Annotated in this window: 51 protein-coding genes and 1 tRNA gene (2 of these 52 only partly in view); 26 read left to right on the plus strand and 26 right to left on the minus strand. The window is 68.3% G+C overall.

The genetic code is table 11. From position 1 onward, the window contains the following. The 3 genes from ACYVAN_RS10985 to ACYVAN_RS10995 all read right to left on the minus strand — a co-directional run. Window positions 1-521 carry the 5' portion of an ABC transporter ATP-binding protein gene (locus ACYVAN_RS10985; RefSeq protein ID WP_460958418.1) on the minus strand. It extends 421 nt beyond the left edge of the window, so the window shows 521 of its 942 coding nt (coding positions 1-521); it begins with the start codon at window positions 519-521; the stop codon falls past the left edge of the window. A gap of 196 nt (window positions 522-717) precedes the next feature. Further along, window positions 718-1,518 carry an HAD family hydrolase gene (locus tag ACYVAN_RS10990; RefSeq protein ID WP_460958420.1) on the minus strand — a complete coding sequence of 267 codons (801 nt, stop codon included), beginning with the start codon at window positions 1,516-1,518 and terminating at the stop codon, window positions 718-720. 105 nt (window positions 1,519-1,623) lie between these two features. Further along, window positions 1,624-2,034, minus strand: a complete 411-nt coding sequence (locus tag ACYVAN_RS10995) for a hypothetical protein (RefSeq protein WP_460958422.1) — start codon at window positions 2,032-2,034, stop codon at window positions 1,624-1,626. Window positions 2,035-2,254: 220 nt separating this feature from the next. Between ACYVAN_RS10995 and ACYVAN_RS11000 the strand changes: the two genes are divergently transcribed. The 7 genes from ACYVAN_RS11000 (at window position 2,255) to ACYVAN_RS11030 (ending at window position 11,476) form a co-directional block, all read left to right on the plus strand. Continuing rightward, complete coding sequence (locus ACYVAN_RS11000; protein WP_460958424.1) at window positions 2,255-3,808, plus strand: dynamin family protein; 1,554 nt, start codon at window positions 2,255-2,257, stop codon at window positions 3,806-3,808. A 184-nt stretch (window positions 3,809-3,992) separates the two neighbouring features. Beyond that, window positions 3,993-4,340, plus strand: a complete 348-nt coding sequence (gene grpE / locus ACYVAN_RS11005; protein WP_460958426.1) for a nucleotide exchange factor GrpE — start codon at window positions 3,993-3,995, stop codon at window positions 4,338-4,340. Then, on the plus strand, window positions 4,337-6,196 hold the full coding sequence (locus ACYVAN_RS11010; protein ID WP_460958428.1) for a dynamin family protein: 1,860 nt from the start codon (window positions 4,337-4,339) through the stop codon (window positions 6,194-6,196). The genes grpE and ACYVAN_RS11010 overlap by 4 nt, the downstream gene beginning before the upstream one ends. Before the next feature lie 133 nt (window positions 6,197-6,329). Beyond that, on the plus strand, window positions 6,330-7,022 hold the full coding sequence (locus ACYVAN_RS11015) for a DUF6802 family protein (RefSeq protein ID WP_460958430.1): 693 nt from the start codon (window positions 6,330-6,332) through the stop codon (window positions 7,020-7,022). Window positions 7,023-7,555: 533 nt separating this feature from the next. Beyond that, a complete protein-coding gene (locus ACYVAN_RS11020; RefSeq protein WP_460958432.1) occupies window positions 7,556-9,373 on the plus strand; it encodes a phosphoenolpyruvate carboxykinase (GTP) in 1,818 nt (605 codons plus the stop codon). A 244-nt stretch (window positions 9,374-9,617) separates the two neighbouring features. Continuing rightward, a complete protein-coding gene (locus ACYVAN_RS11025; RefSeq protein ID WP_460958434.1) occupies window positions 9,618-9,830 on the plus strand; it encodes a hypothetical protein in 213 nt (70 codons plus the stop codon). A 416-nt stretch (window positions 9,831-10,246) separates the two neighbouring features. Beyond that, window positions 10,247-11,476, plus strand: coding sequence for an ROK family transcriptional regulator (locus ACYVAN_RS11030; protein WP_460958436.1), 1,230 nt, complete (start codon window positions 10,247-10,249; stop codon window positions 11,474-11,476). 28 nt (window positions 11,477-11,504) lie between these two features. Here the strand turns inward: ACYVAN_RS11030 and ACYVAN_RS11035 are convergent, their stop codons facing one another. From ACYVAN_RS11035 to ACYVAN_RS11060, 6 genes are all read right to left on the minus strand, one after another. Continuing rightward, complete coding sequence (locus tag ACYVAN_RS11035) at window positions 11,505-12,407, minus strand: SGNH/GDSL hydrolase family protein (RefSeq protein ID WP_460958438.1); 903 nt, start codon at window positions 12,405-12,407, stop codon at window positions 11,505-11,507. Window positions 12,408-12,696: 289 nt separating this feature from the next. Next, on the minus strand, window positions 12,697-14,964 hold the full coding sequence (locus tag ACYVAN_RS11040) for a hypothetical protein (RefSeq protein ID WP_460958440.1): 2,268 nt from the start codon (window positions 14,962-14,964) through the stop codon (window positions 12,697-12,699). Window positions 14,965-15,146: 182 nt separating this feature from the next. Then, complete coding sequence (locus ACYVAN_RS11045) at window positions 15,147-15,905, minus strand: amino acid ABC transporter ATP-binding protein (protein WP_460958441.1); 759 nt, start codon at window positions 15,903-15,905, stop codon at window positions 15,147-15,149. Next, the gene (locus tag ACYVAN_RS11050; RefSeq protein ID WP_460958442.1) at window positions 15,902-16,729 is read right to left on the minus strand and encodes an amino acid ABC transporter permease; all 828 of its coding nucleotides are present in this window, start codon (window positions 16,727-16,729) and stop codon (window positions 15,902-15,904) included. The genes ACYVAN_RS11045 and ACYVAN_RS11050 overlap by 4 nt, the downstream gene beginning before the upstream one ends. Before the next feature lie 65 nt (window positions 16,730-16,794). After that, complete coding sequence (locus ACYVAN_RS11055; protein ID WP_460958444.1) at window positions 16,795-17,598, minus strand: basic amino acid ABC transporter substrate-binding protein; 804 nt, start codon at window positions 17,596-17,598, stop codon at window positions 16,795-16,797. 325 nt (window positions 17,599-17,923) lie between these two features. Then, window positions 17,924-18,118 carry a hypothetical protein gene (locus tag ACYVAN_RS11060; protein ID WP_460958446.1) on the minus strand — a complete coding sequence of 65 codons (195 nt, stop codon included), beginning with the start codon at window positions 18,116-18,118 and terminating at the stop codon, window positions 17,924-17,926. 17 nt (window positions 18,119-18,135) lie between these two features. Between ACYVAN_RS11060 and ACYVAN_RS11065 the strand changes: the two genes are divergently transcribed. Further along, complete coding sequence (locus ACYVAN_RS11065; RefSeq protein WP_460958448.1) at window positions 18,136-18,318, plus strand: PspC domain-containing protein; 183 nt, start codon at window positions 18,136-18,138, stop codon at window positions 18,316-18,318. A 56-nt stretch (window positions 18,319-18,374) separates the two neighbouring features. On the opposite strand, the gene ACYVAN_RS11070 is transcribed toward ACYVAN_RS11065, so the two are convergent. Further along, entirely contained in the window at window positions 18,375-19,790 is a 1,416-nt protein-coding gene (locus ACYVAN_RS11070; protein WP_460958450.1) for a M20/M25/M40 family metallo-hydrolase, read from the minus strand. A gap of 679 nt (window positions 19,791-20,469) precedes the next feature. Between ACYVAN_RS11070 and pdhA the strand changes: the two genes are divergently transcribed. From pdhA to ACYVAN_RS11085, 3 genes are read left to right on the plus strand one after another with little or no spacing between them, the layout of a single operon-like run. Further along, window positions 20,470-21,729, plus strand: coding sequence for a pyruvate dehydrogenase (acetyl-transferring) E1 component subunit alpha (pdhA, locus tag ACYVAN_RS11075; RefSeq protein WP_460958452.1), 1,260 nt, complete (start codon window positions 20,470-20,472; stop codon window positions 21,727-21,729). Then, a complete protein-coding gene (locus ACYVAN_RS11080) occupies window positions 21,729-22,751 on the plus strand; it encodes an alpha-ketoacid dehydrogenase subunit beta (RefSeq protein ID WP_460958454.1) in 1,023 nt (340 codons plus the stop codon). The genes pdhA and ACYVAN_RS11080 overlap by 1 nt, the downstream gene beginning before the upstream one ends. 9 nt (window positions 22,752-22,760) lie before the next feature. Next, window positions 22,761-24,242 carry a dihydrolipoamide acetyltransferase family protein gene (locus ACYVAN_RS11085; RefSeq protein WP_460958456.1) on the plus strand — a complete coding sequence of 494 codons (1,482 nt, stop codon included), beginning with the start codon at window positions 22,761-22,763 and terminating at the stop codon, window positions 24,240-24,242. 82 nt (window positions 24,243-24,324) lie between these two features. On the opposite strand, the gene ACYVAN_RS11090 is transcribed toward ACYVAN_RS11085, so the two are convergent. The 4 genes from ACYVAN_RS11090 to ACYVAN_RS11105 form a co-directional block, all read right to left on the minus strand. Beyond that, window positions 24,325-24,798, minus strand: a complete 474-nt coding sequence (locus tag ACYVAN_RS11090; protein ID WP_460958458.1) for a pyridoxamine 5'-phosphate oxidase family protein — start codon at window positions 24,796-24,798, stop codon at window positions 24,325-24,327. A gap of 36 nt (window positions 24,799-24,834) precedes the next feature. Beyond that, the gene (locus tag ACYVAN_RS11095) at window positions 24,835-25,104 is read right to left on the minus strand and encodes a hypothetical protein (RefSeq protein ID WP_460958460.1); all 270 of its coding nucleotides are present in this window, start codon (window positions 25,102-25,104) and stop codon (window positions 24,835-24,837) included. 408 nt (window positions 25,105-25,512) lie between these two features. Further along, window positions 25,513-26,724 (minus strand): acyl-CoA dehydrogenase family protein, encoded by a 1,212-nt coding sequence (locus ACYVAN_RS11100; RefSeq protein ID WP_460958462.1) that lies wholly within the window; start codon window positions 26,722-26,724, stop codon window positions 25,513-25,515. An 86-nt stretch (window positions 26,725-26,810) separates the two neighbouring features. After that, a complete protein-coding gene (locus tag ACYVAN_RS11105) occupies window positions 26,811-27,347 on the minus strand; it encodes an SCP2 sterol-binding domain-containing protein (protein ID WP_460958464.1) in 537 nt (178 codons plus the stop codon). A gap of 191 nt (window positions 27,348-27,538) precedes the next feature. On the opposite strand from ACYVAN_RS11105, the gene ACYVAN_RS11110 reads away from it, so the two are divergent. Continuing rightward, window positions 27,539-28,204, plus strand: coding sequence for a TetR/AcrR family transcriptional regulator (locus tag ACYVAN_RS11110; RefSeq protein ID WP_460958466.1), 666 nt, complete (start codon window positions 27,539-27,541; stop codon window positions 28,202-28,204). 214 nt (window positions 28,205-28,418) lie between these two features. Here the strand turns inward: ACYVAN_RS11110 and ACYVAN_RS11115 are convergent, their stop codons facing one another. Next, window positions 28,419-29,261: a MaoC family dehydratase gene (locus ACYVAN_RS11115; RefSeq protein WP_460958468.1), complete on the minus strand. Its 843-nt coding sequence runs from the start codon at window positions 29,259-29,261 to the stop codon at window positions 28,419-28,421. Next, entirely contained in the window at window positions 29,261-30,598 is a 1,338-nt protein-coding gene (locus ACYVAN_RS11120) for a 3-oxoacyl-ACP reductase (protein WP_460958470.1), read from the minus strand. Before ACYVAN_RS11120 ends, ACYVAN_RS11115 begins: the two co-directional genes overlap by 1 nt. Before the next feature lie 262 nt (window positions 30,599-30,860). On the opposite strand from ACYVAN_RS11120, the gene ACYVAN_RS11125 reads away from it, so the two are divergent. Continuing rightward, window positions 30,861-32,138, plus strand: coding sequence for an acetyl-CoA C-acetyltransferase (locus ACYVAN_RS11125; protein WP_460958472.1), 1,278 nt, complete (start codon window positions 30,861-30,863; stop codon window positions 32,136-32,138). Between the two features lie 24 nt (window positions 32,139-32,162). Here the strand turns inward: ACYVAN_RS11125 and ACYVAN_RS11130 are convergent, their stop codons facing one another. After that, a complete protein-coding gene (locus ACYVAN_RS11130) occupies window positions 32,163-33,497 on the minus strand; it encodes a CoA transferase (RefSeq protein ID WP_460958474.1) in 1,335 nt (444 codons plus the stop codon). 126 nt (window positions 33,498-33,623) lie between these two features. After that, complete coding sequence (locus ACYVAN_RS11135; RefSeq protein WP_460958476.1) at window positions 33,624-34,814, minus strand: ATP-binding protein; 1,191 nt, start codon at window positions 34,812-34,814, stop codon at window positions 33,624-33,626. 718 nt (window positions 34,815-35,532) lie between these two features. Between ACYVAN_RS11135 and ACYVAN_RS11140 the strand changes: the two genes are divergently transcribed. Further along, a complete protein-coding gene (locus ACYVAN_RS11140; protein WP_460958478.1) occupies window positions 35,533-36,252 on the plus strand; it encodes a tyrosine-protein phosphatase in 720 nt (239 codons plus the stop codon). Between the two features lie 74 nt (window positions 36,253-36,326). Here the strand turns inward: ACYVAN_RS11140 and ACYVAN_RS11145 are convergent, their stop codons facing one another. Continuing rightward, window positions 36,327-36,488, minus strand: coding sequence for a hypothetical protein (locus ACYVAN_RS11145; protein ID WP_460958480.1), 162 nt, complete (start codon window positions 36,486-36,488; stop codon window positions 36,327-36,329). A 2-nt stretch (window positions 36,489-36,490) separates the two neighbouring features. After that, window positions 36,491-37,498 carry a TerC/Alx family metal homeostasis membrane protein gene (locus ACYVAN_RS11150; RefSeq protein ID WP_460958482.1) on the minus strand — a complete coding sequence of 336 codons (1,008 nt, stop codon included), beginning with the start codon at window positions 37,496-37,498 and terminating at the stop codon, window positions 36,491-36,493. Between the two features lie 529 nt (window positions 37,499-38,027). Here ACYVAN_RS11150 and ACYVAN_RS11155 point away from each other — a divergent pair. Then, the gene (locus ACYVAN_RS11155; protein WP_460958484.1) at window positions 38,028-38,450 is read left to right on the plus strand and encodes a RidA family protein; all 423 of its coding nucleotides are present in this window, start codon (window positions 38,028-38,030) and stop codon (window positions 38,448-38,450) included. Window positions 38,451-38,663: 213 nt separating this feature from the next. Beyond that, entirely contained in the window at window positions 38,664-39,416 is a 753-nt protein-coding gene (locus tag ACYVAN_RS11160) for a DUF899 domain-containing protein (protein ID WP_460958486.1), read from the plus strand. Between the two features lie 251 nt (window positions 39,417-39,667). Here ACYVAN_RS11160 and ACYVAN_RS11165 read toward each other — a convergent pair whose 3' ends face one another. Continuing rightward, a complete protein-coding gene (locus ACYVAN_RS11165) occupies window positions 39,668-40,336 on the minus strand; it encodes a hypothetical protein (RefSeq protein ID WP_460958488.1) in 669 nt (222 codons plus the stop codon). Between the two features lie 212 nt (window positions 40,337-40,548). Between ACYVAN_RS11165 and ACYVAN_RS11170 the strand changes: the two genes are divergently transcribed. The 3 genes from ACYVAN_RS11170 (at window position 40,549) to ACYVAN_RS11180 (ending at window position 45,181) form a co-directional block, all read left to right on the plus strand. Beyond that, window positions 40,549-42,408: an NHL domain-containing thioredoxin family protein gene (locus ACYVAN_RS11170; protein WP_460958490.1), complete on the plus strand. Its 1,860-nt coding sequence runs from the start codon at window positions 40,549-40,551 to the stop codon at window positions 42,406-42,408. A 59-nt stretch (window positions 42,409-42,467) separates the two neighbouring features. Then, complete coding sequence (locus tag ACYVAN_RS11175) at window positions 42,468-42,788, plus strand: GroES family chaperonin (RefSeq protein WP_460958492.1); 321 nt, start codon at window positions 42,468-42,470, stop codon at window positions 42,786-42,788. A 152-nt stretch (window positions 42,789-42,940) separates the two neighbouring features. Further along, entirely contained in the window at window positions 42,941-45,181 is a 2,241-nt protein-coding gene (locus ACYVAN_RS11180; RefSeq protein ID WP_460958494.1) for a VanW family protein, read from the plus strand. A gap of 192 nt (window positions 45,182-45,373) precedes the next feature. Here ACYVAN_RS11180 and ACYVAN_RS11185 read toward each other — a convergent pair whose 3' ends face one another. Beyond that, on the minus strand, window positions 45,374-46,447 hold the full coding sequence (locus ACYVAN_RS11185) for an alpha/beta hydrolase family protein (RefSeq protein WP_460958496.1): 1,074 nt from the start codon (window positions 46,445-46,447) through the stop codon (window positions 45,374-45,376). A 212-nt stretch (window positions 46,448-46,659) separates the two neighbouring features. Next, entirely contained in the window at window positions 46,660-48,504 is a 1,845-nt protein-coding gene (locus tag ACYVAN_RS11190; protein WP_460958498.1) for an acyl-CoA dehydrogenase, read from the minus strand. Between the two features lie 255 nt (window positions 48,505-48,759). Between ACYVAN_RS11190 and ACYVAN_RS11195 the strand changes: the two genes are divergently transcribed. The 3 genes from ACYVAN_RS11195 to ACYVAN_RS11205 all read left to right on the plus strand — a co-directional run bounded on the left by ACYVAN_RS11195 (window position 48,760) and on the right by ACYVAN_RS11205 (window position 51,290). After that, complete coding sequence (locus ACYVAN_RS11195; protein WP_460958500.1) at window positions 48,760-49,785, plus strand: ATP-binding cassette domain-containing protein; 1,026 nt, start codon at window positions 48,760-48,762, stop codon at window positions 49,783-49,785. Beyond that, entirely contained in the window at window positions 49,782-50,576 is a 795-nt protein-coding gene (locus tag ACYVAN_RS11200; RefSeq protein WP_460958502.1) for an ABC transporter permease, read from the plus strand. The genes ACYVAN_RS11195 and ACYVAN_RS11200 overlap by 4 nt, the downstream gene beginning before the upstream one ends. A 141-nt stretch (window positions 50,577-50,717) precedes the next feature. Next, a complete protein-coding gene (locus tag ACYVAN_RS11205; RefSeq protein WP_460958504.1) occupies window positions 50,718-51,290 on the plus strand; it encodes an OmpA family protein in 573 nt (190 codons plus the stop codon). Window positions 51,291-51,509: 219 nt separating this feature from the next. Here ACYVAN_RS11205 and ACYVAN_RS11210 read toward each other — a convergent pair whose 3' ends face one another. Together ACYVAN_RS11210 and ACYVAN_RS11215 are read right to left on the minus strand one after the other, a co-directional pair. Continuing rightward, entirely contained in the window at window positions 51,510-51,842 is a 333-nt protein-coding gene (locus ACYVAN_RS11210) for a YnfA family protein (RefSeq protein ID WP_460958506.1), read from the minus strand. A gap of 68 nt (window positions 51,843-51,910) precedes the next feature. Continuing rightward, the gene (locus ACYVAN_RS11215; protein WP_460958508.1) at window positions 51,911-52,546 is read right to left on the minus strand and encodes an FG-GAP repeat domain-containing protein; all 636 of its coding nucleotides are present in this window, start codon (window positions 52,544-52,546) and stop codon (window positions 51,911-51,913) included. Window positions 52,547-53,067: 521 nt separating this feature from the next. Between ACYVAN_RS11215 and ACYVAN_RS11220 the strand changes: the two genes are divergently transcribed. Next, a complete protein-coding gene (locus ACYVAN_RS11220) occupies window positions 53,068-53,514 on the plus strand; it encodes a hypothetical protein (protein ID WP_460958510.1) in 447 nt (148 codons plus the stop codon). Between the two features lie 217 nt (window positions 53,515-53,731). Continuing rightward, entirely contained in the window at window positions 53,732-54,595 is an 864-nt protein-coding gene (locus tag ACYVAN_RS11225; RefSeq protein WP_460958512.1) for an LLM class F420-dependent oxidoreductase, read from the plus strand. A gap of 255 nt (window positions 54,596-54,850) precedes the next feature. Here the strand turns inward: ACYVAN_RS11225 and ACYVAN_RS11230 are convergent. Then, window positions 54,851-54,921, minus strand: a tRNA-Gly gene (locus ACYVAN_RS11230). Window positions 54,922-54,998: 77 nt separating this feature from the next. On the opposite strand from ACYVAN_RS11230, the gene dcd reads away from it, so the two are divergent. Together dcd and ACYVAN_RS11240 are read left to right on the plus strand one after the other, a co-directional pair. After that, entirely contained in the window at window positions 54,999-55,580 is a 582-nt protein-coding gene (dcd, locus tag ACYVAN_RS11235; RefSeq protein ID WP_460958514.1) for a dCTP deaminase, read from the plus strand. A 230-nt stretch (window positions 55,581-55,810) separates the two neighbouring features. Further along, window positions 55,811-56,267, plus strand: partial view of a sugar porter family MFS transporter gene (locus ACYVAN_RS11240; protein ID WP_460958516.1) — the 5' end (the start) only. The gene runs 953 nt beyond the window's last position; only the first 457 of its 1,410 coding nucleotides appear in the window; it begins with the start codon at window positions 55,811-55,813; the stop codon falls past the right edge of the window.

Consider the following 56,267-nt stretch of genomic DNA (forward strand, 5'->3'; position numbering starts at 1 on the left):
GCGAGCGTCTGCATGAATCGGCGGATCCAGTGGATCCCCTCCGGGTCCAAGCCGTTGACCGGCTCGTCGAACAAGAGGACTTGAGGATCGCCCAGCAGTGCCGCGGCGATGCCGAGTCGCTGGGACATGCCCAGTGAGAACCCGCCGGCATTCTGCTTGGCGACCTGTTCGAGGCCGACCAGCGCCAGTACCTCGTCGACCCGCTTCATCGGCAGGTTGTTGGAGCGGGCCAGCCAGCGCAGGTGGGCGTGCGCGGAACGGTTGGGGTGCACCCACTTGGCGTCGATCAGCGCACCCACGGTCCGCAGGGGCTGCTTGAGCTCGCGGTAGTGCATGCCGTTGATGCGGACCTCGCCCGCGGATGGCAGGTCCAGCCCCAGCATCATGCGCATGGTGGTCGACTTGCCCGCCCCGTTGGGACCGAGGAAGCCGGTGACTCGACCGGCTTGGGCGGTGAAGGACAGGTCATTGACCGCGACCTTCGAACCGTAGCGTTTCGTGAGGCCGACAGCCTCGATCATGAGTACTCCTGGTCCGGATGTATCGGCGACCTGGCTGGTCGCACGTTTCCACGCTGCCAGCAACGCCCGTCCGGGCGGCCGTAGCGGCGCGGTGCCTCGATCAGCTTCGCTCAATCCGAATCATATTCTGATCAGGGATGACCCCGATGTTCCCCGGAGAACACCTGTCGGCCCACCTGCTCGCCAGTGATGAGAATCACCGGGTCAACCGGTTCAGGGCGTCCACGAGACCGTCCTCGAACACCGGAGCGACGACGTGATCGGCGACCGCCAGAACGCTGTCCGGGGCCTGGCCCATCGCGACACCGACCGCGGCCCACTCGAGCATCTGAATGTCGTTGTCCCCGTCGCCGACCGCGAAGGTCTCCTCGCGGGCGATGCCGAGTTCCACCCGGAGCTTCTCCAACGCGGCGCCCTTGGTGACGTCGGCGGGCACGATCGTCACCCACGGGTCGTAGTGGTCGATCGTCACGGTGCACAACGGCAGTTCGACACCACTCATGGCCCGCATCAACTCGGTGTGGTCGTGCCCCGCCCAGTTCGCGATCATCCGGGGAATCGGGCGGTCCACCAGCTCGTCGACCGTCGAGACCTGCTGGGGACCGTGCAGCTCATCCTCGGCGAAGTGCTCGGTCACCAGATTGCCGCTGCCGACCTGCTCGGCCGCGAACAGCGCTCCCGGCAACCGGTTCGCCAGCTCGGCGTACACGGGGGCGGGGTCGAAGGTCTCGATGGACAGGGTGTCCGCGGTGGCGGCGTCGACCTTGACGGCCCCGTTGGAACACAACGCCACACCGCTGCTCAATCCGAGTTCGTCGAGGACGGGCAGAGTGCCGAGCATGCTCCGGCCGGTGGCGATCACGACCCGCTCGCCCCCGTCGACAACTCGGCGAACCGCCGCGCGAACGGGGGGCGAGATGCGCTGGGTCGCGGGGTCGAGCAGCGTTCCGTCGACGTCGAGAGCGACCAAGCGTGGGTTCCGGCTGGCATGCGACACGGGTCGAAGGCTAGTAGCCCGTAACCGTTCGGGCGGCAAACGCGGTACAGGTCACGTCCCCCGGCCCGGCGTACCGCGCCCCGGACCGGGCCGCAGGCCGGACCGTCAGGACCCCTCGGGATCCGGTGCGTCCTCCTTTTCCGCCAGTCGCTGCTCCGTCCGCGCGGCGAGTTCGTCCTGCAGGACCCGCTCCCGCTGTCGCGACTGCAGTCGGGTGAGGATCCACACCACGATGCCGTGCGCGACCGCCAGCACCAGGCACAGCACGCCGAGCCTGGCCACCAGTGATTCGGTCGGGCCCGTGAACGTGAGTTCGAGGACCGCGATCAGCGCGAAGATCCCCAGTGCGCTGAGGTGGAAGAGCACGGTGATCAGTTGGTTCACCGAGTCGGCGACCTTCGGGTTCGGGTAGACCGATTTCAGATACGTCGTGCCGCTGCGCCGGATGAGCTGACCGTCCACGATGACGATCAACAGGCCGAGCAGTACGAACAAGAGATCACTGCCTGTGAACACCGCCGAAGTCCTTTCGAGCCGGGACGATCACCACTGCCACGCCATCGTTACCCGTGGCGATCTGGGGGTAAACCGCCGGTCGGGGCCAATCGGATCGCGGGGGAATCCGAGCCGTCGGCGAGGGATCCGGCACTGAGCGTGGCTGCCGCGTGGCAGGATGTTGCGCGGACGGTGTCGAGCCGAGCGCGAACGATCGGCCCGGTCGAGCGGAGGGACAGGGGTGAGTACGCCAGCCGACCAGCAGTATTGGCCGGGACCGCTCTCGGCCGCGGTCGCGCGGTTGTGCACCGATCTCCAGCCGGAGGTATCCGAGCGCACGGCGACGGGGTTCCGCGATGTGCTGCGCAGGCTGTCCGCACCGTTGCAGGTCGCCGTGGCCGGCCGGATCAAATCCGGCAAGTCCACGCTCGTGAACGCGCTGATCGGGCGCCGGGTCGCGCCGACCGACGTCGGTGAGTGCACCCGGCTCGTCACCCGTTTCCAGTACGGAACCGTCGACCGGGTGGAGGTCGTGTTCCACGACGGCACCAAGCAGGCGCTCCCGTTCGACGCCGATGGCGGCATTCCCGCCGAACTCGGTGTGGAGTTCGACCGGGTTTCGCACCTGGAGGCGTACCTGACGAATGCGGCGCTGCGCGATCTCACGGTCATCGACACCCCGGGCTTGGGGTCGTTGGATGCCGACTCGGTGGCCCGGGCGGAAAAGCTGCTGGGTGCGAGTCCCGAGGCCGGGCGCGAGGACGAGCTCGACCCGGTTTCCCGCCGCGCGGTCGCGGGTGCGGAGGCCGTGGTCTACGTCGTCACCCAGGCCGTGCGGGCGGACGATCAACATGCGCTGGCGTCGTTCGCGGCGGCCACCGGCGGCCGCGAGCCGGGGCCGGTGAACGCGCTCGCGGTGCTGAACAAGGCCGACACGATCGAGCCGGAATCGGTCGAAGGCTCGGGTGGTGACGTGTGGAAGGCCGCCGCACTGCTGGCCGAGAACCAGGCCGGGGCGCTCAAGCCCCGCGTGTCGGATGTGCTCCCGGTGGCAGGACTACTTGCCGAGACCGCCGAGACCGGCGGGTTCGGCTCGGCCGACGCGGACGCGTTGCGCAGCCTCGCGGCGCTCGACGAGGGGACCCGCGAGACCTTGTTCATGTCCGCGGACCTCTTCACCGGTTGGGAGTGCGATGTACCCGCCGGAGTCCGCGCCCGGTTGCTGGCGAACCTGGACCTGCACGGCATCCGCTGTGCGCTGAACGCGCTCGATGCAGACCCCGGCATGACCACGGGTGCACTGCGGCGAGTGCTGCGCGACTCATCCGGCCTGGCCACCGTGTTGAACAAGTTGGACGCGGTGTTCCGGGCCCGCGCGGACGGGATCAAGGCGGCGGCCGGGTTGGCGTCGGTGACGGCGCTGGCGCACGCGACCGGTGATCCGGCCGAGCGCTACCGGGTGCACGACGCGATCGAGGTGTTGCTGGCGAAACCGGAGGCCCACCAGCTGCGGGTGCTGGAGGCGTTGACCCTGGTGGCATCGGACTCGGTGGACCTGCCGGACGATCTCGCCGAGGAGGTGCTGCTGGTGGGGAGCAGCGCGGATGCCGCCGAGCAGCTGGGGTTGCCGGGAGGCGGGTATCCGGACCTGGTGAACCGTGCTCTGGAACGCGCGAACTGGTGGCGATCGTTCGCGTCGTTCGGCGCGACCCCGGCGCAGAGCCGAGTCGCCCACGTCGTGCATCGCGCTTACTTCCTCATCTGGCAGCAGTTGAAGGCGGGCGGAGAGACCTGAGGCGGGAATGGTGCGGAGCTGGTTCGAGCGGTCGAAGCGCGTGAAGGCCCGATCGGAGACGGATAAAGCCGAAATCTCACCTGAAAGTGGAACCTCGGTGGTGGCGGGGGCGTCGCACCAGGACGCCGGCCACCCCTCGGACCCGGACGCCGGCGGACCGCACGATGTCGAGTTGGGAACGGACATGAGCACCATGGGCGTCAACACCCTCGCCGACCCGCTGACCTCGGCGCTGGCCGAGCGGGAGACCCTGATCGAACTCTGCGTGTACGCGATCGACCGAGCCCGGAGCGTCGGCATCGCCGAACGGCTCGCGGAAGGACTCGGTCAAGTCGGAGTGGAGGCTCTGCGGCCGGACGACACGACCTTCGACCCGGCCCGGCACGAAGCGAGCGGCACCGTGCCGACCGACGATCCCGCGCTGGACGGGCGGATCGCCCAAACCGAGTTCGTCGGCTTCGCGGACGGAGAGCGGATCCTCCGCCCCCCGGTGGTCACGATCTACAAGCTGGAGCCGGGGCAACCGGGATGACGGCTTCTCCGAAGCAGGGCATCACCGCCTCGAACACGCTGCCGCAGCAGGTCAAACAAGCCAGGGACAACCTCACCGAACTCCTGAGGAAGACCGCTCCGGAAGCCGCGGACTGGGTCGAGGAGGTTCGACTCTCCCGCCCGAAGACGCCGAGCGTCGTGGTCGTCGGAGAGACGAACCGGGGAAAGAGCTCGCTGGTCAACGCGTTGCTCGACCAGCCGGGTCTGTCGCCGGTGGAAGCGCGGACCGCCACCGCCACGTACCTGCTGTTCGACTACGCCGAGCAGTGGTCCTGCTACGCCTGCTACCCCGACCGGGAGCCGGTGCGGTTCGAGGTGGCGGAACTGGCGAACTGGACGTCCGCGCGCCGCGAGCTGCCCGAGGGAGAACTCCCGCCCCGGTACGTCCGGGTCGAGGCGCCGCTGGAGCCGCTGTCCCGAATGACGTTGGTGGACACCCCGGGCGCGGGCGGGCTCGACGAGGTGCACGGGGAACTCGCGATGGAGGCCGCCGCGGCGGCGACCGCGCTGCTGTTCGTCGTCGATGCTTCCGCCCCGTTCACCCGGGGAGAGCTGGACTTCCTTCGCGCGGTCGGTGACCGGGTGGAAACCGTGGTGTTCGCGTTGGCCAAGACCGATCAGCACCGCGGGTGGCGGCAGGTGCTCGAAGCCGACCGGAAGCTGCTGGCCGAGCACGCCCCGCGCTTCGCCGACGCGCCCATCCACGCCGTGTCGGCGCGCATGCTCGAAATGGCGGCCAGCGGGTCGAACGAGCAGGCAGCGGACATGTTGCGCGAGCGCTCCGGGATCACCGGGTTGCGGACCGAGCTGCAAGGGCTGGTCGCGGATCGGGTGGCGATGCTCGGCGAGGCCAACACGATGCGCGCGTTGGCCACGGCGCTCGGCGAGCTCACCACGAGACTGGACGCGGAGAAGCGTGCTCTGACAGTGGGGGAGGACGAGGCGGCGTCGCTGCGGCTCCGCCGGGACGAGCTGAACACCGCGCGGCGGTCCTCCACCCGGGGCTGGCAGGTGAAGCTGCGGGGCGAGATCCAGCGCACGCGGGTGGAGTCCGGACACGAGGTGACCCGCCAGGTGCGGGAGGTGCAGAACTGGTTCCGCCGAGCCGTCGACGCCGCCGACCGGGAACAGCTCGCCGGGATGCCACAACAGGTGGATATCGCGTTGCAGATGGTGTCGTCGCGGGTCGCGGCGATGCTCTCCGACCGGCTGGTGGGCGTCGCCGAGCAGTCGCTCGCGGAGTTGTTCACCGGCGAGGAGCTCACGGTGATCCGCGCGCAGTTCGCGCGGGGAGCACAGCGGCCGGTGGCCCTGCGTCCGCCGGATCGGCGCCCGCCCACGGCGGAGGACAAGCTGCTGATGTTCATGGGCGTCTCCGGCGGGCTCGGGGTCGGCCGGGCCGTGGCCATGCCACTCGCGGGACTCGGGGTCGCCGCGCTGAACCCGGTGGTGTTGCCGGTGACGATCGTGCTCGGGCTCGGTGCGGGCTGGTGGATGGCCCGAACCCGCAAGCTCGTCGCCGACAAGCAGCACCTGAAGCAGTGGTTGACGGAGGCCATCGCGGACGCGCGCTCGGCGCTGGACCAACTGGTGGCCGAGCAGTTGATCGCCGCCGAGCAGCAGCTGTCGTTGGCGCTGGACGAAGCGCTGGGCAAGCGCATCGACGCGATCGAGGGTGAGTTGCGCGAGGTGGACACGGCGTTGCGGATGGATGCCGCCGAACGTGGTCGGCGGCTGGAGTCGGTCAACGAGAAGCTGGCGGAGGCCCGAGCGGGCCGGGAGAAGGTCGAGCAGTTGCTCGTCGGCATCCGGAAGGTGCGCGACCGGGCCGAATGAGCGCGCGTGCCGACGGTCCGGGCCGGTGCCGTGCACTCAGGTGAATTCGCTGTTCGCGTGGAACCGCGTGCCCCTACCCTGCGTCTGACCACGTTGAAGAGTGATCCGCGCCCGGATGTTGAGGGGGACTCACATGTATATCGAGGAGACGGGCCAGGGCGACGGCGACATCAAGATCACCGTCGAGGGGGACGAGTACACCGCGGAAGCGAACTACGACTTCGACGGTGACGGGATCGACGAGACGGTCCTGGTGATGAACGACGACGGTCATTTCGCCTACGTCGACGAGGACTCGGACGGTCGCGCCGACCTCGTGCAGACGCTGAACAGCGACGGCGTGGTTACCGAGCAGGCCCGGTACGAGGACGGGTCCGGTGACTGGGTGAGCGAGGACCCGGGGCCGCCGCACGGACCTCCCGGGCAGCAGGGTGACGGGTCGATGGTGATCGAGACAGCTGAAGGCGAGATGCGGGTCGGCCCGGCTACCGAGGACACCGACGCCGACGGGCGTGCGGACACCGCGATCGTGGAGACCGAGGACGGTTCTGTCCTGGCCACCGACATCGACGGGGACGGTTCGGCCGACCAGATGGTGCGCGTCAACGACCGGGGCGAAGTGGTGACCACCCATCACACCGGGGACGGCGAGTGGACCGTTGTCGAGGAGGGCGCTTCCGGCGGCCGGTCGGTCCAGGCCTCGACATTCGTGGGTTCCGATGACGCAACGTGGTCATTCGACGTGGATCCGGGGGAAACCTGCGGCACCGACGGGAAATCGGATGCTGGTCCGAGCGGTTTGGATTCGGACTCCCGCTGGGAATGAATTACCCGGGGTGATGAAACCACCGCGGAATTGGTCTCGTTCGGTTGTTCTTCCGCGTGTGGACCTCGGTATATCCGAGGTTCGCGGGCATGTGCGCCGGTCAGGTGTGGTGCTGCCCGAACGGGTCCGGTCTGCGCGAACCGGCCGCGGGCGAACGGGTGCGCCCCGGGGCCGAACGGTTGCGGCGCGTGGGTGCGCCCGTTCCGACGGTCACCAGAAGTCCGTCCCGAAGTCACTTCGTATTCGTGTGGGCGTCCGGTTCGCCGGAAATTCTTGGACGGCGCGTTGCCGGCACGGTGATTTTTCGTCTAGACCTGTGGCCCGATTGCGTTCTGAATCGATTCCCTTATCGTTCCTGTGAGAGAACCGACAGCGCTGATCTCCATTGCGGGCGGTGGACACCGTTAGCCTCGGTGCATCCCTTTCAATCCGCCCGACCCTCGGGTGGGGCGGAGCATTCCCTGCAACAGCCGGCGGGTCACCGCCGTCGGCGAGGATCCGGGCTGTGGCGCCCAGTCAGGAGACACAACGCGATGACCGCTTTGACCATCCCCGGTCTGGACGAGGCCCCGACCACGCACCAGCGGCTGCTGTCGTGGGTGCGCGAAGTCGCCGAGCTGACCACACCTGACCGGGTGGTGTGGTGCGACGGTTCGCCGGAAGAGTGGACGAGGCTGACCGACCAGTTGGTTGAAGCTGGGACGTTCACGCGTGTCGAAGGCACGCCGAACTCTTTCCACACGGCTTCGGACCCCAGCGATGTGGCCCGCGTCGAGGAGCGGACGTACATCTGCTCGCAGGACAGCAAGGATGCCGGCGTCACCAACAACTGGATGCAGCCGGACGAGATGAAGGCGACCATGACGGAGCTCTACCGGGGCTGCATGCGTGGTCGGACGATGTACGTCATCCCGTTCTGCATGGGTCCGCTGGACGCCGAGGAACCGAAGCTGGGTGTGGAGATCAGCGACTCCGCGTACGTGGTCGTCTCGATGCAGATCATGACCCGCATGGGGTCGAAGGTGCTGGAGCGGTTGGGCACGGACGCAGAGTTCGTACCCGCGCTGCACTCGGTCGGAGCTCCGCTGGAACCGGGCGAGTCCGATGTGGTGTGGCCGTGCAACGACATCAAGTACATCACGCACTTCCCCGAGGAGCGGAAGATCTGGAGCTTCGGCTCCGGGTACGGCGGCAACGCGCTGCTGGGCAAGAAGTGCTTCTCGCTGCGGATCGCCTCGGCGATGGCCCGGGACGAGGGCTGGCTCGCCGAGCACATGCTGATCCTGAAACTGATCTCGCCCGAGGACAAGACCTACTACGTCGCGGCGGCGTTCCCGTCGGCTTGCGGCAAGACGAACCTGGCGATGCTGGAGTCGACCATTCCGGGTTGGAGGGTCGAGACCCTGGGCGACGACATCGCCTGGATGCGGTTCGGTTCGGACGGCCGGCTGTACGCGGTGAACCCGGAGGCGGGCTTCTTCGGTGTGGCACCCGGTACGAACTGGAAGACCAACCCGAACGCCATGCGCACCATCGAGCAGGGCAACTCGCTGTTCACCAACGTGGCTCTCACCGATGACAACAAGGTCTGGTGGGAGGAGATGGAGAGCCAGCCCGAGCACCTGACCGACTGGAAGGGCCAGGACTGGACTCCGGAGTCCGGCGAGAAGGCCGCGCACCCGAACTCGCGGTACTGCACCCCGATGTCGCAGTGCCCGATCCTCGCGGACGAGTGGGACGACCCGCAGGGCGTGCCGATCTCGGCGATCCTGTTCGGCGGCCGGCGCAAGACGACGGTGCCGCTGGTCAACGAGGCTTTCGATTGGCAGCACGGCACCTTCATGGGTGCGACGTTGTCGTCGGAGACCACAGCTGCGGCCGCGGGTCAGGTCGGCAACGTGCGCCGCGACCCGATGGCGATGCTGCCGTTCATCGGCTACAACGTGGGTGACTACTTCCAGCACTGGGTGGACGTCGGCAAGTCGGCGGATTCCTCGAAGCTGCCGCAGATCTTCTACGTGAACTGGTTCCGGCGGGACGAGTCCGGCAAGAAGATCGTGTGGCCCGGGTTCGGCGAGAACTCGCGGGTGCTCAAGTGGGTCGTCGAGCGGATCGAGGGCAAGGCCGCTGCGGCGGACACCGCGATCGGGCGGGTGCCGACGGCCGACCAGATCGACCTGTCCGGATTGGACACTCCGGTCGAGGACGTCGAGACGGCGCTGCACGTGGACGTCGACGAGTGGAAGCGGGAGATCCCGCTGATCGAGGAATGGTTCGACAAGATCGGCGACTCGCTGCCCACCTCGATGCGTGACGAGCTCGAAGCGCTGAAGCAGCGGCTCGGCGCCTGACCGGTACGCGAAGCGAAACTCCGGGTGGCCCCGGCGGAATTCTCCGCCGGGGCCACCTTTTTTGTGTGACTCTCGGGGTCGTCGGAGGCCGTGGTGGACTCTGGTGGCGGTGGTGGGCGGCTCGAGTCCATGGAAAATCTCGAAAAATCCATGACGATGTGGAACCGGGCGATCACCCAGCGCGTCTCATCTCCGTCGGTACGAATTCGACCCGATGTCGGAGGTAGCGCATAGGAGGTGCGTCATGGCTGGGTTGGCCCTGTTGATACTGGCTCTGGTCGCCGTGGTGGCCGTCGTCGTCGTTCTTCGCCGCGAGGCGCACGAGGAAGTCGGCGGGGAAGGTGCTGCGGAGACCGCCGTCGAGGAGGAGGCCGTCGCGGAATCGGAGGCCGTGCTGCCGATCCCGTTTCCCCGCGAGGCGGAAACCCCGATTCGGCACAACGAGGAGGCCCGGTGAGCAGTCCAGCGGCGTCCCGGGCGGTGAGTGAGCGGTTCACTCACCGCCCGATTTCTTTCGCCACGCCTCCGATCGGAAGACCGCCGCATCGTGACTGGCCCGTGCGCGGTATCGACTGCGCTGCGCGTACCCGCTCCTGACCTCGCTGACGCCTGACTGCACCGCCGGTCGGGCGAAACCGGTGGGGATCTTGCGCGCGGACGAGGTGTGGATCACACTTCTGTGGATCAATGCCAATCGATGCACCGAATCGCCGAGCACTTCCCGGCGGTGGTTCGGATCGGCCGTGCGGCGGGGCGGGCGCGAGACCGGGCGGCCGGGGCCTGCGCTCCACGTCGGTTTCGGGATCGGCACGGTTCAACGCCGCGCTCGGTTCAGCGCCCCCGCTCGGTTCGACGCCGCCCAGGGAGACCACGATGCCGAGAAAGTCCTGGCAGGGCACCAATCTTCCGCGAGTCGGCGGGTACAACCGGGCCGTCGTGCTGGACGCCATCCGAGTCCACGGAGGTCTGAGCCGGGTGGAACTGGCCGGAAAGACCGGATTGACGGCACAGACGATGTCCAACATCGTCCGTGGACTGATCGACGAAGGTCTGGTCGAAGAGGACGGTCACGCTCCCTCCACCGGCGGCAAGCGGCGTGTCCGGTTGCGCATCGTGCCGGACACGTATTCGTCGGTGGGACTGCACCTGGACCCGGAAGGAATCACGGGTGTGCTGCTCGACCTGTCCGGTCGCGTCCGGCGCCGCAGCCGACGACGCCTGCCGGACGGTTCGTCACCGGCCGCGACGACCCGAGCTCTCGAACAGACCATCCGCCGGCTCGTGCGGCGCTCCGGGGTCGACCGCGAACGGTTGCTCGGGATCGGACTGGCAGTGCCGGGGCCCCTCGACAACGAGCACCGCCGGGTGCTCAACCCGCCGAACCTGGCCGGATGGGGCGAGGTCCCGTTGGCCGAACTCGTTCAGGATCGGGCCGGCCTGCCGGTGGTGATGGACAACGACGCGACCGCGGCGGCGATCGGGGAACGCTGGTCGGGTGGAGTCGATCGGACGGGGTCGTTCGTGTACGTGCACCTCGGGTCGGGGGTCGGGCTCGGTGTGGTGCTCGACGACCGGGTCTACCGGGGCATCAGCAACAACGCGGGCGAGATAGGGCACGTGCGCGGAGGTGGCACGCGGGCCTGCGCCTGCGGCAGGCGAGGATGCCTGGAGGCGTACTGCTCGATGCGCTCGATCGTCGCGCAGTGGCACGGTTCCGACGGCGCACGCCGGGCGGAAGTGACGCCTGCTCGCTCGGTTTCCGACGACCACGAGCAGATCTGCCGACTGGCGGCCGGTGGTGACGGTGCGGCACTCCGGTTGCTCCGATCGGCCGCCGGGAAGCTCGGCGTTGCGCTGGCATCGGTGATCAGCGTGCTCGACGTGGACCAGGTCGTGCTCGGCGGCCCCGCCCTCCGGCACGTCGACGGGGTGTTCCGCGCGAAGGTGGACGAGGCACTCCGAAAGCACGTGTGGGCACCGGAGGTACGCCCGATCACCGTGCGTTCGGCGCTGATCGGTGAGGACGCGGGCGCGGTCGGGGCGGCTTCGCTCGTTCTGGACCGCACCTATTCGCCGCGATTGGCGACGTTGCTCGGAACCTAGGCGTTGCGGTCATTGCCGCCGGACCTGCTCAGGACGAGACGGCGGTGGGCAGGGGTGTGCCGGTCGCGGCGTCGGCGACCGCGTGTCCGAACGCGGTCATGCCCTTGGCGTTCGGGTGCAGCGGGGCGGCGAGAGAAGTGGGGATGAACCCTTCGAAGTACTTCTCGGCCGGGGGTGCGCAGACGCCGTGCCCTTCGCTCAACGGTCCGATGTCGACGAACCGGGCGCCGTGGGCTCGGGCCGTTTCCCCCAGTACGGCGCTCAGCGAGTCGATGCTGTCCTGCACGTAGTCGGCGTCCCGTGGCCACAGCGGTTGTACGGGGTGACAACCGCCGGGTGGCAGGTAGGTGCCGTAGCCGACGACGACCACGTCCGCATGGGGCGCCAGCCTCTCGATGGTGGTCATGGCGGTGTCGAACGCCGGTTCCACCAGCTCGATCCGCTCGGCGAGCTCGTCGCCGCCGTCGGCGGTGTAGCGGTCCGCGCAGGACTGGCCGAAGGGTTCGGGCAGAGCGTTCACGCAACTGATCGCGGCCTGGACGAGGTCGGCGTCATTGCCGCCGATCGTGACGGTGACCAGATCCGTCTCCTCGCTGAGCGCGTCGTACTGCGGAGGGAGGAACCCGTGCTGTTGTCCGGAGAAGTCTTCGATTTCCGCCCCGGAGCAGGTGACGTCGGTGAGTTCGGCACCGAGCAGATCGGCGACCACCTGCGGATAGTTGGTGGTCGCCGAGCGGAAGCAGGCCAGGTTCGGGTCAGGAAGACCGATGAGCGGTCCGGCGGCCGCCGAATCTCCCAGCGCGACGTACTCGAGCGGCTCGGCCGCGCGGGCTCCGGGGGAGACGAGCATGAAGGAGGTCGAGACGACCAGCGCGACACCCCATCGGCCGCGGAGCTTTCGGGAATCGGGACTGGCGGGACGTGCTCCCATGCTGGCCTCCGCGAACGATGTGGCTCGGGCGCCGAAAAATGATCGACTCGGAGTTATCTAGCACAGATCCGGACGATCTCCGCCGAAGTTCACCCGGGGGATTTCACGAGTCGTATCGACGGGTGACCACCATCCGGCGCAATCCGCGTCGACCGGCGCAATCAGCCTCTACCGCCGCGAACGGCACGCCGTCGACCGCGCCGAAGCGTCGCGCCGAAGCGTCGCGCGGCGCCGCAGGCGGTGTCCACAGTGGCCATGCGGAATCCCGCACTGCGACTGAGTCCGCCGGCTACCAGTTCCGCCGCAGGGTTCGGGTGATGCCCGCGGCCACCGTGGTCGCCAGAATCCAACCGGCGGCGATCAACCCGACGGTGATCCACTGCGATGGTCCTTGCGCCCGCCACATCACGTCGTGGCCGAGGTTCACGATGGGAACGAGCTGGTCGACGGTGTAAAGCAGCGGGCTCCACACCGGGTTGTCCTCCTGGTTGATCGGCTCCAGCTCGTGCCGGCTGAACCACGAGGTGCCGAGCGCGGCGAACAGCAGCAGCCAGAGCAGCGCGCGCATCGGCCGGTATCCGTAGTTGACGGTGATGCGCTGCAGCAGGCTCCACAGGCGCACCGGCGCCCGCAGCGGGCGCCGGGTGGTTCGGGCTATTTCCTGGTAGCGCCTGCGCTGCTTCTCGATCAGCACCGTGACCGCATGTTCCTCGTTGCCGTTCTCCCGGAACACCGCGGTCAGCTGGTCGTACGGACCGGGCTGGTAGCGCCCGCTTCCGGCGGCCCGCAACCAGCTCAACCGCTCCCGCACCCGTGCACCGTCGGTCGCGTCGATCGGCTGCGTGAAGTTGTCGTAGGTGAAGTCCTCCACGTCCACCCCGCCGTCGGAGCGCCAGATCACCGCGTTGTCGGCCAGCAGCTCGCACCGCGCCTGGCGCAGCACGAGTCGCCCTCGCGGTGGTTCGTGCGGCAGCAACGTCAGTTCCTGAGTGACCAGACCGAAGGCGTTGAGGCTGTTGCGGCCGCTGCCGTCGCCGAGGACGCAGCCCCAGAAGTTGGAGTGCCTGCCGACCGAAGCCCGCCGCAACTGGACCTCGCCCTCGGCCCGGAAGCGGCGATCGCCCTCCGCGCACACCAGGTCGCGTTCGACGACTGCAGCGCGGAGGTCCAACGAGGGCTTGTAGGCGTTGCGGTGCTGGTGCCACGCGGGTTTCCGCAGGCTGGCCGAACGCAGGTCCAGGTTCGCCCCGATGTGGGCGCCCTGAAACTGCAGGGTGCCCGTGATGTCGGAGCCCCGGCAGTCCAGGTTGCTGCCGACCCGGATGCGGTTGGCCTGCAGCACGTCCGTGCGCGGACCGACCAGGTTCGCCTGGTTGAGCTGGAAACTCCCCCCGATCTGCGCATCGACCATGCGAAGCTGGCCGTGCAGCGAGACGGCGCCGGATTCGAAGTTGCCCCCGATGGCGCTGCTGTCCAGGTGCAGCGCGCGCAGCGGCTGTTCCACGGAGGCGGCGGCCGAACGGCACCAGCTCAGGTCGATGTTCGCGCCCGACATCCGCAGGTCCCCGCTGATCGTGGTGCTGACCATCCGGATGGTGCCGCCGCTGACGAACGACTGGTCCAGCTGGGCGTCGCCGCGAATGGTGCTGCGGTCGAGCAGCAGGGTGCAGATCGGGTCGTCGTGCTTGGACTCGCCGCGGCGCGGTGGGCTCATGCCGGGTTCGAGGACCGCGTCCCGCAGCCGCAGATCACCCTGCAGGTGCGCGCTCGGCATGTAGAGCAGGCCGGCAGCCGTGAACGGGCCACCGCCCAACGGGTCGACGTCGCACCGCAGGCTGCCGCCGATCTGGATGCCGTTGGCGTTGAGCACGTTGCGGCCGCGATTGCGCAGCGCGGCCCCGGACAGGTTGAGGTTGCCGCCGATCTTGGCGCCGGGAACGCGGATCTCACCGGACACCTTCAACCGCAGTCCCAGCAGCGCACCCGTCACCGTCAACCGGTCGGCGTACACGGCCCGGTGTCCGGGGTTCCGCAGCTCGCTGTCGGTCAGCAGCAGCGATCCGCCGAGTTCGGCGTCGGCCAGGTCGAGGACGCCGAGGCTGGTGCAGTTGCGCAGGATCGTGTCGTTGCTGGTGTTGAGGTTGCGGGCGTTGATCCCGGGCAGGCGGCAGTGCTGCATCACCAGCCCTGCGAGCGTGACCTGCCGCAGGTCGGGGCAGTGGTCGAACCGGCAACGCACGAACTCCAGCAGGTACGGCAGTTCGGCCGCGCGCAGGTCCAGGGGGCCGGTGATCACGGCGTCCCGGATGGTGATGGCCGCCGGTTGGCCGTCGCGCCGCAAGAAGCCGAGCCAACCGGATTCGTCGGGTGATTCGACGAGTTTGCGGCGGAGGAATTCGGCCCGGATCTCCTGTTGCGGTTCGAAGGTGCGCGCGTGCACGTCCAGCGGCTCGTCCGCGTCGAACTTGCGCGTGCTGGATCTGGCTTGCCGCAGCTGGTCTTCGAGCCGCTGTTCGGCGGCGGTCACGGGCCCGCTGTCCCACGTCTTGCCGGCCACGTTTTGCTCCATCACTCTCGGAATGCTGCCGTAACTCGGGGTAGTCGATCAACTACCGGCATTCGATGAGACGTGTGAGCGGGATGCGGGGTTGCGATCGAGGGATGTGGGTCGCGTCCCACCGCGACCGCTCCGGAGTCCGCGGAACGGTGGCGGTGGGACGCGTCGGATCGAGCGGCCGCCTACTCCTCGGCGGAGTGGGTCGGGTTGAGCACGCGAGCGAGGAAGCCGCGGGTGCGTTCCTCCTTGGGCGCTCCGATTACCTCGGCGGGCGGGCCCTGTTCGACGATGCCGCCACCGTCCATGAACAGCACCCGGTCGGCCACCTCGCGGGCGAACTGCATCTCGTGGGTGACCACGAGCATCGTCATCCCCTCCTCGGCGAGCTGCCGCATCACGGCGAGCACATCGCCCACGAGTTCGGGGTCCAGCGCCGAGGTCGGCTCGTCGAACAGCATCGCGTTCGGATTCATCGACAGCGCCCGCGCGATCGCGATCCGCTGCTGCTGCCCGCCGGAGAGCTGGGCGGGCATGGCCTGGGCCTTGTCGGCCAGCCCCACCCGCTCGAGGTTCTGCAGCGCCACCTTCTCGGCCTCGTCCTTGCCGCGTCCCAGCACCTTGCGCTGGGCGATGGTGAGGTTGTCCAGCACCCGCAGGTGGGTGAACAGGTTGAACTGCTGAAAGACCATGCCGATGTGCCTGCGGGCGGCATCGATGTCGGAGTCCGGGTCGGTCAGATCGACGCCCTCGACCACCACCTGACCCGCTGTCGGGTCCTCCAGCAGGTTGACGCAGCGCAGCAGGGTGGACTTGCCCGAACCCGACGGGCCGATGACGCATACCACTTCGCCGCGCTCGACCTGCAGGTCGATGTCGCGCAGCACCTCCAGCGAACCGAACGACTTGCCCAGTCCGGAAATCTCGATGATGGTGTCGCTCATGCTCCGCCTCCTTGGCCCTGTCCTCCGAACCTGCGCTCCAGGCGTTGCTGGAGGAACGAGAGCGGGATCGTGATGATCAAGTACGCCAGACCCACCACCAGAATCGGGGTCATGCTCCGGTGGTCGGTCAGCGCCTGCCTGCCGAACTGGGCGAGTTCCTGCTCGTCGAGCGTGCTGCCCAGCAGGAAGGCCAGCGAGGAGTCCTTGGTCAGCAGGATCAGCTCGTTGGTCAGCGGCGGCAGGATGATCCGGAACGCCTGCGGGATCACGACCGTGATCATGGTTCGGGTCGGCGACATCCCCAGCGAGCGGGCCGCCTCGACCTGGCCGCGCGGGACCGCCTTGATGCCCGCGCGGATCGTCTCGGCCATGTAGGCGGAGCCGACCAGGCCCAACGCGACCATGATCGAGATGTTGCGGTCGAGGAAGAGCCCGAACGCGGTCGGGATGCCGATGCCGATCGCCAGGAACACCAGCAGCGCGGGCAGGCCGCGGAAGAACTCGATGTAGGCGCCGGCGACCCACCGGTACGGGCCCACGGAGGACAGCCGCATCAGCGCCAGCACCAATGCCAGCCCGAGTCCCAGCGCGAAGCCCAGCGCGGTGTAGAGCGCGGTGTTGGCCAGCGCCACCGTGAGCACGTCGGGGAAGAGCTGACCGGCTACTTCCAGGTCGAAGAAGGATGAGGCGATCTCGCCCCAGTTCGCGAACACTGCGGCGACCACGACGATCACCAGGAGCAGCGCGTACTGGGCGCCGCGGATCGCGCGGGCCCGCTGCCGCTTGCTCATCCCGCTCTTGGCGGGCTTGGCATCCACTGCCATCAATTACTCCCCGGGCAGTTGTCGGGGCCGGCGCTGTCCGCACCGGCCCCTGACCGTTTCCGTCCTCAGTTCTGGTCCGGCGTCTTGCCGAACCACTTCTCGTAGATCCGGTCGTACTCGCCGTTCTGCTTGGCCTTGGCGAGCACCTCGTTGACCTTCTCGCGCATCTGGTCGTTGCCGGTGCGCACGCCGATGCCGTACTGCTCGCCGGTGTCGAACTCGGTCGGCACTGCCAGATCCGGGTTCTGCTTGACGTAGTCGAGCAGCACACCGTTGTCGTTGATGCCCGCGTCGACCTTGCCGAGCTTCACGTACTCAAGCAGCAGGCCCAGATCCTCGAAACGCCGAAGTTTCACCCCGAGCGGCTTGGCCTCCTTCTCGGCGTACTCCAAGCCGGTCGTACCGGTCTGGACCCCGAGCGTCTTGCCGCGCAGCTGCTCGAAACCGGTGATGCCGGAGCCCTTCTTGGTCAGCAGCGCCTGGGTGGCCTCGAAGTACGGGTCGGAGAAGTCGAAGTTCTGCTCCCGCACCTCGTTGATGGTCATCCCGGCGGCCGCGACGTCGCACTTGCCGGTGGACAGGTCCTGCCCCGACTGGATCGTCTCGAAGGGCGTGTCGATGATCTCCTGCTGCACGCCGAGGTCCTTGGCCACGAGGTCCATGAGGTCGACGTCGAAGCCGACGATCTCGTCGCCCTGCTTGAACTGGAACGGTGCGTACGGCAGGTGAGTGCACGTCGTCAGTTGTCCCTCGTTGACGACGGGTACCCCGTTGGCCTCGCCGCCGCCCGCACCGCACCCCGCGAGTACGGCGATCAGAGCGGAAGCGGGCAGAAGACTGAGCGCTCGGGTCTTTGTCCGACGAGCCACGGTGTCACTCCTAGTAGGTGAGAACGCGAATCCTGGAATAGTGCCACTCGGATGGGCGTAATCCCAGTCGTAGGCGGGTTGCGAAGCCATCAAGTTTCTCGGTGACGGGCTGCCCATTGCTTCACCGGTGGCTCGGGCAGATCTCACGCCCGGCGGGCGAGACGCGAAATATCTTTCGCTGAGGCCTCCAGTTGGTTGTATTCGTTGTTCCTGTCAGTTGGAACGCACCCAGTCTGTTGTGGGCCGGATCACCGGTCAACCGCAGCGACCCGGCGAATTTCACCCGATGTCGAGTGGTGGATCTCATTGGGTTCGTGCCCTGCTCCTACCCGCAGGCATGACCGACCGTGACGATCTTCGCCGCTGATGCTCGCCGCGTTCGGACCAGTCGCTCGTCACGGAGGGTCCCGACGCCGGTGATCCCGACGGTGCGGAAGTGGCCGGGCCGCACCCACATGTTGATCATCCCGGCGGCGAAGTCGATCCCCGGCGCGGACAATGGGGGTGGAAGATCGAACATCGATGTGGAGGTGCCGGATGGCGCAGCTCGTTCGCCGCCAGGACAACAAGTGGATCGCCGGCGTGTGCGCCGGTCTCGCCGAGCGTTTCGGCATGGGAGCGGGGACCGTGCGACTGCTGTTCGTGCTGTCGTGCGTGCTTCCCGGCCCGCAGTTCGTGATCTACATCGCGTTGTGGATCATCATGCCGAAGAGCGTCTGACCCGGTCCGGACACGGGGGTGTCGACACCGCGCGGTGTCGACACCCCCGTCCGCGCTCAGCGCCGCGCGTGGGCGTCCAGGACGTAGGCGATCGCCGAGGTGATCTTCGCCGCGAACGACAGGTGCAGCGACTCGTCCGGAACGTGCGCGTTGCTGTCCGGGCCCAGGGCTCCCGTGACCGCGAACTGCGCGTCCGGGTAGGCCTCCTGCAACAGCCCCATGAACGGGATCGACCCGCCCAGACCCATCGTGCGCCACTCGGCGCCGAACACCTCGGTGCTCACCTCGTTCAGCGCGGCTTCCAGCCACGGAGCGGTTTCCGGCGCGTTCCACCCCGGCCCGCATTCTTCCTTGCCGAAGGTCACCTGGGCGCCGAACGGGATGTTCTCGCTGAGCACGTCCTTGATCCCGCGCAGTGCTCGTTCGGGGTCCGCCGTCGGCGGCAGTCGAAAGCTCAGCGAGAACGTCGTGAACGGCCGCAGCACGTTGCCCGCATCGGCGGGCAACGGCAGGCCGTCGGCACCGATCACGGCCATGGTCGGTCGCCACGTGTTGTTCAGGGTCAGCTCGACCTCGTCGTCGTCGAGCAGCTGCACGCCCTCCGGAACCGACACCGAATCGCGGATGAGCCCTGGCGTGGATTCGACCGTCGCGCGAACTTCGGCCAGCCGGTTCGCGGGGATTCCCACGTTCAACTCGGGCACCAGCACGTCCCCGGTCTCGGGGTCCTCGAGGCGGTCGAGAAGTTGCCGCATGACCCGCATCGAACCGGGTACGAGACCGCTGGCCATGCCCGAGTGCAGACCGCCGTCGAGGACCCGCACGGTGACGTCGAGCCGGACCAGTCCCCGCAGCGAGGTGGTCAACCAGATCCGCTCGTAGTCGGCCGCCCCCGAGTCGAGGCAGACGATGAGGGACACCCGGCCCAGCCGGTCGGCGAGGTGCTCGAGGTAGGCGGGCAGATCTGGGCTGCCGGATTCCTCGCCGGTTTCCAGCAGCACGACGCAGCGCGCGTGTGCACCACCGTGCGCGCGGGCCGCCTCGATGGCGGTGATGGCGGCGTAGCCCGCGTAGCCGTCGTCGGCCGAGCCGCGGCCGTACAGTCGCCCGTCGCGCACCACGGGGGTCCACGGGCCGAGCCCTTCGGACCAACCACCGACCGGTGGCTGCTTGTCCAGGTGCCCGTAGAGCAGCGCGGTTCCGTCGGCGGCGCCCTCGGTGGCGGGAACGTCGATCAGCAGCAACGGGGTGCGGCCGGGCAGGCGGACGACTTCGACGTGCGCACCGGGGATCTCCCGCGCGGCGATCCAGTCGTGCACGTGCGCGACGGCGGCGTCGAGGTGACCGCTCTCGGCCCACTCGGGGTCGAACGCGGGGGACATCGCTGGGATCTCGACCAGCGAGCTGAGGCTGGGCAGGACGGAGGTGTTCCACTCCTGCTCAATGGTCTTGTTCACGGCTTCACGATCCACGCGTCCGATCCTAGGCGCGTGATCCGCGAGTAGCTCGGGGGCGACCGGAAATGGTCAGCGGTGATCGGCGCGAATCAATCGCCGCCTCCATCGCTCTCTCGGCGCGCCGCGGGGTCGGTCAGGGCATCCCGAACTCGTCGTGCGCCGGCAGGTGAGTTCGGCGGGCAGCCCCAGCCTGTCCTCGTGCGCGTCCGGCATCGCGCCATTCTCGCCACGCGAGGGGTTGGGCCGGTGCTGTTCCGGACAGTCACCCGTCCTTCCGGAGCATCGAGATCTTTCGGGGTGGGAGTGCTTCCCGCTGGTGCTGCGGAGCACGCATCCGGGCGCGGGTCGGGCAGTCGCAGGTGAGTCGGCACGTGTTGGTGCGGTGGGCGGCCAGTCGGGTTGTCGACCTTCACAAGAACATCAGTCGGACCTCCATTGCTTTGATGACCTGCGATTTCAAGCTCGTTGCCGCGTGGCTACCGTGTTCGCGGGGTCGGGCGGAGGGTATTTCGGTACCGAACCGACCCTGTGGCAGGACTCACTGATGAGGCGAATTTCGTGCCAGGATGGCGGGGAGCGATCCAACCGTTCCCGGCTTCGGCGCCGTCGACCCACCGGTCGTGTGGCATCGAGGCTGGGGAGGCCGGGCAAGCCGCCACAAGCGGCCGGCCGGCGTGACAAGAGGAGACCCAGCATGTCTACGGAACACTGGACGCCACCCGACCAACCCGGAGAGCACCAAGAACGCGTTACCGGCTCGAGTTCCCCTGCCGCTACTGCAGCGAAACCCACACGGGAGCAGGTGATCGCCGGTTTGCGGGCGACGAGTGAAGGCGGAGCTGACCTGGTGCAGCTCCTCACTCCGGAAGGTCAGCGGGTGTCGCACCCCGACTTCGACATCGATATTTCCGACGAGCAGCTGCGCGATCTTTATCGCGACATGGTGCTGGTCCGCCGAGCGGACCGCGAAGGCAACGCCCTGCAGCGCCAGGGACAGCTCGGCATCTGGGTGCCGCTGCTCGGGCAGGAAGCGGCCCAGATCGGTGCCGGACGCGCCATGCAGCCGCAGGACATGGCCTTTCCGAGCTACCGCGAGCACGGCGTCGCCTGGTGCCGCGGAGTCGACCCGACCGACCTCCTCGGGATCTTCCGGGGCACCGACCACGGCTCCTGGGACCCCCGTTCGACCGGGTTTCACCTGTACACGATCGTCATCGGTAACCAGTGCCTGAACGCCACCGGATATGCGATGGGGCAGCGGTTCGACGGGCGGGTCGGCAACCGCGAGGACGGTGCGCAAGCCGCGTTGAACGAGGCCACCATGTGCTTCTTCGGCGACGGCGCCACCAGCCAAGGTGACGTGCACGAGGCGATGGCGTGGTCGGCGGTGTACGACTCACCGGTGGTGTTCTTCTGCCAGAACAACCAGTGGGCGATTTCCGAACCGCTCGAACGCCAGACCCGGGTCCCGCTGTACCAGCGCGCGAGCGGCTACGGCTTCCCCGGTATCCGCGTCGACGGAAACGACGTGCTGGCCAGCCTGGCGGTCTCCAAGTGGGCGCTCGACGAATGCCGCAATGGCAGCGGACCGGTGCTGATCGAGGCGTTCACCTACCGGATGGACGCGCACACCACCACCGATGATCCCACCCGCTACCGGCTCGCCGACGACCTGGAGACCTGGAAGCTCAAGGACCCGATCGAACGCCTGCGCGTGCACCTGATCCGCGAACAGGTCGGTGACCAGGAGTTCTTCGACTCAGTGGACGCGGAGGCCGACCAGTTGGCAGCCCGCTTCCGCGACTTCTGCTTCAACATGCCCGACCCACCGCCGGAGCGGATCTTCTCCGAGGTCTACGCCGAAGAGAGCCCCGCGCTGAGCGCCCAGCGCGAGGAATACCTGCGTTACCTCGAGGGATTCGCCGAGGAGTCGCTGACTGGAGGTGTTCGCTGATGGCCGCTCCGGCTATGGAACGCCCGACCACCACCGCGGCCGCGGCTCAGACCGTGACCATCGCCAAGGGCCTGAACATGGGTCTGCGGGCATCGATGGAGCGCGACCCGAAGGTCCTGGTCATGGGTGAGGACGTCGGCAAACTCGGTGGTGTCTTCCGGATCACCGACGGGTTGCAGAAGGACTTCGGTGAGCACCGGGTGCTCGACACCCCGCTCGCCGAGTCGGGGATCATCGGCGCGGCCGTCGGCTTGGCCATTCGCGGCTATCGGCCGGTGTGCGAGATCCAGTTCGACGGCTTCATCTTCCCCGGTTTCGACCAGATCGTCTCCCAGCTGTCCAAGTTGCGATTCCGCAGCCAGGGCAAACTGCCGATGCCGGTAGTGATCCGGGTTCCGTTCGGTGGCGGAATCGGCGCCGTCGAGCACCACTCCGAATCGCCCGAGTCGCTGTTCGCCCACATCGGCGGCCTGAAGGTCGTGTCCTGCTCGAATCCGGTCGACTCCTACTGGATGATGCAGCAGGCGATCGAGAGCGATGACCCGGTGCTGTTCTTCGAACCGAAGAAGCTCTACCACTCGGGCAAGGCCGAACTGGACATCACCGCCGAGCCACCGCCGCTGTTCACCTCCCGGATCATCCGTCCGGGCTCCTCGGTGACGCTGGCGACTTACGGTCCGATGGTGCGCACCTGCCTGGAAGCGGCCAAGGCTGCCGAGGAGGACGGCATCGACATCGAGGTCGTCGACCTTCGGTCGCTGTCGCCGCTCGACCTGGGGCCGGTGCTGGATTCGGTCCGCCGTACGGGCCGCCTGGTGTTGGCCAGCGAGGCCCCCTCCGAATCGTCGATCACCTCGGAGGTCGCCACCCGGGTGCAGCAGGAGTGCTTCTACTCGTTGGAGGCACCGGTTCTGCGAGCGACCGGGTTCGATGCCCCGTACCCACCGAGCAAGCTGGAAGGGGATTTCCTTCCGGACCTCGACAGGGTGCTCGATGTCGTCGACCGTTCGCTGGGCTTCTGAGGAGTCGTCGTGCCAGAACTGAAGAACTTTCCCCTGCCGGATGTCGGTGAGGGGCTGACCGAGGCGGAGATTCTCGGCTGGCGGGTGCAGCCCGGCGACACCGTGCGACTCAACGAGGTCTTCGTCGAGATCGAGACCGCCAAGGCCGCGGTGGAACTGCCCTGCGCTTACGAGGGCAGGGTGGTCGAGCTGCTGGTCGAACCGGGACAGACCGTGGAGGTGGGCACGCCGATCATCTCGATCGACGTCGACCCGGAAGGTGCTGCTCCCGGCTCGGACTCGCAGCCCGGCGAGGCAGGTACCGGCTCCTCGGGCATCGGCCGGACCGGAGAACGGGAGTCCGCTCCGGCGGCGCCCTCGGCGGCAGCGTCGTCCTCCACGGCGTCGCCCTCGGCGGAAGGTGAGAGCGGCGAGGTGGCGAATCTCGTCGGCTACGGCCCCCGTGCCTCCAGCGCCAAGCGCCGTCCCCGAAAGCAGCAGGCCGCCACCGGCGGCACCGGACCAGCAAGCACGGGGCCAGCAAGCACGGGGCCAGCAGGTACCGGACCGGCCGGACAGGCGGCTTCCGGAACGACCGCCCTCGCGACTCCACCCGCACCGGAGCGGTCCAACGGGACGGCGCCGACCGGACAGGTTCCGCTGGCCAAGCCGCCGGTGCGGAAACTGGCCAAGGATCTCGGCGTCGATCTGCGCAGTCTGGCCGGCTCGGGTTCGGGTGGTGTCATCACTCGCCAGGACGTGGAAGCGGCGACCGCGGGTGCTCCGGAGCCCGGCTCGGCGACGGACGTGGCAGGCCGGGAGCACCGCGTTCCGGTCAAGGGCGTGCGCAAGGCCACCGCGCAGGCGATGGTGGAAAGCGCGTTCACCGCACCGCATGTCACGGAGTTCCTGACGGTGGACGTGACGCCGATGATGGAACTGCGGGAGCGGCTGAAGTCGCATCCGCAGTACCGGGACGTCAAGGTCACGCCGCTGGCGTTCGCCGCGAAGGCGCTGTGCCTGGCGGCACGGCGAACCCCGGACGTGAACGCGGCGTGGGACGAGCAGACCGGCGAGATCGTCTACAAGGACTACATCCACCTCGGTATCGCGGCCGCCACACCGCGTGGCCTGGTGGTGCCGAAGGTCCGGGATGCCGACGGGATGTCGCTGCGGGAACTGGCGGTGGCGTTGGACTCGTTGACCAGCACCGCGCGGGACGGCAAGACGCCACCCGGCGACATGACCAACGGGACGATCACGATCACGAACGTCGGCGTGTTCGGCGTCGACACCGGGACGCCGATCCTCAACCCGGGCGAGTCGGCGATCCTGGCGTTCGGTGCCATCCGGGACATGCCGTGGGTGGTCGACGGTCAGGTGGTGCCCCGCAAGGTCTGCCAGCTCGCGTTGAGCTTCGATCACCGGGTGGTCGATGGCCAGCAGGGTTCGCAGTTCCTCGCCGACGTGGGCGAACTGCTCTCCGACCCGGGCATGGCCATCACGTTCTGATCCCGCACCGACCGGTTGGTGCACGGTTCGCGCAGGGCCGCGACGCGGTCTCGCGCGAACCGTGCCCCCTGCCGGGGGCGCCTCAGTCGTAGCGCTTGAAGGCGACGATGCTGCGATCGGGGCGCCACAGCTTGATCAGCAGATGCTGTTGGTCCTCGCCCAGCTGGGTGGTGACCACCTCGGTGATGTCCAGCCGGAAGAGGTGGGATTCGGAGCTGGGCGGCTGCACGCGGGCCACCCAGTCGGCTTGCTCGTCGCCGAGCACCTCGATCGCCCGACCGGCGATCTTGACGTCCGGTGGGGACATCGATCCGTCGCCCGGATTGGCGTGCAGGGCGAACCTGTTGTCTCGTCGGAGGTCCAGTGCCTTCACCGCGCGGGGCATGGAGCCGATGACGAGATGCTGGTCGAGCCAGTCGACCTCGGTGCCGCTGACCCGGGGCGAGCCGTCCCGGCGCACGGTGCTCAACACGTGGTGCCGAGCGGTTTCGAAACGTGCGCGGGCGGCCGCCGCGAGTTCAGGTGAGTCCTCGTTGAACTGGTGCCACGTTGCCATGCGGCAACAGTGCCACCCAATCCGGACGGCCGGGTGTCAGCTTTCCTTGCGGCGGCGGCCGCCTGCGCTGATGCGAGTCGGTTGCGAAGCGGAGTCCTGTGCGGCTGTTTCGCTCGTCTCGGAGTCGTCTCCGTCGGCATTTCCGCTCTCAGAGCTGTCGGAGCCGTCGGAGTTCTCGGGGTTTTCCGTGAGCAGTCCGAACGCGTGCGCGTCGAAGTCGTGCACGTCGATCTCGGGGAGATCGCCGAGTTCGTTGTTCAGTTCACGGAAGATCGGGGTCTCCGGATCCGGTGTGGCCCTGTTCACCACTTCGCCCTCCCGTTCTCTCGAAGCCGTGTCGGGGCGTCTGGCGCGGACGGCTCGTAGTCATGTGTGGTTTCGCGTCGATGAGACGCGGACGGACCCGTCCGATGTCGTGCCAGCCACTGATTCTCATCCATTCGGACCAGCATCGTAGTGCCGATGGGGTGTCGTTCCTGTCTTCGACACTCCCGTCATGCTTCCACGGCGGCAACCCGGAGGTGAATTCGAGGATTCCTCGAAGTGGCAAGTACCACTTCGTGTAACGCGGACATTTCGGTTCACCGGAGCACCGGAGGGAGCCCCCTGCACTCGGGTGGCCGGACACGACGAGAGCCCGGCCACCGGGGTGCCGAGCTCTCGTGAGGTCCGTTCGGGCGCTCCGTGGGACGAGTGCCGGAGCCCCGGGTTCGATCAGGCGATGTGCATGCCGGAGATACTCCTGGCCACCACCAGCTGCTGGATCTGCTCGGTGCCCTCGAAGATGTCGTAGATCTTGGAGTCCCGGTGGATCCGCTCGACCGGGTACTCCCGGGTGTAGCCGTTGCCGCCGAAGATCTGGATGGCACGCTCGGAGGCCCAGGTCGCCACGCGCCCCGCCTTGAGCTTGGACATCGAGCCCTCGCCCGCGGTGAAGGGAACGTCGTTGCGCCCCATCCACGCCGCTCGCCACACCAGCATCCGCGCGGCGTCGATCTCCGTGCGCATGTCGGCGAGGGTGAAGGCGATCGACTGGTTCTCGATGATCGGCCGTCCGAAGGTCTTCCGTACCTTCGCGTATTCCAGCGCGTGCTCGTACGCCGCACGGGCGATGCCGACGGCCTGGGCGCCCACGGTGGGACGGGACAATTCGAAGGTCTTCATGGCGGCCTGGCCGCTGGCCTTGCCGCCTTCCCGCGCGCGGGCGAGCCGCTCGTCGAGCTTCTCCTTGTCGCCGAGCAGGCAGCGGCCCGGGATGCGCACGTCGTCGAGGAAGACGTCGGCGGTGTGCGAGGCGCGCAATCCGTGCTTGCGCAGTTTGCCGGGTGCGGAGAGCCCCTTGGTGCCCGGCGGGATGACGAACGCGGCCTGGCCGCGCGAGCCGAGCTCGGGGTCGACCACCGCCTGCACGACGTGGATGTTGGCGATTCCGCCGTTGGTGGCCCAGGCCTTCTGGCCGTTGAGGACCCACTCGTCGGTGGCTTCGTCGTAAACGGCACGGGTGCGCATCGAGGAGACGTCGGAGCCCGCCTCGGGTTCCGACGAGCAGAACGCCGCGACCTCGGGGTTGTCGGCGTCGCCGTAGCACTGCGGTACCCACTCGGCGAGCTGGTCGGGGGTTCCGGCGGCGAAGATGCCCGCCACCGCGAGGGTGGTGCCGAAGATCGCCATGCCGATGCCGCCGTCGCCCCAGAAGAGCTCCTCGTTGGCGATCGGCAGCGAGAGGCCGGTGTCGTCGGCCCAGAACGTCGCGAGACTCTCGAATCCGTAGAGACCGACCTTGGCGGCCTCCTGGATGATCGGCCAAGGGGTTTCTTCCCGCTCGTCCCATTCCTCGGCCGCGGGCCGGATGGTCTTCTCGGCGAAGCCGTGCACCCAGTCGCGCAGGTCGCGCTGTTCCTCGCTCAGTTCCAGGGAGAAGCTCATAATGTCCTTCGGGATGGGTGGCGGGCGCCGTCTCAGGCTTTGGGGATCTGTCAGGCCTTGGGGATCTGTCAGGCCTTGGGGATCTGTCAGGCCTTGGGGATCTGGAACAGCTTGGCGAGTCCGGCAGCGAAGCCGACGTCCCCGGCAACCTTGATCTTTCCGGTCATGAACAGTACTGGGGCCGATGCGTTGCCGGAGGCGAGCTTCAGGAACTCGCCAGGCGCCAGGGTGATGGTGACTCGGGGTTCGTTCTCGGGTTCCTTGTTGACCGTGCAGGTCCCGCCGGAGAGCACGCACTCGTAGCGGAGGTGTTCGTCGCCGGTGCCGATGCGCCAGCGTACGACCGCTTCGGTGTTGCGCGCCTGATCCGACTTGTAGTGCTCGCCCATGCGCCGGAACACCTCGTCGAGGATGGTCTCGCGGAGTCGGGGGCTCGCCATGACGCTGTCGATCTGCTCGCTCGACGCTCGGGAGATCAGCCGGGAGAACTGCTCGGGGGTGAGCGAGTAAAGGCCGAGGTCGGGCGTGTTGGCCGCGTCGTCCAGCAGCGCGGCGAACTCGGCGGGGGTGATTTTCTTCGGATCGATGTCGCCGAGGGCGTCGATCGAGTCGGATTCGGCCAAGACGACCTCCTTATCTACTCGCGAGTAAGACTACGTTCGAGTAAATACGGTGGCAAGGCACTATCCGATTCCGGATTGTTCTAGCCTGATGCCGAACATCCACGGGCTCTTCGGGCGACCGGCGCAACCCGCCGGTTCGCCGAAACGGAGCGCGACCCCGACAGTCGGCGCTCCCACGCGGAAGAGGTGAAATGCAGGCGGAAGCGGACGGTCGAACCGAGCAGGCCCGGCCCAAAACCCGGCGTCTACCTCGATCGGTGCGAGAACGGCAGATCCTCGACGCGGCGGTGGAGGTCTTCGCCGCACACGGCTTCCACTCGGCCTCGATGGACGAGATCTCCGACGTCGCGGGCATCTCCAAGCCGATGATCTACGCCTACCTGGGATCGAAGGAAGAGCTGTTCGTCGCCTGCATCCAGCGCGAGGCCGCCCGGCTCATCGAAGCCATCGGGGCGGCTGTCGAAGAGGACCTGCAGCCGGACGACCAGCTCTGGCGCGGACTCCGCGTGTTCTTCGAGTACGTGCAACACAACCGTCCCAGCTGGACGGTGCTGCACCGGCAGGCGAACGCGCAGGGCCAGCCGTTCCTCGAGGAATTCGTCGAATGGCGCGAACGGGCGATGACCCTGATCGCGAAGTTGCTCGCCAGGGCGACGGCCACCTCCCAGCAGCCGGTCGAGCCCGAACAGATGGAGCCGTTCGCGGCCGCCCTGGTCGGCGCGGGCGAGTCGCTGGTCGACTGGTGGACCGAGCATCCGGAACACACCGCCGACGGGCTGGCCATGCGCATGATGAACATGGTCTGGATGGGCTTCGGCGATCTGGTGGAAGGCCGGTCCTGGTCCCCCGACAACTGAATTCGGCGTCGGTGCCGTGACCGTCGGCGCCGTGACCGGGGGCCGTGACCGGAGATGCTGTGACCGGGGTGCTGGGACCGGGGTGCTGGGACCGGTCGGGACGCCCGCGCGGACGGTCCCGGCCCGGTACCGTGCCTCGGGTGAGTCGAGCGACCGGTGTCGATGCTCCGGCGCCGGATGGCCGACGCCGGATCATCGACCGCGACGACTCCGCTCAGCGAATGGTGCCGAACAGGTGGGGTTTTCCGGAGCGGGAGTGCAGCGCGAAATCCGCTCCCGCCGTGCCCGAGCGCTCCGTGAACTCCACCGTGGACGGCAGCAGCACCGGCTTGCGGAAGTCCACCGACACCGAGCACGCACCGGGCATCCGGCCCTCGAACGCCGCGAGGCAGCGGGCCTTCGACCACATGCCGTGCGCGATCGTCCGCGGAAAGCCGAAGGCCTTCGCCGCCAACGCGTTCAGGTGGATCGGGTTCCGGTCACCGGATACCGCCGCGTACCGGCGACCGAGATCTCCCGGCGCCCGCCACACGCCCGTGGGGTGGCCGGCTTCGAGCTCCGGGGCGGTCTGAGCGCGTTCGACCGACTCGTCGGACTTGCCGCGCCGCAGATAGGTGCTGGTCTCGCGCCACACCACCTCGTCCGCTCCGACCGTGGCCTCGGTGACGACGTCGAACTGCTTGCCCTTCGGGTGCGGACGCAGGTTCTCCACCCGGACGCGGAGGTCCGGTTCGTCGGTCACCAGCAGCGGCCGGGTCCGGGTGATCGTGTTCGCCACGTGCACCAGGCCGACCAGCGCGAACGGGAAGCCCGGATCGGTCATCAACCGGACCGACATCCCGAACGAGAGCATGTGCGGATACGTGACCGGCAGTTCATCCCGCAGTCCGAACCCGCACACCTCGTTGAAGTCGGCGAGGTGGTTCCGGTCGATCGGGACGCCGTACCGGACGTATTCGGTGTCCGGCAGCTCGCTGCCGCTGCGCGTCGGGCCGGAAGCCGCCGCTTTGAGGTAGAGCGCGGAGAGGTTCGGCGCTTCGATCAGTTCGGTCGGCATCAGGCCCCCAGCAGGCTCTGCCCGCACACCCGGACGACGTTGCCGTTCACACCGGCGGACGCGGGGTTGGCGTACCAGGCGATCGTTTCGGCCACGTCGACCGGTAGCCCGCCCTGCGACAGGCTGTTCATCCGACGGCCCGCCTCCCGCACGAACAGCGGAACCGCCGCGGTCATCTTGGTCTCGATGAAGCCGGGCGCGACGGCGTTGATCGTCGCGCCGCGTTCGGCCGCCGCGGGCGCCAGACCCTGCACGAGCCCGATCACCCCGGCCTTGGAGGCCGCGTAGTTGGCCTGGCCCACGTTGCCCGCGATGCCGCTGATGGAGGCGACACCGATCAGCCTGCCGCCCTGGCGCAGCGGGGACGACCCGGCCAGCAGCGCATCGTTGATGCGTTCCTGGGCGGCGAGGTTCACCGAGATCACCGAGTCCCACTGCTGCTCGGTCATCCGGGCGATCGTCTTGTCCCGCGTGATGCCCGCGTTGTGGACCACGATGTCCAGGCCGCCGTGCCGTTCGTCGAAGTGCTCGATGATGCGTTGCGGGGCGTCGTCGGCCGTGATGTCCAGTTGCAGGGCCGACCCGCCGATGCGGTTCGCGACCTTCGTCAGGTCCTCGCTCTGCCCGGGAACGTCGAGGCACACCACGTGCGCGCCGTCGCGCGCGAGGGTTTCGGCGATGGACTCGCCGATGCCCCGGGAGGCGCCCGTGACCAGCGCTACTTTGTCGCGCAGCGGCTTGTCGCGGTCGACCGCGGGTGCTTGGGCGGCGCCGACCCGGATCACCTGGCCGGAGACGAAAGCGGACTTCGCCGACAGCAGGAAGGACAACGTCGAGTCGAGGGCGTCCTCGCCGCCTTCGGACACGTAGACGAGTTCGGCGGTGGCGCCGCGCTTGAGCTCCTTGCCGACGGTCCGCACGAAGCCTTCCAGCGCGCGCTGCGCCACCCGCTCGCCGGTAGTGGCCGCCTCCTCGGGCGGAGTGCCCAGGACGATCACCCGACCGCAGGTGCCGACCTGGCGCAGGGCCGGACCGATGAAGGCGTGCAGCTGCCGCAGCTGCTCGCTGGCGGTGATGCCGGTCGCGTCGAAGACCAGCGCCGAGTAACGGGCGTCTTCGGTGTGCGATTCGTGCACCTCGGCCTCCACTCCGGAGAGCGTCGCGGAGATGGCTTTGTCGAGTCGCGAGCCGGTCGCGGAACCGACGAGCACGGGGCCGTCGACGATGGGGTCACCCGGGCGGTGGCGGCGCAGCGGTGTCGGGGTGGGCAGGCCAAGGCGCTTGGCGAGTGGCCGCCCCAGCGCGGAAGACGTGAACTTCTGGTACTGGTCGGGCATGGACACTCCTGCGGTGGCGGATGTTCGGCGAGCGTCGTGCGGTGCGGCGTTCGCCGCGACGTGGCTGGGTGCCGTTCGACAGGCCGGCCTGCGCTGAGCGAACCCCCGGGCGCGCGCCGGTCGTTGACGAACTCCATTAAGCTACCCGTCGGTAGGTTAATCGGCTCGGCAAGTCGGCACCAGTGCGGGCCCCACCTCCGAGAAGTCCAGCAAGACCCAGTCAGGCAACCAGTTCCCCCTCCAGCCCACAAGGAGTCGCCGGATGTCCACCATTCGCCGGGTCGCGATCGTCGGCGGCAACCGGATTCCGTTCACACGATCCGGTGGCCCGTACAGCCGAGCCTCGAACCAAGACATGCTCACCGCGGCGCTCGACGGCCTCGTCGCCCGTTTCGGGCTCTCCGGCGAGCGGGTCGGCGAGTTCGCCGCGGGCGCGGTGCTCAAGCACAGCCGCGACTTCAACCTGGCCCGCGAGACCGTGCTGGGTTCGACGCTCGACCACACCACTCCCGCCCACGACGTGCAGATGGCGTGCGCGACCGGGCTCGAATCGGTGATCTCGCTGGCCAACAAGATCGCACTCGGGCAGCTCGACTCCGGTATCGCCGGTGGCGTCGACAGCGCCAGCGACGCTCCGATCGCGGTCAACGACGACCTGCGCCGCATCCTGCTGGAAGCCAACCACGCGAAGAGCGCGGGAGCTCGGGTCAAGGCGCTGAGCAAGGTGCGCCCGCAGCACATCGCTCCCGAGATCCCGCAGAACTCCGAACCGCGCACCGGCATGTCGATGGGCGAGCACGCGGCCAAGACGGCGCTGGCCTGGGAGATCGAGCGGGAGGCGCAGGACGAGCTGGCGGCACGCAGCCACCAACGGCTCGGTGCAGCCTACGAAAACGGCTTCTTCGAAGACCTGATCACCGCCTTCCAGGGGCAGTCGAAGGACCAGAACCTGCGTCCGGACAGCTCCGTTGAAAAGCTCGCGAAGCTCAAGCCCGTCTTCGGCAAGGGCGAGGGCGCGACGATGACCGCGGGCAACTCCACCCCGTTGTCCGACGGCGCCTCCACGGTGCTGCTGGCCAGCGAGGAGTGGGCGAAGCAGCGGCGGCTGCCGGTACTGGCCTACCTCAGCGATTTCCAGTCGGCCGCGGTCGACTACGTCAGCGGGGACGAAGGCCTGCTCATGGCGCCCGCCTACGCGGTGCCGAAGCTGATCGAGCGGGCCGGTGCCGGGCTGGGCGACTTCGACTTCTACGAGATCCATGAGGCGTTCGCCTCCCAGGTGCTGGCCACCTTGAAGGCGTGGGAGAGCCCCGAGTTCTGCAAGGACCGGCTCGGTCTCGACGCTCCGCTGGGTTCGATCGACCCGGCGAAGCTCAACGTGAACGGTTCGTCGCTGGCGGCGGGCCACCCGTTCGCCGCGACCGGCGGGCGGATCGTGGCGACCCTGGCGAAGCTGCTGTCGCAGCGGGAATCGGGCCGTGGCCTGATCTCCGTCTGCGCCGCGGGCGGTCAGGGCGTGACTGCCGTCGTCGAGCGCTGAGGCCGGTCGGGCGTGGTCGCGGCGCTAGCAGCGCGGTGACCACGCCCCGGATCGCGGCTCGGGCCAGGCGAGCGGGATGCCGTCGACCTCGCCCGGCGGCCGGACCACCGTGATCGGCCCATCCGGCCGATCCACGGTCACCAGTGATTCCCCGACGTCGTACCGGTGCGGCGTTGTCTCCACGTCCTCCTCGGGCTGGTCCAGCAGCCACTGCGCGGTGCGGGCGAGCGAGAGTTCCCGCACGTGGGTACCGCCTTGCTCGGATTGCCCGCGCAGCCCGTCCAACACCGCCCCCGCGCACAGGTAACCGGTGCCGTGATCGAGGAGCTGGCAGGGCAGCGCACCAGGCTTCTCCCCGTCCGGTGATTCGATCATCGCGACCCCGCTCGCCGCCTGCACGATGCTGTCGAAGCCGCGTCGTCCTGACCAGGGGCCCGATCGTCCCCATGCGGAAAGCGAGACGACGACGAGTCCGGGGTGGATCTCGGCGACGGTTCGGGTGTCGAGCCCGAACCGGTCGAGTGCGCCGGGGCGGTATCCGTGCACCAGCACGTCCGCCGAATCGAGCAGTTCGTGCAGTCGCTCGCGCCCCGCGCGAGCGCGCAGATCGAGGGTGGAGCTGCGCTTGCCGAGCATCGCGTCGTGGTTCCTGGGTGGTTCGGGCTTGTGCGGGGGGTCGATTCGCAGGACGTCGGCGCCGAGCGCGGCCAAGTACCTGGTGCACACCGGGCCGGCGATCACTCGTGTCAGGTCCAGGACGCGCACCCCGGAGGCAGGCAGCGCGCCGGGTTCACGACATCGTGGCGCTCCCTCGGCGATTCGGTAGCCGTCGACGAGTGGGAGGTCGGCGGCGGCCTTCCCCTGCGGAGTGGCCAGCCATTCCCGCCGGGTTCGCACGGCTGCGGCGACGCCGCCCGCTTCGACCACGCGCCGCTCCAGTTCCAGAGCGGGGAGGCGCTCGATCGTGGCTGCGAGATCCGCCGGCTCGCCGAGCGCCCACAGGAGCGCCGCGCGGTGCCACGGGTAGTTCGCGTGCGTTCGCACCCAACCGTCGGCCGCGGGCCAGAATCGGGACAGCGGTGCGAAGGAGGCCGGCGCATCTCCACCCGGGCGCCGGACGTGCGCTTCGCTGCGCACGGCGGCGGCTACTTGGCCGGTGGCCAACCGCGCCGACCGAGCGCCGGGGGCGATGGCGGTGAGCAAAGCCGCACCGACGCAGGCGATGGCGGTGTTCTCCACCGGCAACCGCGATCGGAAATGCCCGGTCGTTCCCTCGACGCGGAGCTCGTCCGGAAGTGGTCCACCGTGGAGGGCGCCCCACGCCTCGCTCAGCGCACCGCTTCCGCCGTACTCGCTCATGATCCGGCTTCCGTTCGCTCAACCGGTCCGGAATTCTCTGGCGGATTGTGCGCGAGCGAGGGACAGGGAACGCCGTGCGTCGCCGGTGATGGATGCGGAAGCCTGGGGGATCGGACCATCGCCGGTTCAGTCCTGGGTGAGCAGGTATCGGCCGAAGTGCGGGACGGTGAACGCGATCTGCCCTCGCTCGGCCGAGTACACCAGGCCCTTCTTGATCAGCCCGTCCCGAGCGGGCGAGAGCGATGAGGATTTGCGCTCCAGGTATTCGGCCACCGACGAGGTCCACGCGGGCTCGTCCTGGCCTTCGACGACCTCGGCCATGGCGCACAGGTATTCGCGTTCGGCCGGGGTCGCCCGCTCGTAGCGGGAACCGAAGAACCCGACGGCCAACTCGCTCTCGGCCTCGGGGGCGGCGAGCCGCACGTCATCGGCACCGATCGGGTCCTTCGGTGCGGCGTCCCAGGCGGCCTTGCCGTACGCCTGCACGAAGTACGGGTAACCGCCGGAGATCGAGAACAGCGCGTCGAGCGCGTCCGAAGTGATGCCACCTTCCTCGCGCTCGATCGGCACCACCACGGCGTGATCGGCGTCGGAGCGGACCAGTCGGTCGATGCGCACGTAGCGGAAGAGCCGCTCCGAGTACGACTTGCTGGCCGACAGCACGGCAGGCAGGTGCGGCAGACCCGCACCCACCACCACCAACGGGGCGCCCGACTGGGAAAGCTCGTGGCAGGCGGCGCACAACGCCGACACGTCCTCCGGGCGCACGTCCTGCATCTCGTCGATCAGCAGCGCCACTCCGGTGCCGACGTCCGCGGCGATCTCGGCAACATCGGTGAACAGTTCGACCAGGTCGATCTCGATGTCCCCGGAGTCGGCCCTGCCCTGCGCGGCGGGCACGTCGATGCCCGGTTGCCAGCGTTCGCGCAGCTTGGTGCCGTCCGGATTTGATTTCAACGCGAACGCCTTGAGCACGCCGAGCACTCGTTCGACGCGGTCCGGGGCGCGGTGGCGCACTGCGAGGTCCCGGATGGCGCGGTGCAGTGCGGCCGACAGTGGTCGCCGCAGGCCCGCGTCCGGACGCGCCTCGACCTTGCCCGCGCCCCAACCGCGCCGGACGGCCATCGACCGCAGTTCGCCGAGCAGTACCGTCTTGCCCACACCGCGCAGGCCGGTCAGCACGAGGCTGCGTTCCGGTCTACCGCGAGCGACCCGCTGCAGGACGACGTCGAACGCTTCGACTTCGCGGTCGCGGCCCGCGAGTTCGGGCGGTCGCTGACCGGCGCCGGGCGCGAAGGGATTTCGGACCGGGTCCATCTTCCGGACTTTATCCGGCTCTCTAGTTTTCAGGCGATATTCGGCAAGAAACGGCCATCGGGTGTGTCGTCGCGCCGGGTGGTGCTCGGTGGCTCGTGGTCCATCACCTCCTATACCAATATCTAGCAATTTTCCAATACCGACCGATACGGATGCATGGCGCTCGGCCGGGCGGATGCCGCGGGGCGTTCGCCGACCGGTGGCGGACGTGCGGAACGGCGTCGTGGTTCGGCATCGCTCCGGCCCCGAGGTGGCGCCTCGCCGTCAGTCGGTCTTCAACGGGTCGTCACCCGGCCGTCCTGTCGAGGCTCGGGGGACCGGATTGGTCCGTTCGGGGTCGATTTACAGCCCGTCACGGATTTTCGCTGGTCACAAACTTGCTTGTCGTTCGGAAGAGTGGCGTTTCCTGGTATGATCAGGTGACGTAGGCCACATCATGACCTGGGTGTAACGACAACGCGGCCGCTGTCGATACACAGGATGACCCCGCGGTGCTGTCGGACCCCCGACCTGGCAGCATCGCGGGGACTTCCAATTTCGGGCCTTTTTTGGCTCCGGGCCCCTCGGTAGAGCAGCCGAGCCGGATCGAGTGTCGATCCCGCGCGTTTCTGGCCGGACCGCTCCGGAGTTCTCCGCCCCGCACGAGCCGCGCCGGAACGCTTACCGCTGCACTGCCCGAGGAACGCAACCTCGATTCGGATCGCGCGTCTCAACGGACATGACTGATCGCCATCTGGACTGGGACGGTTGCTGCAACGCGCGAGATCTCGGGGGTCTTCGCACGGCGCGTAGTGGGGTGACGCGTCGAGGTGCACTGGTGCGGCCCGAGGATCCCGCCCACCTCACGGCGGCCGGGTGGGATGCGCTCCTCAAACACGGAGTGCGCACCGTCGTCGACCTCACCGAGCCCGACGAGGACGAGCCCGACCGCGCACCTCGTCCGGTCGAGTTGACCACCGTGAATCTGCCTCTGGACAACCGCGGCGACACGATCTTCTGGGATCGCTGGGACGGCCCGCCGTCCGGCACCCCGCTGTACTACGACGCTTTTCTGGACCGTTTCTCCGCCACCATCGCCGAGGTCGTCACGGCGATCGCGCACGCTCGGGACGGTGGCGTGCTCGTGCATTGCGGCGCGGGGCGGGATCGGACCGGTCTGGTCGTGCTCGTGCTGCTCGCCCTCGTCGGAGTGTCCGCCGAGGACATCGTCGCCGACCACTCCTTGAGCCTGTGGCGCCTGCGCCCGCTGTTCGAACTCGCGGGCCGACCGGACGAAGGACCGCTCGTCGAGGAGTACCTGGCCGGCAAGGGTGTCACGGTCACCGAGCTGATCGAAGACGTACTGACCCGAGACTTCGCCGGTTACCTGCGCGCCGCCGGTGTCGGGGACCACACGCTCGCCTCGCTCCGGAAGCGCCTGGTGCGCGCGCCGTCCTGAATGTTCGCCGGTGGGATCGACTGGGCAGCTGGAAGCGATGACCTCGCCGGTTCTCACGAGGTCATCGCGGAGGATCAGCCCACGAACGGCCGTGGGCGGTCGTCGCCGTTCGGTGAGGTCCGGGTGTGGCCCGGTTTGCTCGGCATGCCGGCACCGAGCAATACCGCGCACGTGATGAGCAGGGCCGAGAGCACCATGACGGTCACGAGGAGTTCTACGAGGAAACCGGTAAGCATGATCAGCCTCCGGAAGTGGTTCCTTCGGTGAGGCGGTTGGCATAAAGGCTGGTCAGGGTGACTACCGCCAGTACGATCACGATGACCGCCAGGGACAGCAGCGTCGGCACGTCCGGCACTGCGGGCCAGATCCCGTGGGCCCAGTGCAGCACCAGCTTCACCCCGATGAACGCCAGGATGATCGCCAACCCGTGGTTGAGGTGGACGAGTTTTGCGAGCGCCGTGTGCAGCACGAAATACAGGGCGCGCAGCCCGAGCAGGGCGAACGCGTTGGTCGTGAACACCAGGTACGGATCTTCGGTGATGCCGTAGACGGCGGGCACCGAGTCGACCGCGAAGACGATGTCGGTCGCGAAGACCGCGACGACGACCAGCGTCAGCGGGGTCAGGGCGCGGCGTCCGCCTTCCCAGACGGACAGGCGGGTGCCGCGGTAGTCGTCGGTCACGGGCATCAGACGGCGCAGCAACCGCACCGAACGCATCTGCGACACGTCCTGTTCGAAGGCCGAACCGGTGATCGCCTCGTGCAGGATCTTGACGGCGGTGACGAGCAGGATCGCACCGAACACCAGGAACGCCCACGTGCCCGCCTGCAGCAGGGCGGCCCCGGCGGCGATGAAGATGCCGCGCAGTACCAGCGCTCCCACGATGCCGTAGAGCAGGACGCGCTGCTGCAGCGAGGACGGTACGGAGAAACCGGCCAGCAGCAGCATGAACACGAACAGGTTGTCGACGGACAGCGACTTCTCCACCACGAACCCGGTGATGAACTCCACGGTCTGGGGAGTGTCGAAGGCCACCCAGATCCAGATGGCGAAGATGAACGGCAGCGCGAGGTAGAACACCGACCACCACACGGCTTCGCGCATGGCGACCTCGTGCGGGCGACGCGTCACCAGGAAGTCCGCGATGATCAGGGCGATCAGCACGACGAGGCTGATCGCCCACAGCCACGGGGTGCCGATGGACCCCTCGGAGGAGGAAGCGGCGAGTGTGGATCGGTCCGGCATGGAGACCTCCGCGAATTGCTCGCGAGGTCTCATTCACCCGCTCGGCCTCGTGCATCCGTTCAGGTGGCCGCCCGGGGACGTCCGGGACGTCCGTACTGACCAGGTCGACGCTTGTGAAGTACTCCCCTCGATTTCAAGTGTCGCCGAGAGCCGACTGACCTGTAAATCCCCGGAACGGCCCAGCTCTGCCCGCGCTGCGTGTCCGGCTCATCAGTGGCGATCCGGTCGGGGCGGTAGCACGCCCGGCCTCGATCAGGCCGAGGACGAAGTGCGGGGTTGTTGGCCCTCGCTTCTGGACGGGTCTTTGGTCTCTGTATCGAGACGCCGGTCCGCCCGGACCCTGGACAGTGCCTCGGCGGAAGGGCGCTGGCCCGCCCAGTCGTACGCGACGATGGCCCGCTCTGGGGCCCTTTCATGCGCGAGCGAGAACCGGCCGCAGGTGGCCAGGCCAGAATCACGATCGTCACCGGACAGCCGTGACCAGTCGCTGACGCGGCGTCCACCGACAGAGGCGACCGAGGAGGTACCGATGCCGATCGACCACCGGATCGACACCCTGACATTCACCAACCCGCCTGGTCTGTACGACCCGAGGCCGAACGGATACTCCCACCTGGTCCAGTTCCCGGCCGGATGGCGCATCATCACCCCGTCTGGTCAGGGCGGAGAGACCGAGGACGGCCGACTCTCGGCGGACTTCCGCGAGCAGTTCGCCCAGGCGGTCGCCAACACCGAAACCGTCCTGGCGGCCGCCGGTGCGACTCTGCGGGACATCGCGAAGATCAACCTCCTCATCGTCGACCACGATCGCGATAGGTTCCGCGTGATGACCGAAGAGGTCGCTCGCGTGTGGGGTGACGACAAGCCCGCCATGACCCTGATCCCGGTGCCTGCGCTCGCCCTCGAGGGGATGCTCGTCGAGATCGACGTGATCGCCGTCCTACCCGCGTAAAGCGCCGACCCGCACGGGCAGGCCGCCTACTGCGGAGTCTTGGGCGTATTGGCCGTGTTCTCCGTGATCGTCTGCCCCGTCGCAATCGCCATCGACGCGGGCACGTGATTCGCCCGACGCGCCAAGACCGCATGAGCCGCCAAGCAGAGGTCCTTCCGAGAAGGTCCCGGTCAGCGCGCACTTGGTGGCGGCACTACGAGAGGCGGGGACGCCATGACAACGCACAGAATCGGGACCCATGAGGAGTGGCAAGCTGCGCGAGACGAGCTGCTGACGCTTGAGAAGGAACTCACGCGTCGCAACGACGAACTCGCCCGGCGGCGGCGGGAGCTGCCCTGGGTGCCGGTCGAGAAGGACTACCGGTTCGACACGAGCTCCGGGCCCAAGGCGCTTGCCGAGCTGTTCCAAGGCTGTTCCCAGCTGCTCGTCTATCACTTCATGTTCGGTCCGGCGTACGAGGCGGGGTGCCCGAGCTGCTCGAGCATCGCCGACACCATTGATCCTCAGGTGGTTCACCTGCGGGCACGCGATGTCACCATGATCTGCGCCTCGCGCGCGCCGCTGGAGGAGCTGCGTGCGTACCAGCGGCGCATGGGATGGAGCTTCAATTGGGTGTCCACCCATGACAGCGACTTCGGGTTCGACTTCGGGTTCTCGCACACCCCGGAGCGAGTCCAGACCTGGATGAAGGAGGAACTCCCTGCCGACCTCACGGAGGGCGCTGCGATGTCCGGCACGGACCCGGCCGATTACATGGCAGAGGTCCCCGCGCTCATGGCCTTCGCGCTATCCGATGGCGTCGTCTTCCATACCTACACGACCACCTACCGGGGGCTGGAGCCCCTGATGGCGTACTACGCGCTCCTCGACCGGGCACCGTTCGGCCGCAACGAAGACGGCCCTCGCCACGGCTGGTTGCGGCGCCACGACGAGTACGAGCACGGCGGGGTCCCGCCCACGGCATGACGGTCGACGGCTGACACAGGTCGCGCACTCCTCGTGCCGCAAAGCGGTGTTGTGTTGACTCGAGTTATGAGTGTTGAGCAGCAAGAACCCCGTACCCGCCCGACCGGCAACACCCGCCTCGACACGGAGTACGAAATCCTCCGAGAACGAGTGCTGAAGCACCTCAAGCGCTAGCCCCTGCACTACGCCGCGCGCCCGTGTGCAACGGGCGCGCGGCGAGGTTACGAGACCTTGACGAACTCCGGACAAGCTCACGGCGGTGGGAGCATGGTCGCCACCTCGGCGATGCCGTCGAGTACTTCCTCGGGTGTGGAGCCCTTCCACTGGGTCGCCTCGGCGCGTACGAGCAGGTCGCCCTTCACACGTGAGTTCCAGTGCTGGCCACGGAAAGCGATGCCATCCATGGCCAGCAGGTCATGGGCTGCCGCCGTCACATCGCCGGTGCCGTAGCGCTTGTCAAGGCTGTTCAGTTCGCGGGCGGCGCGGGATGTGGGCATCCGCACCCAGGCGATGGACACGACGGCCGTGTTGCCCGCATCGTCGGCGAGCGGCAGCAACGTTCGGGCCAGCGAACGGCACGGATGGCGCAGGAAGAACTCCCGCACCTCACCGAAGGAGTGCACCACGCAGTCGAGGTAGTGTTCGGGAGCTCGCGGTCGGGTAACGCGCAACCGCATCCGTTGCCAGGCCTTGTTGCCGTCGCCTTTGCGAGCCGACTGCTTGGCATTGCTGACGCGAACCGAGACGCTTTCGCCGGCCACCGAACCGGCACCGACACCAACCGATCCTCCACCTGCTATTGCGCTGACGGCCAACGCCGTCGCTCCCGCGAGTGCCACGACTCCGCTGCTTGAGCTCTTGCCCATGATTGGGCGGCGGATACCGTTCTTGTCGGTGTAGAAACCCTTCGGCTCTGGCACGACTTCCCCCTAGTGCGGACATGCGGTCGCAGATCTTCGTGGGAAGGAGTGGTCGACAGGTGATTTTCCCCGGTTAATCAGCTGAAAAGAGCAGCCGCTGCGTTCCGGGGCCCGGCCGTTTGACCCCCGTCATCCGCACTGGTCGCGTGACATCCGGCTCGGTCGCGCGGCCCTGGGAACATGATCGGCGGCCGGTGTTGTTGACTCGAGTTATGAGTGTTGAGCAGCAGAAACCCCGTACCCGTGTCCGCGCGCCGGAGCTGACCGGTCGTCAGTGGTTGAACACCGGCGGCCGGGATCTCCAGCTCAAGGAGTTCCGCGGCAAAGTCGTGATCTTGGACTTCTGGACGTTCTGCTGCATCAACTGCCTGCACGTGATCGACGAGCTGCGGCCGTTGGAGGAGGAGTTCGCCGAGGAACTCGTGACGATCGGCGTGCACTCGCCGAAGTTCGAGCACGAAGCCGACCCGAAGGCGCTCGAAGCAGCGGTCGAACGCTACTCGGTGCACCACCCGGTGCTCGACGATCCGGAGCTGGCGACCTGGCAGGACTACGCGGTCAAGGCGTGGCCGACCCTGGCGGTCGTCGATCCCGAGGGCTACCTGGTGCACGTCGCGGCAGGTGAAGGGCACGTCGAGGCGCTGCGCAGCGTGATCGGCGAGTTGGTCACCGAGCACGCGGCGAAGGGCACCCTGCATCGCGGAGACGGTCCGTACGTGCCACCCGAGGCCCCCGACACCACGCTGCGCTTTCCCGGCAAGGTCATCGGGCTCGACGACGGCAGCATGCTGGTGTCGGACTCGGCGAACCACTCGTTGGTGCGGTTGGAGGCCGACGGTCGGACCGTGCGAAACCGGATCGGCAGCGGCTCGCGAGGCCGGACCGACGGCCCTGCCGAGGCCGCTAGCTTCGCCGAGCCCACCGGACTGGCACTGCTGCCACCCGCCGTCGCGACCCGGGCCGGCTACGACGTGGTGGTTGCCGACACGGTCAACCACCTGCTGCGCGGCGTGCGGTTGTCCGACGGAGCGGTGACCACCGTCGCGGGAACCGGCGAGCAGTGGCGCGACGGTGTCGACAGCGGGGCGGCGGAACGGACGCCGCTGACCAGCCCGTGGGACCTCGCGTGGTGGGAACCTGCGGGCGGCGTGGTGATCGCGATGGCGGGCAACCACACGATCGGCCTGTTCGAGCCGATCGAGGGCCGGGTGAGCCGGTTCGCCGGAACCACGGTCGAGGGGCTGCGGGACGGTGCGGTCGAGGACGCGTTCTTCGCCCAGCCGTCCGGGCTGGCCGACGGTGGCGATCGGTTGTGGCTGGCCGACTCCGAAACCTCCGCGCTGCGCTGGTTCGAAGCCGGCGGAGACGGATTCGCCGTGCGCACCGCCATCGGCACCGGGCTGTTCGACTTCGGGCACGCCGACGGTCCCGCGGAGCAGGCGCTCCTGCAGCATCCGCTCGGGGTTTCGACCCTGCCCGACGGCACGGTCGCCGTGTGCGACACCTACAACGGCGCGATCCGCCGGTACGACCCGGTCGCCGAGGAGGTTTCGACGCTCGCCACCGAGGTGGCCGAACCGTCCGGGGCCGCGCTGATCGACGGTGAGCTGGTCGTCGTCGCCTCCGCCGCGCACCAGCTGGAACGCCCGGTTCCGCCCGGCGTGTCGGCGACACTCATCGAGGGCGCATCCCAGCAGGTCAAGCGGCCGGACACCGAGATCGGGCCGGGCGAACTGGAACTGGCGGTGGTGTTCACCCCGCCACCGGGGACCAAGCTCGACGAGCGTTTCGGCCCCTCCACCCGGTTGGAGGTCAGCGCCAGCCCCGAGGAGCTGCTGGTGGAAGGTGCCGGAACCGGCACGGACCTGACCCGGAAGCTGGTGCTCGCCGACGGCATCGAACACGGCGTGCTGCACGTCGTCGCCCAGGCCGCGGGCTGCGACGACGATCCGGAGATCGAACACCCCACGTGCAGGTTGACCCGGCAGGACTGGGGCGTCCCGGTACGCGTCGTCCCGGGAGGTAGCGGTCGGTTGCCGTTGATGATGGGCGGCATGGACTCGTCCGAGTGATATGAACCTCACGGACCCTGGTCCGACGCCATACCGGGTACGGCACGTAAACTTTTCGGGTGACCGATGCCAAGCTTGAGATCCAGATGCTGCATGACCGCGTCATGGTGCGGATCTCCTCGGATGCCGGAGAACGCCGCAGCAACGGCGGCATCGTGATTCCGGCCACCGCCCAGATGGCCAAGCGGCTGCTCTGGGGCGAGGTCTTCGGGGTGGGCAATCACGTGCGGGCCGTCAAGGTCGGCGACCAGGTGTTGTTCAACCCCGAAGACCAGTACGAGTTCGAGGTTCAGGGGCAGTCATACCTGGTGATGCGGGAACGTGATCTGCATGCGGTAGCTACTGAAGGTACCGAGCAAGGCACGGGCCTGTACCTCTGAATCCGATCGCCGGCGCCGTGCCCGGTGGCGCGGGCGGTGCGTACCCAGCCGAAGACGGAGAGCGGACATTCGTGACGGCCTCCCGCCAGGGACGGGCCGCAAGCTGTCCGCCGGTTTTGCCCCACCGCACGACCAGATGAGAAGGGGAAGCGGTGCCGGAAGATAACGATCAACCCCAGCCCGGAGCGAGGTCGGACGCCGGCGGGGAGCGGGCAACCGACCCGCTCCGGACCAACCAGGTGCCCGCTCCGGCGCCGCCCGCCGGTGATGCCGGTGGTGGCGGGCCGGAGGACAGCACCGAGCAGACCACGCAGATCTCGCGGGTGGATCCCACCGACGACGAGATGCGCGAGGCGATGAGGTCCGCGGCGGTCACCGAGCGAGTGGCCTACGAGCCCCCCGAGGCCGCTTCGGAGCGGACGGAAACCATTTCCGCCGTTCCACCGGCCACGCAGCAGTTCTCCGGGTCGATCCCGCAGCCGACTGCAGGCAGTGGTGACGAGCGCACCGAGACCTTCTCGGCTCCCCCGGCGGCCGGTACGCCCGCTGCCGGTGGCACCGCGGTGTGGGCAGCGGCGGGCGGCGCCGGTGGCGGCAATCAGCCTCCTCCGCAGCCGCCGACGGGTCCGCCCGGTCCGGGCGGCGACCCGGGTCCAGGGGACGGCAAGCCGAAACGCCCGGGCATGTTCCGGGCGGGCGTGATCGCCGGTATCGCGGCCGGTGTGCTGGCACTGCTCTACATCGGCGACCTGGCGCTGACGAGCGGTCAGGTTCCACGTGGAACCGTCGTCGCCGACGTCGAGATCGGTGGCCTGAGCGAAGCCGCGGCCGAGAGCAAGCTGCGGAACGAGCTCAGCACGTCGTTGGACGAGCCGGTGCGTGTGCGGGTCGGTGAGGCGCAGACCTCGATCGACCCGGAGGCCGCCGGCCTCGAGATGGACTGGTCGGCCACCGTGAACGAGGTCGGCGAGCAGTCCTGGAACCCGATCAGCCGGTTGACCTCGTTCTTCACCACCCGCGAGGTGGATCCGGTCACCCACGGCAACCGGGCGCAGGTGCGCGAGGCGATCGCGGAGGTCAGCCCCAGGCTCAACCGCGAAGCGTCCGAGGGAACCGTCGAGTTCGACGGCGTCACGCCCAAGGCCGTCGATCCGGTCGTCGGCCGGAGCGTCGACGTCGACGCCGCCACCGAAGCGGTGATCTCGCTGTGGGCCGCGCCGGGGGCCGTCGCGCTGCCGTACGAGGAGCAGCAGGTCAGCACGACCCGCGAGGGCGTGCGACAGGCGCTGGAGAACTTCGCGAAGCCCGCCGTGTCCGCTCCGGTGAAGGTGCAGGGCGAAGGCAAGGACGCCGAGCTCGCGCCGGAGGAGATCGCGAAGGCGCTACGGTTCGAGCCGAACGGTCAGGGCGGGCTCAAGGCCTCGGTGGACGTGCCTGCCGCGGTGGCCGGGGTGGAACCGGAACTCGCCGAGACGATGCGTCCCAGCAAGGACGCCCGGATCGTCCTCGAAGGCGGCAAGCCGAAGGTGCACCCGTCCGTGGACGGGCACGGCATCAACTGGGAGAAGAGCTTCGAGAAGCTCAACGAGGTCCTGCGCAAGGACAACGATCGCAACGTCAAGGCGATCTACCAGGAGGAACCGGCCGAGTTCACCACGGAGCAGGCCGACAAGCTGGGCATCAAGGAAGTCGTCAGCGAGTTCCAGACCGGCGGCTTCGAAGAGGCCTCCGGGGTGAACATCAAGCGCACGGCCGAGGAGGTCAACGGCGCGATCATCAAGCCGGGCGAGACCTTCAGCCTCAACGGGCACACCGGCCCGCGCGGCAAGGAACAGGGCTACGTCGAGTCCGGCATCATCAAGGACGGTCGTCCCGGCAAGGCCGTGGGCGGCGGCATCTCGCAGTTCGCGACGACCCTCTACAACGCGTCGTACTTCGCCGGGATGAAGGACATCGAGCACAAGGAGCACAGCTACTACATCAGTCGTTACCCGGAGGGCCGGGAAGCGACCGTGTTCCAGAGTCCCGATGGCACCAGCATCATCGACGTGAAGTTCAAGAACACGACCGACTACGGGATCATGATCACCACGGAGTGGACGCCGTCGTCGATCAACGTGAAGTTCTGGAGCACCAAGTTCTACGACGTGAGTTCGCAGACCGGTGAGCGGTCGAACCCGACTCCGCCGGAGGTCGTGGCGGTACCGCCGGGTGAGCCGTGCAGCCCGAGCAAGGGCACGCCCGGTTTCACGGTGCACGACACGCGAACTCTCAAGAACGTGAAGACCGGCGAGGTGACCAAGCAGAGCCCGACGAAGACGGTCTACGAACCGCAGCCGATCGTCCACTGCGGCCCGCCCCCGTCGCCCGGCGCCGGGCCACCGCCCCGCTGACCGGTGATCCATGACGGTTCGGCCTCGAGCCGCCGTCCATGAGTACACGAAGGCCCGGTACCGCTTCGCGCGGTGCCGGGCCTTCGTCGTGGGCGGGGTGTTTCAGGAGGTGTGCGTCAGGGCGTGCGGTCGAGGTGCCAGAAGTGCAACTCCGGCCGTTCCGGCGTCTCGCCGTTGAGCAGCGGGTGCCGCTCACCGCGCAGGTGAGTGCCGACGAATGCCGCGACGATCTCGTTGCTCAGCGCTGCGCCGCGGGCCCCGGGCAGCGGCGCGCCGCCGGGGGGCAACCCCGCTTGCCCGCGCAGCAGCGGGAGATCCGTCGACACGCCGTGGCCGCCGCCGTTGAGGGTCATCCACCGCTTCCAGCCGGTGAGCTTCTCCCAGGTTTTCGTCCCAGCTGGAATCGATGCCGTGGGGTGCGTGCTGGCCGCCACCGAGCAGCAGGAACGGACGGTCGAGTCCGGGTTCCACCGGGGTGAACACGGTGCCGTCGAGGTTGATGCCCGCGTCGACCCGCTCGTCGCGCAGCATGGTTTCGGACGCGCTCGCGCCGCCGATGGAGTGCCCCACCATCGCGATCTTCCGCTCGTCGACGAGGTCCGCGTGGCGCTCGGCGAGGTGGTCGAGCACGAACGACACGTCCTGCGCCCGACCCTCCGGGACCTTCGTGTAGTCCTCGGTCTCGCAGGCCACGCACGAGGTGACCCGTCCGTCCGGGAAAGCGGTGCCTGCGGACTCGTAGTTGTGGCCGATCAGCGCCACCGAGTAGCCCCGGGAGGCGAGTTCCTCGGCCATGCCGGACAGCGTGGCCCTCGGCCAGGAGAAGCCGGGCGAGAGCACCACCAGCGGGTAGCCGGTGGAGTTCGGTAGCGGCCGCGCGTCCGGATGGGAGTTGGTCGTGACGGTGCTGAGGATGTTGTCGGGAACGTCGATCGACTCCCCGTACTGTTCCTGCAGCTCGATGAACATCCGCGACTCCTGGGGAGTCATGTACTGCGCGGTGTCCCGGTCGTGCTGTTTCGCGGTCGGGTACCAGAGATCGACCATCAGCTCCCGCTGCTCCGACGGCACCCACGGGTCCTGCCTCCCCTCGTCCCGCAGGTGCAGGCTCGTGGTGCCGACCTCGTGCTCGCCGGTCGGCTCCGGGATTTCGAGCGCGGGTGGGGGCGGTTCGGGAGGTGGTGCGGTCGCGGCGCCGGCGGCGAGCGGCTGTGCCGCGAGCAGCACGCCGGCCGCGAGCGCCACGATTCGGACTGGTTCGCGCATGGAGCACTCCTCGGGTCGATCAACACGTGTCCGCATTGTTGATCGAGAGGCGCGTTGCGCGTATGAGGTTTTTCCCGGAGACGGTCCGGATATCGCCCGGAGACCCTGCCCTGCCCTGGGAACAAGACCAGCGGCGCCTCTCGGAGGATCGAGGGGCGCCGCTGGGAGTGCGCTCACGCGCGGGCTGCCGGGTTCGGCAGTCCCATCGCGGCTCAGAACGCTGCTTCGTCGACCTCCATGAGGGAGTTGTCGGCCGACTCGACGATCGTGCGGCGCGACTTGATCTCCGGAAGCACGTTCTTGGTGAAGAACCGCAGCACGGCCACCTTGCCCTGGTAGAAGGGCTGGTCCTTGGCGGAGGCGCCCGCGTCGAGGGCCGTGAGGGCGGCCTCCGCCTGGCGCAGCAGCAGCCAGCCGATCATCACGTCACCCAGGCTCATCAGCAGGCTGACGGCGTGCTGGCCGACCTTGTAGACGTTCTTGACGTCCTCCTGGGCCGAGGTCAGGAACTCGAACAGCGTGCCGAGCATGCCCTGGGCGTCTTCGAGTCCCTGGGCGAGCAGGGCCCGCTCCTCCTTCAGCCGGTCGTCGGCGCCCTCGGCTTCCAGCGTCTTCTGGATCTCACCGGCGAGGTGACCGAGTGCCTGGCCGTTGTTCTTGACGATCTTGCGGAAGAAGAAGTCCTGCGCCTGGATCGCGGTGGTGCCCTCGTACAGGCTGTCGATCTTGGCGTCCCGGATGTACTGCTCGATCGGGTAGTCCTGCAGGTAGCCGGAGCCGCCGAGCGTCTGCAGCGAGTGCGTCAGCATCTCGTACGCGCGTTCGGAGCCGACGCCCTTGACGATCGGCAGCAGCAGGTCGTTGACGGCCTCGGCCAGCGATACGTCCTCGCCGGCGGCCTTGCCCTGCATGATCTGGTCCTGGTACGTCGCGGTGTAGAGGTACACCGAACGCAGGCCTTCGGCGTAGGCCTTCTGCAGCATCAGGGCGCGCCGCACGTCGGGGTGGTTCGTGGTCGCCACGCGCGGGGCGGTCTTGTCCGCGGCTCGCGTGAGGTCGGCGCTCTGCACCCGCTCCTTGGCGTACTCCAGGGCGTTGAGGTAGCCGGTGGAGAGGGTGCCGATGGCCTTGGTACCGACCATCATCCGCGCGTACTCGATGACCTGGAACATCTGGGCGATGCCGTCGTGGACCTCGCCGAGCAACCAGCCCTTGGCTGGGGTGCCGTGCTGGCCGAAGGTGAGCTCGCAGGTGGCCGAGGCGTTCAGGCCCATCTTGTGCTCGACGTTGGTGACGTAGGCGCCGTTGCGCTCGCCGCGCTCACCGGTGTTGCCGTCGAAGTGGTACTTCGGGACCAGGAACAGGCTCAGGCCCTTGGTGCCGGGCTTGGGCTCGATGCCTTCGCCCTCGGGGCGGGCGAGGACCAGGTGCATGATGTTGTCGGTCATGTCCTGGTCGGCGGAGGTGATGAAGCGCTTCACGCCGTCGAGGTGCCAGGAGCCGTCGGCCTGCTGGATGGCCTTGGTGCGGCCGGCGCCGACGTCCGAACCCGCGTCGGGTTCGGTGAGCACCATCGTGGCGCCCCAGTGCTGGTCGATCATGAGCTTGGCCCACTCGCGCTGTTCCGCGGTGCCGTTGTCCCAGAGGATCGTCGCGAAGCTCGGCCCGGCCATGTACATGTACAGCGACGGGTTGGCGCCGAGGATGAGCTCGGCGGCGGCCCAGACGATGCTCGGCGGGGTGCCGAAGCCGCCCAGGTCGTCCGGCAGGCTCAGACGCCACCATTCGCCGTCGACCAGCTGTTTGTACGACTTCTTGTAGGCCTCGGGCAGCGTGACGGAGTGGGTCGCGGGGTCGAACTTCGCGCCGACCCGGTCGCCTTCTTCGAAGGACTCGGCCAAGGGGCCGGACGCGAGGGCGTTGAGCTCGCTGAGCACACCGCGTGCGGTGTCTTCGTCGGACTGCTCGAAGGCGCCCGTGCCCAGCTGCTGCTGAACCTTGAACACCTCGAAGAGGTTGAATTCGAGGTCACGGACATTGCTCTTGTAGTGGCCCATGGAAGGCTCCCCTTTTGCGCGCGATTGGCCAGCTGACGACCAAAGTTCTTGGGCGGGCCCAGCTCGCCGGACACGTGCCCTTACTCGTCGGTAACAAGAGGGTATTACCTGACAGTAACTTCTGCCAAGTCCGCGTGGCGAAAACGACTCGGACGGCCCCGTCGCGGGCTCCGAACCGGGGCCGCCGAAAAACGGGAGGCCTCGCGCCGGGCGGCGAACTACAGTGACCACGACCGTCGCCAGGAGGCTCCGCCGGTGACCGACCACCTGAATCACTCCCAGCCGGAGGCGCACATGGCCGTGCAAGGGGAACCGCCCGCGCAGGAAGTCGCGGTGCGGATCGAGGGGCTCGTCAAGAGTTTCGGGAACCACCGCGCGCTGGACGGCGTCGGCCTGGAGATCCGCACCGGCCAGGTGCTGGGGCTGCTCGGCCCCAACGGTTCGGGCAAGACCACCACCGTTCGCATTCTGACCACGCTGCTCGGGGCGGATGAGGGGAAAGCGTTCGTCGCCGGTCACGACGTGTTCGCCGAACCGCACGCCGTCCGTCGGGCGATCGGGCTCTCCGGCCAGTACGCGGCGGTCGACGAGAACCTCACCGGCTACGAGAACCTCTACCTGGTCGGCCGCCTGTACGGCATGACCCGCTCGCGGGCGAAGGCGCGCGCGTGGCAGCTGCTCGACCGGTTCCGCCTGCGGGAGGCGGCCGAGCGGCCGGCCAAGGGCTATTCGGGCGGTATGCGCAGGCGCCTCGACCTGGCGGGCGCGCTGGTCGCCGCACCACCCGTGGTGGTGCTCGACGAACCCACCACCGGTCTCGACCCGCGCGGGCGGATGGACACCTGGCAGGTCATCGGCGAACTCGTCGACGACGGGACGACGGTGCTGCTGACCACCCAATACCTGGAAGAGGCCGACCAGCTCGCCGACACCATCGTCGTCATCGACCAGGGCAGGGTGATCGCCCGCGGCACCTCCGAGCAGCTCAAGGCCCAGGTCGGCGGTGAACGGCTCGAACTGGTCGCCCAGGACGTCGCCGACCTGCCGGTGATCGCCGGTGTGCTCGACGAGGTCGGCTCCGGCGCCACACAGGTCGACGAGGCGCTTCGCCGTGTGCAGGTTCCGGTCGAGGAAGGAACCAAAGCGCTGGTCGAGGCACTGCGCCGGTTGGACGCGCAGGACATCGGGGTGCACGACGTCGCTCTGCACCGGCCGTCGCTGGACGACGCGTTCCTGACGCTGACCGGCCGCCCGACCGAAGAACAGGAGGCCCGGCCGTGATTCGTGCCGGTTTGCGGGACAGCGGTGTGCTGGCCTGGCGCAACCTGATGAACATCAAGCGCAACCCGGACATGCTGCTGTCGAGCACCGCGCAGCCGATCATGTTCGTGCTGCTGTTCGCCTACGTCTTCGGCGGCAGCCTCGGCGGCGCGGAGTACCGCGAGTTCCTCATCGCGGGGATCTTCGTCCAGACCGTGGCGTTCAACTCGGCGTTCACGGTCATCGGGCTGGCCAACGACCTGCAGAAGGGAATCGTCGACCGGTTCCGCGCGCTGCCGATATCCCGGGTGGCGGTGCTGCTCGGCCGTACCAGCTCCGACCTGGCCGTGAGCGTGTTGACCATCGTCATCATGTCGCTGTGCGGATTGGTCGTGGGTTGGCGGATCCGGGGCAGCCTCGCCGACGCGCTGCTCGCCTACCTTCTACTGCTGCTGTTCAGTTTCGCCATGTCCTGGGTGGGGGCGTTCATCGGGCTGGTCTCGCGCAGCGTGGAAGTCGCGCAGAGTGCCGGTCTCCTGTGGCTGTTCCCCGTCACGTTCATCTCGTCGGCGTTCGTCTCGGCCGAGAACATGCCGGGGCCGCTGCGGGCGTTCGCCGCCTGGAACCCGATCACGGTGGCGGCCGATGCGTTGCGGGCTCTGTTCGGGAACCCGGTCCGCCCCGGCGTCGGGGTGCCGGACAGTTGGCCCGCGCAGCACGCCGTCGCGTATGCGGTGGGAGCATCGTTGCTGATCATCGCGGTGTTCATGCCGCTGGCCGTCGCCAGGTATCGGAGGGTCGCAAGCCGCTGAGCGGCGTGTTTCACACGATCGCGTTGGAACGGATCTTCCGACCTGCCGAGATCGTCGGCGCCGTCTCCAATGGAGGAAATCAGCCCGCCGGAAGGAACTTCGCGGGCTTTTCTCCTCCGAAGGCGACGACTGGAGACCGGCATGAACCGAACCAGGGCCAAGTACGTGGGCGTCGCGGCAGCGCTCGCGGCGGCTGTCCTCGCCGGGTGCGGTGGCGGGCAGAACGGGATGGGCGGCCAGGAAGGCGAGGCCCCGCCGGCTCCCACCGGCCAAGCACCGGAAGGCCAGCCACCGGAAGGCCAGCAGCCCCCCGAGGGCCAGCCCCCCGAAGGACAGCCCCCCGAGGGCCAGGACGCGGAAGCGGCCAAGGCGGAACTGCAGGGCCAGCTCGACCAGCTGCTCGAACAGAACCCGATCACGTTCCAGCCCGACAGCGCGGAACTCACGCAGCAGGGCGAAGAGACGGTGAACAAGGCCGTCGAAATGGCCAATCAGGCACCGCCGGAGACGCGGTTCCAGATCGTCGGTCACGTGGCCAAAACCGGCGACCCCGGCAATGCGCAGCAGCTTTCCGAAGAACGGGCGCAGGCGGTGGCCGACAAGATGGCCGAAGCGGGTATCGCGGCCGACCGCATGGAGGTTGTCGGCAAGGGCGACAGCGAGCCGAAGGAAAACCTCGAAGCCAGCCGTCGAGTGGAGATCAAACTGCTGTGAGAGATCCGCACGGATCTTTCGCGCGAGTTCAAGGGAGGGTGTTCGGCGCACCCTCCCTTCGAGCGCGTCCATTTCTTCCAGCGCAGCGATCTCTTCCAGGGTGGCGGCCGCTTCCGGGGTTCCGGCCGCTTCCGGGGTTCCGGCCGCTTCCGGGGTGGCGGCGGTTCCGCCGGTTCGCACGACGGAGATCTGCCGGGTGCTGCGCGGGTGGTGGTCTCGTCAGCCGCGCGGCGCGTACATGATCACGGCGACACCGAGCAGGCAGATCAGGGCTCCCGCGATGTCGTAGCGATCCGGCCGGAACCCGTCGAGGACCACCCCCCAGGCCAACGACCCTGCGACGAACACGCCGCCGTAAGCGGCCAGAACGCGCCCGAAGTGGGCGTCGGGCTGCAGCGTCGCCACGAATCCGTACGCCCCGAGCGCGAGTACACCGGCGCCGATCCACAGCAGGCCCTTGTGCTCGCGCACCCCTTGCCACACGAGCCACGCTCCGCCGATCTCGGCCACGGCGGCCAGTACGAACAGGGCGATGGAGCGCAGCACGGTCATGCGTCGCAGGTTATCCCCCGGAAACCGCCGGTGGCGCGGCCTCGATACCGGTTCCGGTGCCCGGCTGGTCAGCGAAGCGGTGCGCAGGTGGCGGGATCCCCTCGCAGCCTCGGGTCGTCCCGCCCGGCGTCTTCGATGGTGATCTCCTCGACCACGTGCGCCACTCCGTCGCGGACCGAGTAGGTGACCCGGTTGCCCCGGTAGGAGAAGTCCGGCGCACTCTCGTAGGCGTTGACGCTGACGAGGTTCCGGCCCGTGGCGGCGGGTGCGCAGCCGTAGGTCGACACCGTGGTCGCGCTGCCTCCTTCGGCCAATCGCCACTGCTCCCCATCGGCGGTGCGCACGGCGTGCAGCCCGGCCTCGGCCGAGTACCGCCACACGCTGGAGATGATCGTGTTCGCCCCGACCGACTCGGGCACCATGATCTCGTCCGAGCCATCGCCGTTCACGTCGATCGGAACGGGCGGTTGTCCCCGCGATTCGCCCGAGATCGTGGCGTCGACGAATTCGCCCGGGAGTCCCGCGCGCAGGAGCATCTCGCCGGGAGATGTCTGGCGGAGCACGATCGGGTTCTCCCGGCCGTCGCCATCGAGGTCAGCGGTGATCTTCTCCTCGCTCGGTGGCGCGGGTTGGGACCAGGCGGGTGTGGCGCAGGACAGCAGCATCGCCAGTGCGGCGGCGCCGCTGAGCATCGTCCGGTTCATTTCGTCCTCCGTGGATCCGTGCTGAAGATCGGTTCGCCCTCGCTCTCCCCCGCCGGACGTCTCCGGTTTGGGCGGGGTTGCGTCTCCGCGACCTCTCGTTCGGGTGGTATGCGAGCGCGAGACGGACAGCTTGGGCGGAATCGCCCGCACAGCCCGATCATGGACGTATCGAGGCGGTGAGATCGGGCGAACCGGACCCGCCGCTGCGCTGTTTCGATGGGGAGCGCGGCCGGTCCGCTTCCGGAGGGCCGCCACGCGCGTGCGAGTGCGGATGCCCCGATAGTGTGGACCTGTTGCGGAAGCAGGTCGTTCGGTAGGCGGAAGCCGCGCCGAGGGCGTGTTCGTCTCGTGAGGTGCGTGGTCAGTGTGGTCGCGAGCGCCGGGTCTGCACTTTCCAGGCCGTCTGCACCAGCGAGCGCGCGGGCCTGAGTCCACCAGCAGCTCACGAGCCCGTCTGGTTCGTGGGAGGACGGGACTGACATTGCACCTGCGGCCCATCAGGGATGAGAGGGAGGCCAGCCATGATGTCTGACGGTGGTCGGGACAAGCCCGATTGGGCGAGGCTCGGCAGAGTCGATCCGTGGGTCTGGTTCATGGTGATCCCGGTGTTGGCGGTGTCGCTGCTGTTCTTCTTCGGTGGCGTTCCGCTCGTCGGTGTGCTCGTCGTCCTGTTCGGCGGCCTGGTGATCCTCTTCGACTCGTGGTCCAACCGCCCCGACCTCAGGGCGCCCGCGCCCGCCCGCGCACAGGCGCGCCGTCCCGCGCAGCCGCAAGGGCGGCCGCGCGCTCCTCGGCAGCAGGAATCGGCGCGATCCGAACGCGGGCGATCGGAACGTGGGCGATCGGAACGTGGGCGATCGGAACGCGCCCAGGCGTCCGGCAGGTATGCCGAGCCGACGCGGCAGGCCCCGCGCAGGCCCGCTCGCGGGGCGCAGCCCGGCGCACCGGGCGGCCGCGGACGCCGCTGAACAGGTGTCCGTGCGTTGCACGTGCGCACGTCGAACCGACCGGATCCGATCGATACCGCCGCGGCCCGGAAGTGTCGTGCCGCGCGCCCGGCGGCCGTCCTTCCGGCCGCACTTCCGGGCGCGCGAGCGTCCATGATCAATCCGTGGTGCGGACCGGGAAGTTCCGCCGCTCCCCACGTGTTGTTACCGGTGAGTACCGCACGATCTGGGAGACAACATGGTGGTCGCACTCGGCACGGTCGGAGTCATGACCGGCGAACGGTCCTGGAACCTCGACAGCGGTGAACACCGCGAAGCCGTCGCCGAACTCGACGAGCTCGGTTACGGCACCCTCTGGCTGGGCAACGCCGACGGGAACCTGCGGTCGGTGTCCGGACTGCTGGGCGCGACGAAGAAGCTCGCGGTCGCAACGGCGATCGTCAACATCTGGACGCACAGCGCGGCCGAGGTCGCCGCCGCCTACCAGCGCGTCGACCGCGACGCTCCCGGGCGGGCACTGGTGGGTCTCGGGTCGAGTCACGCCCAGGCGGTGGAACACACGGGCACGGCTTACACCAAGCCATTCAGCAGGCTGCGCGACTACCTCGACGAGCTCGACGAGGTCGACCCGCCGCTGCCTCCGCAGGGCCGGATCCTCGCGGCGCTCGGACCGCGCACGCTCGGGCTGGCCGGTGAACGGGCGGCCGGAGCCGTCCCCTACCTGACGACCCCGGAGCACACCGCGCGTGCTCGGGAGATTCTGGGGGCGGGCCCGCTCCTGGCCCCGGAGCAAAAACTTCTGCTCCAGACCGATCCGGTGCGGGCACGTGAAACCGCCCGCAGTGCGCTGCGGCACTACCTGCAGCTGCCGAACTACCTGAACAACCTCCGCCGCCTCGGGTTCACCGACGACGACTTCGCCGACGGGGGCAGCGATCGGCTCGTGGACGCGCTGGTCGCCTGGGGCGATGCGGATGCGCTGGCCGATCGGGTCCGCGAGCACTGCGAGGCCGGCGCCGACCACGTGGCCGTTCAGGTCCTCGGCGACGACCTCCCGCGCGAGCAGTGGCGAATCCTGGCACCCGCGCTGCTCTCCGGCTGATCCGCCGTTCTTGCCCCGGCCCGTCCTCCTGACCCCGCGGCTGGGGCATCGGGCGGTACGCCACGCCGGGGCGGCTCGCGTGGCCGGGAGGCCCGCGGGCGGGTCCCCGCACCGCGTGCGCCCGGTGGTTTCGAGCGTCGAGCTGGCCGACCGTCGCCCGTGCGATGGAGCCGGTTTCGGAACGCGCGGCGGGCCACGAACGACGAAGGCCCAGGCGGAGCGAATTGTGCTCCTGACCTGGGCCTTCGTTCTTTGAGCGAGTGACGGGAATCGAACCCGCGTTCTCAGCTTGGGAAGCTGATGTTCTACCATTGAACTACACTCGCAGTGCCGTTCCGGCGGTTCACACTCTAACACGGCGGCCGACGAAGATCCGTAGGCACCCGGCGGCTAGGCTGTCGGCGTGTTGTTGAGTGACCGGGACCTGCGCAAAGAGTTCGATGAGGGCCGCCTCGAACTGAATCCGTTCGAAGCCGCGATGCTTCAGCCGTCGAGCGTCGACGTGCGGCTGGACCGCTACTTCCGGGTCTTCGACAACACGAAGTACACCCACATCGACCCGTCGCGCCAGCAGGACGAGTTGACCTCGCTCGTGGAAACTCCGGAGGGTGACCCGTTCGTGCTGCACCCCGGCGAGTTCGTGCTGGGGTCGACGTTCGAGGGCGTTCGCCTGCCGGATGATCTGGCGGGTCGGTTGGAGGGCAAGTCGTCCCTCGGCAGGCTCGGTCTGCTCACGCACTCCACGGCCGGATTCATCGACCCCGGGTTCTCCGGCCACATCACCCTCGAACTGTCCAACGTGGCCAACCTGCCGATCACGTTGTGGCCGGGCATGAAGATCGGCCAGCTGTGCCTGTTCCGGCTCTCCAGTCCCGCCGAACATCCCTACGGATCGAAGCAGGCGGGATCGCGCTACCAGGGTCAGCGCGGCCCGACCCCGTCGCGGGCGCACCTCAACTTCAGCTGCGTCGACACCCGCCGCTGACTCCTTCCCACGTCGGCCCGCGCATGCGGGCAGTGACCGCCCGGTAACGCCGGGCGGTTTCTTTTTGCGCACGTGAAATAGTTCATGATCGATCCAGGGTCAACGTGATGATTCCCACCCTGAATCGAGGAAGTCAAGCTCGGGTTCAGAATCTAGGTTGTCCGGGACCCGACGCGCAGGTAACGGGCATGCAACGTGGCATGCCGGCGAGCGGGTACAGGAGAACTTCCATGTCGGTCACGCAGTCGCGGACCCCGGGTTCCTCGTCGAGGCATCTGGGGCACGTGGTGATGATCGCCAGTGCCGCGGCGCTCGGCGGTTTCCTCTTCGGCTACGACACCTCCGTCATCAACGGTGGTGTCGACGCCATTCAAGCCCACTTCAACGTGGGATCCGGGCTCACCGGACTGGTCGTCTCGTCGGCCCTGCTGGGGTCGGCGGTGGGTGCCGCCATCGCGGGCGGACTGGCCGACCGCATCGGCCGAATCCGAGTCATGCAGCTGGCCGCGGTCCTGTTCATGGTCAGCGCCATCGGCTCGGCCGTCCCGTTCGCGATCTGGGACCTCGCGTTCTGGCGGATCCTCGGCGGTATCGCCGTCGGCATCGCATCCGTGATCGCACCCGCCTACATCGCCGAGGTCGCCCCCGCCGCCTATCGGGGACGGCTCACCTCGCTGCAGCAGCTGG

The organism is Parasphingorhabdus pacifica (assembly GCF_054779195.1).

Excerpts from the sequence above, each read along its gene's own strand:
- grpE (WP_460958426.1), top strand. The coding sequence starts at position 3,993 with ATGAGCACCATGGGCGTCAACACCCTCGCCGACCCGCTGACCTCGGCG.
- ACYVAN_RS11010 (WP_460958428.1), top strand. The coding sequence starts at position 4,337 with ATGACGGCTTCTCCGAAGCAGGGCATCACCGCCTCGAACACGCTGCCG.
- ACYVAN_RS11015 (WP_460958430.1), top strand. The coding sequence starts at position 6,330 with ATGTATATCGAGGAGACGGGCCAGGGCGACGGCGACATCAAGATCACC.
- ACYVAN_RS11020 (WP_460958432.1), top strand. The coding sequence starts at position 7,556 with ATGACCGCTTTGACCATCCCCGGTCTGGACGAGGCCCCGACCACGCAC.
- ACYVAN_RS11025 (WP_460958434.1), top strand. The coding sequence starts at position 9,618 with ATGGCTGGGTTGGCCCTGTTGATACTGGCTCTGGTCGCCGTGGTGGCC.
- ACYVAN_RS11030 (WP_460958436.1), top strand. The coding sequence starts at position 10,247 with ATGCCGAGAAAGTCCTGGCAGGGCACCAATCTTCCGCGAGTCGGCGGG.
- ACYVAN_RS11035 (WP_460958438.1), bottom strand. The coding sequence starts at position 12,407 with ATGGGAGCACGTCCCGCCAGTCCCGATTCCCGAAAGCTCCGCGGCCGA.
- ACYVAN_RS11045 (WP_460958441.1), bottom strand. The coding sequence starts at position 15,905 with ATGAGCGACACCATCATCGAGATTTCCGGACTGGGCAAGTCGTTCGGT.
- ACYVAN_RS11050 (WP_460958442.1), bottom strand. The coding sequence starts at position 16,729 with ATGGCAGTGGATGCCAAGCCCGCCAAGAGCGGGATGAGCAAGCGGCAG.
- ACYVAN_RS11060 (WP_460958446.1), bottom strand. The coding sequence starts at position 18,118 with ATGTTCGATCTTCCACCCCCATTGTCCGCGCCGGGGATCGACTTCGCC.
- ACYVAN_RS11065 (WP_460958448.1), top strand. The coding sequence starts at position 18,136 with ATGGCGCAGCTCGTTCGCCGCCAGGACAACAAGTGGATCGCCGGCGTG.
- pdhA (WP_460958452.1), top strand. The coding sequence starts at position 20,470 with ATGTCTACGGAACACTGGACGCCACCCGACCAACCCGGAGAGCACCAA.
- ACYVAN_RS11080 (WP_460958454.1), top strand. The coding sequence starts at position 21,729 with ATGGCCGCTCCGGCTATGGAACGCCCGACCACCACCGCGGCCGCGGCT.
- ACYVAN_RS11090 (WP_460958458.1), bottom strand. The coding sequence starts at position 24,798 with ATGGCAACGTGGCACCAGTTCAACGAGGACTCACCTGAACTCGCGGCG.
- ACYVAN_RS11100 (WP_460958462.1), bottom strand. The coding sequence starts at position 26,724 with ATGAGCTTCTCCCTGGAACTGAGCGAGGAACAGCGCGACCTGCGCGAC.
- ACYVAN_RS11110 (WP_460958466.1), top strand. The coding sequence starts at position 27,539 with ATGCAGGCGGAAGCGGACGGTCGAACCGAGCAGGCCCGGCCCAAAACC.
- ACYVAN_RS11115 (WP_460958468.1), bottom strand. The coding sequence starts at position 29,261 with ATGCCGACCGAACTGATCGAAGCGCCGAACCTCTCCGCGCTCTACCTC.
- ACYVAN_RS11120 (WP_460958470.1), bottom strand. The coding sequence starts at position 30,598 with ATGCCCGACCAGTACCAGAAGTTCACGTCTTCCGCGCTGGGGCGGCCA.
- ACYVAN_RS11125 (WP_460958472.1), top strand. The coding sequence starts at position 30,861 with ATGTCCACCATTCGCCGGGTCGCGATCGTCGGCGGCAACCGGATTCCG.
- ACYVAN_RS11130 (WP_460958474.1), bottom strand. The coding sequence starts at position 33,497 with ATGAGCGAGTACGGCGGAAGCGGTGCGCTGAGCGAGGCGTGGGGCGCC.
- ACYVAN_RS11135 (WP_460958476.1), bottom strand. The coding sequence starts at position 34,814 with ATGGACCCGGTCCGAAATCCCTTCGCGCCCGGCGCCGGTCAGCGACCG.
- ACYVAN_RS11140 (WP_460958478.1), top strand. The coding sequence starts at position 35,533 with ATGACTGATCGCCATCTGGACTGGGACGGTTGCTGCAACGCGCGAGAT.
- ACYVAN_RS11145 (WP_460958480.1), bottom strand. The coding sequence starts at position 36,488 with ATGCTTACCGGTTTCCTCGTAGAACTCCTCGTGACCGTCATGGTGCTC.
- ACYVAN_RS11150 (WP_460958482.1), bottom strand. The coding sequence starts at position 37,498 with ATGCCGGACCGATCCACACTCGCCGCTTCCTCCTCCGAGGGGTCCATC.
- ACYVAN_RS11155 (WP_460958484.1), top strand. The coding sequence starts at position 38,028 with ATGCCGATCGACCACCGGATCGACACCCTGACATTCACCAACCCGCCT.
- ACYVAN_RS11160 (WP_460958486.1), top strand. The coding sequence starts at position 38,664 with ATGACAACGCACAGAATCGGGACCCATGAGGAGTGGCAAGCTGCGCGA.
- ACYVAN_RS11170 (WP_460958490.1), top strand. The coding sequence starts at position 40,549 with ATGAGTGTTGAGCAGCAGAAACCCCGTACCCGTGTCCGCGCGCCGGAG.
- ACYVAN_RS11185 (WP_460958496.1), bottom strand. The coding sequence starts at position 46,447 with ATGCGCGAACCAGTCCGAATCGTGGCGCTCGCGGCCGGCGTGCTGCTC.
- ACYVAN_RS11190 (WP_460958498.1), bottom strand. The coding sequence starts at position 48,504 with ATGGGCCACTACAAGAGCAATGTCCGTGACCTCGAATTCAACCTCTTC.
- ACYVAN_RS11205 (WP_460958504.1), top strand. The coding sequence starts at position 50,718 with ATGAACCGAACCAGGGCCAAGTACGTGGGCGTCGCGGCAGCGCTCGCG.
- ACYVAN_RS11210 (WP_460958506.1), bottom strand. The coding sequence starts at position 51,842 with ATGACCGTGCTGCGCTCCATCGCCCTGTTCGTACTGGCCGCCGTGGCC.
- ACYVAN_RS11215 (WP_460958508.1), bottom strand. The coding sequence starts at position 52,546 with ATGAACCGGACGATGCTCAGCGGCGCCGCCGCACTGGCGATGCTGCTG.
- ACYVAN_RS11220 (WP_460958510.1), top strand. The coding sequence starts at position 53,068 with ATGATGTCTGACGGTGGTCGGGACAAGCCCGATTGGGCGAGGCTCGGC.
- ACYVAN_RS11225 (WP_460958512.1), top strand. The coding sequence starts at position 53,732 with ATGGTGGTCGCACTCGGCACGGTCGGAGTCATGACCGGCGAACGGTCC.